The sequence below is a fragment of the Bradyrhizobium sp. USDA 4486 genome (assembly GCF_054057995.1).
The window spans coordinates 1,862,961-1,920,080 of sequence record NZ_JBSRZV010000001.1 but is presented as its reverse complement, the minus strand read 5'-3'; the positions used below and the strand labels follow the sequence as shown (position 1 = coordinate 1,920,080).

Sequence of the window (57,120 nt, the reverse complement as noted above, 5' to 3'; positions counted from 1 at the left end):
GGTGAACAGCGAGAGATAGCCGAAGAAGCGCGGCCGGTTCGGATCCTCGTCCATATAGCCGATGGAATAGAGGTGCACGAGCGAGGATACGGTCGTCACCACCACCAGCATTACCGCGGTGAGGGTGTCGACACGAAGCGTCCACCAGACCTGGAGGTCGCCGGAGAAGATGAAAGGCAGCAGCTGGATCCGGCCGTCGTGGTGCATGAAGCCGACATCGACCAGCGTCATCCAGGACAGCGCCGCCGCGACGAACAGCAGCGCCGTGGTAATGAGCTCCGCAGCGCGCGAGCCCGCCGCCGCCGGCTCGACAGGGCCGTGGCCGTGATCATCGTGACCGTCGCCGGGCTCGTGGTGGGTCTCGTGGATGACGGAGGCATCCTCGCCGATCGTGTCGGACGCATGAGCGTGCGCGCCAGGACCGTGATGATGGCCGTGATCGCCGTGATGCTCGACCTCATCGCCCGAGGGATTGCGGGCATGCGCGCCGACCAGGGAGATGAGCCCTGCCAGAATGGCGCCCAGCAGGGGCAGGAAAACGATTGCCTGAACCATTTGAGAGCTCAGCCCTTCATCAGATTGACGTCCTCAACCGCGATCGAGCCGCGGTTGCGGAAATAGACCACCAGGATGGCGAGACCGATCGCGGCTTCCGCAGCGGCCACGGTCAAGACCAGCAGCGCGAAGACCTGGCCGACGATGTCGCCGAGGAAGGTCGAGAACGCCACGAGGTTGATGTTGACCGAGAGCAGGATCAGCTCGATCGACATCAGAATGACGATGATGTTCTTGCGGTTCAGGAAGATGCCGAGGATCCCGAGCGTGAACAGGATCGCGCCGACGGCAAGATAGTGTCCAAGCCCGATCGTCATTTCACCCACTCCGCGGCATCGGCGTCCGAGAGCCCCTGCCCCGACGCCACCTTGCGCATCGCCATCGCCATTTCGGGCGTGCGCGCGTTCTGAACGTTGATGTCCTGCCGCTTCACACTCGCCTTGTGGCGCAGCGTCAGCACGATGGCGCCGATCATGGCGACCAGGAGCACCATGCCCGCGAGCTGGAAGTAGTGGATGTACTTCGTATAGAGCACGAGCCCGAGCGCCTCGGTGTTGGAGACGTTGGCCGGGATCGCCGCCGTGATCGCCTTGGAGACGCCGGGGTTGATGACCCAGAAGCCGACGGTGAGCAGCAGCTCGAACATGAAGATGCCGCCGATCACGAGGCCGACCGGCAGGTACTGGATGAAGCCTTCGCGCAGCTCGAGGAAGTCGACGTCCAGCATCATGATCACGAACAGGAACAGCACCGCGACGGCGCCGACATAGACGACGATCAGGATCATCGCGAGGAATTCGGCGCCCATCAGCACGAACAGGCCGGAGGCGTTGACGAAGGCCAGGATCAGGTACAGCACGGAGTGCACGGGATTGCGCGAGACAATCACCATCACCGCCGAGGCGACGCAGACGCCGGCGAAGAGATAGAAGAACAGCGCGGGAAGGATCATCGAGAAACTCCCGTCATTCCGGGGTGCGCGCCAGCGCGAACCCGGAATCCAGAGATTGTGGCGCGAGATTCCGGGTTCGCGCTGCGCGCGCCCCGGAATGACGAGGAGGTGGCGGGAAGGATCATGCCCTCACCTCACCGGTACGGCGCGTCGAGCTCGATCGCTTTCGCGATCTCGCGTTCCCAGCGATCGCCGTTGGCGAGCAGCTTGGCCTTGTCATAGAGCAGTTCCTCGCGGGTCTCGGTCGCGAACTCGAAGTTCGGACCTTCGACGATGGCGTCGACCGGACAGGCCTCCTGGCAGAGGCCGCAATAGATGCACTTCACCATGTCGATGTCGTAGCGCACGGTGCGGCGGGTGCCGTCGTTGCGGCGCGGGCCGGCCTCGATGGTGATGGCCTGGGCCGGGCAGACTGCTTCGCACAGCTTGCAGGCGATGCAGCGCTCTTCGCCGTTCGGATAACGACGCAGCGCATGCTCGCCACGGAAACGCGGCGAGATCGGGCCCTTCTCGAACGGATAGTTCAGCGTCGGCTTCGGCTGGAAGAAATAGCGCATGGCGAGGAAGAACGCCGAGACGAATTCCGACAGCAGAAGCGAGCGTGCAGTGGCGTTGATGTTGATACCCATGACGGACCTCACTTCGGCGCGATGCCGGCGAAATGCAGCACGCCGGCCACCACGATCACCATCGCCAGCGAGATCGGCAGGAACACCTTCCAGCCGAGACGCATCAGTTGATCGTAGCGGTAGCGCGGCACGATCGCCTTCGCCATCGCGAACAGGAAGAACATGAAGAACAGTTTCAGCGCGAACCAGATGATCCCCGGCACCCAGTTGAAGGGCGGCAGATCGACCGGCGGCAGCCAGCCTCCGAGGAACAGGATGGTCGCCATCGCGCACATCGTGACGATCGCGACGTATTCGCCGAGCATGAACAGCAGGTACGGCGTCGAGCCGTACTCGACCATGAAGCCGGCGACGAGCTCGGATTCCGCCTCCACGAGGTCGAAGGGCGGACGGTTGGTTTCCGCCAGCGCCGAGACGTAGAACACCACGAACATCGGGAACAGCGGCCAGACGTACCAGTTCAGGATGGTGAGCTGCGGCAGCCCGATCAGGCTGGCAAGGCCGCGGGCATGCTGGGCCTCGACCACGGCCGAGAGGTTCAGCGTGCCGGCGCAGAGCAGCACGGTGATGATGACGAAGCCGATCGAGACTTCATAGGACACCATCTGCGCCGCCGAGCGCAGCGCGGCAAGGAAGGGATATTTCGAGTTCGACGACCAGCCGGCCATGATGATGCCGTAGATCGACAGCGACGAGATCGCGAAGATGAAGAGGATGCCGACATTGATGTCGGAGATCACCCAGCCGAGATTGGTCGGGATCACCGCCCAGGCCGCGAGTGCGAGCACGCACGACACCAGCGGCGCCAGCAGGAAGACGCCCTTGTTGGCGCCGGCCGGGATGATCGGCTCCTTCAGCACGAATTTAAGCAGGTCGGCGAAGGATTGCAGCAGGCCCCAGGGGCCGACTACGTTCGGGCCGCGGCGGATCTGCACCGCCGCCCAGATCTTGCGGTCGGCGAGCAGGATGTAGGCGATCGCGATCAGGAGGACGACGAGCACCAGCACGCTCTCCGCGACCATGATGATCAGCGGCCAGAGGAAACCGGTCCAGAATGCGCTTTCGAAGATTTCCATCAGATCACGCTCACTCCGCTGCGGTCAGCATCTGCCCGGAGGCAAGCCGCGAGCATTCCGCCATCACGGCGGACGCACGCGCGATTGGGTTGGTCAAATAGAAGTCCTCGACCAGCGGCTTGAACGGCGCCTTCTCGGGCGAGCCGCCCTTCCCGGCCAGCTTCTTGATTTGGTCGGCAGAGCCGGCCTCGATCTGGTCGAGCCGGATCAGATGCGGCACCGCCTTGAAGATCTCCTGACGAAGCGCGGCGAGCGAGTCATAGCCGAGCTTCTTGCCGAGCGCCTCCGACAGGGCGCGGACGATCGCCCAGTCCTCGCGGGCTTCGCCCGGCGGGAACGCGGCCCGGCCCGTCATCTGCACGCGGCCTTCGGTGTTGACGTAGATCGCGGACTTCTCGGTATAGGCGGCGGCCGGCAGGATCACGTCGGCACGATGCGCGCCGCGATCGCCGTGAGTGCCGATATAGACGACGAAGGTGCCGTCCGGCGCCTTGATCTCGTCGGCACCGAGCAGGAACAAGAGGTCGAGCGTGCCGAACGTCGTCATCTGTGCGGCGTTGAGGTCGCCCTCGCCGGCGACAAAGCCGATATCGAGCGCACCGACGCGCGAGGCGGTCTCGTGCAGCACGCCAAAGCCGTTCCAGCCCTCCTTCACGGCGCCGACGTCGAGCGCGAGCTTGGCGGCGGCGGCGAGAATGGCGGCGCCGTCGTGGCGCGCGGCCGCGCCCGCGCCGACCAGTATGATCGGCTTCTTGGCGTTCTTCAGCACGTCCATGAAGGAGTGCCTGCCGGCCGCAAGCTCGCCGAGCGTGTCGGTGCCCGCGCCGAGATGGTCATAGTGGTAAGTCAGAGCGGCCTTGGCGCCGATCAGGCCGACCTTGAAGCCGCCGGCGCGCCAGCGCTTGCGGATGCGGGCGTTGAACACCGCCGCCTCTTTCCGCGGATTGGCGCCGATGATGAGCAGCGCATCGGCCTGCTCGACGCCGGCCAGTGTCGGATTGAAGATGTAGCAGCCGCGGCCGAGCGCGGGATCGAAGGCGTCGCCGCCCTGCACCGCCAGATTGCTCGAGCCGAACTTGGCGAGCAGGTCCTTGAGCGCGAACATCTCCTCGACGCCGGCCAGATCACCGGCGACCGCGCCGATGCGCTTGCCGTCGGTGCGGCCCGCCTTCGAGGCGATCGCGGCGAAGGCCTCCTGCCAGCTCGCCGCGCGCAGCTTGCCGGCCTCGCGGATATAGGGCCGGTCGAGGCGCTGGGTGCGCAGGCCGTCGACGATGTGGCGGGTCTTGTCGGAGATCCACTCCTCGTTCACGGCCTCGTTGATGCGCGGCAATACGCGCATCACCTCGCGGCCGCGGGTGTCGACGCGGATCGCAGAGCCGAGGCCGTCCATGACGTCGATCGACTGGGTCTTGCCGAGCTCCCACGGGCGCGCGGCGAAGGCATAGGGCTTCGAGGTCAGCGCGCCGACCGGGCAGATGTCGACGAGGTTGCCCTGCAATTCCGACGTCAGCGCGTGCTCGAGATAGGTCGTGATCTCCATGTCCTCGCCGCGGCCGGTGGCGCCCATCTCGGGCGCGCCGGCGACTTCCGCCGAGAAGCGGACGCAGCGCGTGCACTGGATGCAGCGGTTCATCGAGGTCTTGACCAGCGCGCCGAGATATTTGTCCTCGACCGCACGCTTGTTCTCTGCGAAGCGGCTGGTGTCGACACCATATCCCATCGCCTGGTCCTGCAAATCGCACTCGCCGCCCTGATCGCAGATCGGGCAATCCAGCGGATGGTTGATCAGAAGGAATTCCATCACGCCTTCGCGTGCCTTCTTCACCATGGGCGAACGCGTGGAAATCTCCGGCGGCTCGCCCTTCGGGCCTGGACGGCAGTCGCGCACGCCCCAAGCGCAGCTGGCGACCGGCTTCGGGCCACCCTTCACCTCGACGAGGCACATCCGGCAATTGCCGGCGATCGACAGCCGCTCATGATAGCAGAAGCGCGGGATCTCGGCGCCGGCGGCCTCGCACGCCTGAAGCAGCGTGTACTCGGCGGGGACGTCGATCTCTTTGCCGTCGATGATGAGCTTGGTCATGTCTCTTACTCCGCCGCGACCATGTTCACGGGATCGCGGACGCCGATATCGTCGATGTCGGCCTTGTGCGAATACTGGTCGATGCGCGCCTCGATCTCGTGACGGAAATGCGCGATCAGGCCCTGGATCGGCCAGGCCGCGGCGTCGCCGAGCGCGCAGATGGTGTGGCCTTCGACCTGCTTGGTCACTTCGAGCAGCATGTCGATCTCGCGCTTGTGGGCGCGGCCTTCGGCCATGCGGGTCAGCACGCGCCACATCCACCCCGTGCCCTCGCGGCACGGGGTGCACTGGCCGCAGCTCTCGTGCTTGTAGAAATAGGAAATGCGAGCGATGGCACGGATCAGATCGGTGGACTTGTCCATCACGATCACGGCCGCAGTGCCGAGGCCCGAGCGCAGCTTACTGAGGCTGTCGAAATCCATCGGCGTGTCGATGATCTGCTCGGCCGGCACCATGCGCACCGACGAGCCGCCGGGGATCACGGCCTTGAGGTTGTCCCAGCCGCCGCGGATACCCCCGCAATGCTTGTCGATCAGCTCACGGAACGGAATGCCCATGGCCTCTTCGACGTTGCACGGCCGCTCGACATGGCCGGAGATGCAGAACAGTTTGGTGCCGACATTGTTCGGCCGGCCGATGCCGGCGAACCAGGCCGCGCCGCGGCGCAGGATGTCCGGAGCCACTGCAATGGACTCGACATTGTTGACCGTGGTCGGGCAGCCGAACAGGCCGACATTGGCCGGGAACGGCGGCTTCAGGCGTGGCTGACCCTTCTTGCCTTCGAGGCTTTCGAGCAGCGCGGTCTCTTCGCCGCAGATGTACGCGCCAGCACCGTGCGCGACATAGATGTCGAACGGCCAGCCGTTCACGTTGTCCTTGCCGACCAGCTTGGCGTCATAGGCCTGATCGATCGCGGCCTGAAGATGCTCGCGCTCGCGGATGAACTCGCCGCGGACATAGATGTAGCAGGTGTGCGCGTTCATCGCGCAGCTCGCGATCAGGCAACCCTCGATCAGGAGATGCGGATCGTGCCGCATGATCTCGCGATCCTTGCAGGTGCCGGGCTCGGACTCGTCGGCGTTGACGACGAGATAGCTCGGACGGCCGTCGGTGGATTCCTTCGGCATGAACGACCATTTCAGACCGGTCGGGAATCCGGCGCCGCCGCGGCCGCGCAGGCCCGATGCCTTCATCTCGTTGATGATCCAGTCGCGGCCCTTGTCGATGATATTCTTCGTACCATCCCAGGCGCCGCGGCGCCGCGCGCCCTCGAGCCCCCAATCGTGGAGGCCGTAGAGATTCTTGAAGATGCGGTCCTTGTCCTCGAGCATTTCAGCGCTTTCCGATCAACGGTTGGCTTGCTTGTAGGCAAGCCCGGCGGCGCAGACGGCGAAGGTCAGCGCCCAGAGCAGACTGGATTCCAGCGACGCGTTCAGGCTGAAGCGTTGCAGGAGAAAGATGAAGGCAGCCGCCACCGCGGCATGCATTGCGATGAAGCCCCACTTCTTCATGGCACCGCGCCCCTCCACCGAAGGCTGCGAGACATCACGCATCAAGTGATCTCCTTCAGCGTGGTCGGCCCGGTGATCGGCGCCGAGAACTGGCGGCCGTTCTGCGGACCGGGCTTGGGCGGGTTGCCCGACGCGAAGCCGTCGAGCACCTTGCCGAAGCTCTCCTTGGTCAGGTCCTCATAAGTGTCCTTGCCGATCAGCACCATCGGCGCGTTCACGCAGGCGCCCAGGCACTCCACCTCTTCCCAGCTGAAATTGCCGTCCTTGGAGAGATGGAAGGGCTCGTGATGGATGCGGTGCTCGCAGACGTGGATGAGGTCCTCGGCGCCACGCAGGCGGCACGGCGTGGTGCCGCAGACCTGGACGTGGGCCTTCTTGCCGACGGGCGCGAGCTGGAACATCGTGTAGAAGGTCGCAACCTCCAGCACGCGAATATAGGGCATGTCGAGCAGGTCGGCGACCACGCGGATGGCGGCTTCCGAGACCCAGCCTTCGTTCTGCTCCTGGACGCGCCAGAGGATCGCAATCACCGCGGAGGCTTGCCGGCCGGGGGGATATTTCGCGATCTGCTGCCTGGCAAATGCGAGGTTCTCCTCCGTGAACGCAAAGCTCGCGGGCTGGACTTCCTTCGGTGCTAATCGGCGAACGGACATCTCTTATCTCTCACTGCATACGGCGCGCGCTCTTGGCATTCAGGGCATTGATCCTGTCCTGCCAGAACGCGCTTGCGGTGCCGAAAACGTTGTAGCCGACATGGGTCGAGACCTTGATGCGGTCGAGGATCGACAGCTCGGTCACGGTCTCCAGGCGGTTGCTGCGCGGATCGAACACGATCAGCTTCAGCGGGGTCTGTTCGAGGATGTAGCGCGACACCGCATGCGAGCGGTCGCTGCCGTGCTCCTCGCACATGATGACGCTGTCGGCCTCGAGCAGCCGGGCACCGCCCTTGATCGCCTCGATCTCGACCCCCTCGACGTCGAGCTTGATCAGGTATTTGCCGATGCCTGCGACCTTGCCGTCGTCGATCAGATTGTCGAGCGCAATGACAGGCACTTCCTCGCCGCCATCAGACGGATCGCCGGCAATGCTGAAGGCTTCGTGCTTGGTGCCTGACAGCCGCGCGGTGCCGCGCGTGGCGCCGATCGCGCACTTCATGGTCTGGAAGCGATTGCCGTTGATGAGGGCATTGTTGGCGAGCTTCGGATAGTTCTGCCCCGACGGCTCGATCGCGATCGCCTTGTGCGAACCGAACGGGCTTGCTCGACACCAGCACCGACCAATAACCGTAATTGGCACCGCAATCGAGCAGCGTGTAGTCGACGTCGATGCTGTCGGCGAACAGCAGCTCGAGCTCGTCTTCGTAGTTGTAGGAGCGGTTGAGCAGCTTGCTCCAATAGCCGTCGCCGTAGGGAAACTCGAACACGGCATCGGGATTGAGCCGGATCGCGATGTTGCGTTCCGGCAGGGTCTTTCGCAGCAGATTGGCACAGGCGATGTAGCCCATATGCGAGAAGTGCGAGGAGATCTTCGATCCCGTCACCAGCGCCAAGGCAGCCGTCCGCTCCCACAGGTTGGCCCCTTCAAGGGCCCCCGAGGCACGGTCAAACTGGATTGGCGCCTGCGCCATCACCGATCGACCTCTCCGAACACGATGTCGAGCGAGCCGAGGATCGCCGAGACGTCGGCGAGCAGATGGCCGCGGCAGATGTGGTCCATCGCCTGCAGATGGGCAAAGCCCGGCGCGCGGATCTTGCACTTGTAGGGCTTGTTGGTGCCGTCGGAGACCAGATAGACGCCGAACTCACCCTTCGGCGCCTCGACGGCGGCATAGACCTCGCCGGCCGGCACGTGAACGCCCTCGGTGTAGAGCTTGAAGTGGTGGATCAGCGCTTCCATCGAGCGCTTCATCTCGCCGCGCCGGGGCGGCGCAACCTTGTTGTCGGCGACGACGACGGGGCCCTTGCCGTCAGGCGCGTTCAGCTTCTGGATGCACTGTTTCATGATGCGCACGGACTGGCGCATCTCTTCCATGCGGATCAAATAGCGGTCGTAGCAGTCGCCGTTCTTGCCGATCGGAATGTCGAAATCCATCTCGGCGTAGCACTCATAGGGCTGCGACTTGCGCAGGTCCCAAGCCGCGCCGGAGCCGCGCACCATCACGCCCGAAAATCCCCACGCCCACGCTTCCTTCAGCGGCACGACGCCGATGTCGACGTTGCGCTGCTTGAAGATGCGGTTGGCGGTCAGCAGGCGGTCGAGATCGTCCACGACCTTCAGGAACGGATCGCACCAGGCCTCGATGTCGTCGACCAGCTTCTGCGGCAAATCCTGATGCACGCCGCCGACGCGGAAGAAAGCCGCGTGCATACGGCTGCCGGAGGCACGCTCGTAGAACACCATCAGCTTCTCGCGCTCTTCGAAGCCCCACAGCGGCGGGGTCAGCGCGCCGACGTCCATCGCCTGCGTGGTGACGTTGAGAAGGTGCGAGAGAATGCGGCCGATCTCGCAATAGAGCACGCGGATCAGCTGGCCGCGGCGCGGCACCTCGATGCCGAGCAGCTTTTCGGCGGCGAGGCAGAACGCGTGCTCCTGGTTCATCGGCGCGACGTAATCGAGCCGGTCGAAATACGGGATCGCCTGCAGATAGGTCTTCTGCTCGATCAGCTTCTCGGTGCCGCGATGAAGCAGTCCGATATGGGGATCGACACGGGCGACGACTTCGCCGTCAAGCTCCAAAACCAAGCGCAGCACGCCGTGCGCAGCCGGATGCTGCGGCCCGAAGTTGATGGTGAAATTACGGAGCTGTTCGGATTGCTCGTTCATGATCAGGCCTTCGGTCCTGCCTTCTCGTCACCGGGAAGCGGATAGTCCGCCCCTTCCCACGGCGAGAGGAAATCGAACTTGCGGAATTCCTGGTTGAGCCGGACCGGCTCGTACACCACCCGCTTCTCCTGGTCGTCGTAGCGGACCTCGACGAAGCCGGTGAGCGGGAAATCCTTGCGCAGCGGATGACCCTCGAAACCGTAATCGGTGAGGATGCGGCGCATGTCGGGATGGCCGACGAAGAACACGCCGTAGAGGTCGTAGGCCTCGCGCTCGAACCAGTCGGCGCCGGGAAATTCGTCGATCAGCGACGGCACCTGCGTGGTCTCGTCGGCGGCGACGCGGAGCCGGATCCGCGTGTTCAGGGTCGGTGACAGGAAGTGATAGATCACGTCGAAGCGCTTCTCGCGCGAGGGATAGTCGACCGCCGTGATGTCGGTGATGTTGACGAAACGGCAGCCCGGATCGTCGCGGAGGTGCCTCACCACCTCGACGATCTTGCTGGCCTCGACATCAACCGTGAGCTGGTTGAAGGCCACCGTGTGACCCGTGGCGGCGCCCGGAAGCGCGCTAACGATCGTTTGCCCAAGGGCGTCGAGCTTGCCGTCGTCCATGACGTAAAACCTTAGCGTTCGATGGTGCCGGTGCGCCGGATCTTCTTCTGGAGCAGCAGCACGCCGTAGAGCAGCGCTTCCGCCGTGGGCGGGCAGCCCGGCACGTAGATGTCGATCGGCACGATGCGGTCGCAGCCGCGCACGACCGAGTAGGAATAGTGATAGTAGCCGCCGCCATTGGCGCAGGAGCCCATCGAGATGACGTAGCGCGGCTCGGGCATCTGGTCGTAGACCTTGCGCAGGGCCGGCGCCATCTTGTTGGTCAGGGTGCCGGCGACGATCATCACGTCGGACTGGCGCGGCGAGGCACGCGGGGCGAAGCCGAAACGCTCGACGTCGTAGCGCGGCATCGACACCTGCATCATCTCGACGGCGCAGCAGGCGAGACCGAAGGTCATCCACATCAGGGAACCCGTGCGGGCCCAGGTGATGAGGTCGTCGGTCGCGGCCACGAAGAAGCCCTTGTCGGACAGCTCGTGATTGACCTCGAGGAAGAACGGATCATTGGCCCCGACCGGCTTGCCGGTCGACGGATCCAGAATGCCCTTGGGGGCCGGCGCGACGACCGGACCGGTGGACGATGCAGGGTTCAATCCCATTCGAGTGCCCCTTTCTTCCATTCATAGGCGAACCCGACCGTCAGCACGGCGAGGAACACCACCATGGACCAGAAGCCGGTCGCGCCAAGCTTGCCGAACGCCACCGCCCAGGGAAACAGGAACGCCACCTCGAGGTCGAAGATGATGAAGAGGATGGCGACCAGATAGAAGCGGACGTCGAACTTCATGCGCGCGTCGTCAAAGGCGTTGAAACCGCACTCATAGGCCGACAGCTTTTCCGGGTCCGGCTGCTGGAACGCCACGATGAAGGGCGCGATCAGCAGCACCAGGCCGATCAGGCCCGCTACCCCTATAAAAACGACGAGTGGAAGATAGTTCTGCAAGATGCCGCTCATTGACGAGCCCTTTTTCCCGCAGCCTCGGGACAGCCACGGATTCGTCCGATTTGGAATTATTCTGAGCCTTAGCGCAGTGCACCAATGGGCGCAAGACACGCTCGATTTAGGCCCTTTTGCCGCCCCCTGAACGGTGGCAACCCCGGAATCACCCCGCGGCTGGTATGGAGCAGATCGACCGCCCCAGCAAGGGCGATCCCGATCAGTTCACGCGCGCTCGGCGGTGACGTCCGCTGTTGGAACGGCTCACTTTATTTAGGCGGCGACGCAGCAAAATCCAGCTTACAACGAAGACAGGCGCCCCCACCGTCACCCAGGCGACATATTGGCCAGGCTCGCCCCAGAGCAGCGCGGCCAAGAGGCCGGTGATGGTGGCGGCCGCGAGCAGGATAGGTGCAGCAAAGACACGTATCCACAGCCGCGAACGGTCAGAGGAGCCATGCATCACGACGGGACCGGGGCTCGTCTGGCGAATGCGTCGGACTTCGCAGCCACGCGCTTGCGCCGGCGCGCCATCCAGAGATAGAGGCCGCTGCCGATCACAACGATGGTGAGCAGGTCGAGCGCGGCCCAGATCACCTTGAGCGGCATCCCGCCATAGTCGCCGAAATGCAGCGGCTGCGAGATCAGCAGCGCCTGGAGATAGAGCGGCAGCGCACGGGCATCGGCGACCTCCGCGGTCTCGCCATCGAGCAGCACCGGCTTGAGCAGCCGCGCCGTCAGCGCGGTGTCGCCGCGCATGAACGCGGCGAAATGATGCGACGAGGTGAAGGGCGTGCCCGGAAACGCGATGAAGGCGACCTCCATGCCGGGCGCGGTCTGCCTGGCGCGCGCAACGACATCGTCGAGCGAGGCCAGATGCGTCGGCGACGGCTTGCCGGCATAGGGCGCGACCATGCTGGCGAGCTCGGTCGCCTTCCATTGATTGAGCATCAGCTCGGCCCAGGTGTTGACGACGCCGGTCAGGCCCACCACCAGCGCCCAGGCGATCGTCACCACCCCGATCAGATTGTGCCAGTCGAGCCAGCGGACGCGGCGCGAGGCGCTGTCGCGAATGGTGGCAAAGCGCAGGCGGCGGGTGAACGGCCAGTACAGCACCACGCCGGAGACGATGGCGATCGCGAACAACAGGCCCATCCCGCCGAGGAACAGCTTGCCCGGCTGGCCGGCAAACATGTCGGTGTGCAGCTTGAGCATGATCAGCATCGGCCCGACGCCGACCGGCCCGAGCAGTTTCGTCGAGACCGCATCGAAGGCGCGCACCGTCGCGTTGTCAGGCAGCCCGTCGACCGCGCTGTTGGTGAAGGCGGTGACGATCCCGGGCTCGTCCTTGTCCCAGGAGATATATTGCAGCACGCGGCCGGGATCGGCGGCGAGCGCGGCATCGGCGACGGCTTGCGTCGTCGCGCGCGCCGCGCCCGCATGAGCCTCGGGCCGGGGGGCATAGCCCAGGAGCTCATCGATCTCGTGATGGAAGATCAGCGGCAGGCCGGTCAGGCAGAGCAGCAGCAGGAAGATGGTCGAGATCAGGCTGGTCCAGGTGTGGACCACCGACCAGAGCCTGACCGTGCGCGCCTTCACGCCGTCCTCCCCTCGCCTACCATTTGTAGGACACGCTGGCGGTGACGCGCCGGCGGTCGCCGTAGAAGCAGGACGTCGCTGTCGCGCAACTCGCGACGTAGATCTTGTCGGTCAGATTGATCACGTTGAGAGCCGTACGCCAGTTCTGCCATTCGTAATGAAGCGCGAGATCGCCGAGCACGACCGCGGGAACCTCGAGCGTGTTGGCGGCGTCGGCCCAGGAGGAGCCGACATAGCGAACGCCACCGCCGAAACCAAATCCTTCGAGCGGTCCGTCCTTGAAAGTGTAGTCCGCCCATCCCGAGACCAGCAGCTCCGGCGTGTTGGTCGGCGTCTTGCCGACCAGCGATGGGTCGAGATCCCTGCTGGCGAACAGGTGATAGGCCGTGAAGGCACCGATCAGCTTCAGCTCCCGGGTGGCATTGGCCACTGCTTCGAGCTCGATGCCGCGCGAGGTCACCTCGCCGGTCTGGTTCTGCAGCAACGGGTTCGCCGGATCGGTCGTCAGCGCGTTCTGGCGCTTCAGGTCGAAGAACGAGGCGGTAAAGTAGCCGTCAAATCCCTTCGGTGCGACCTTGACGCCGATTTCAGCCTGCTTGCCGGTCTCCGGAAGCAGCAGCTGGTTGCTCGCATTCAGGCCGATGACTGGATTGTAACTCGTCGCATAGGAGATATAGGGCGCGATACCGTTGTCGAAATTGTAGATCAATCCGGCGCGTCCGCTGAACCGGCTGTCGTCGCGTTGAGCGACATTCGCACCCGTGTCACGCGCGGCTTGCGTGGTCTCGACCCAATCGTTGCGGCCGCTCAGCACCAGCGTGAAGTTGCCGAGGTTCATCTGGTCCTGCACGTAGGTGCCGGCCTGCTTCTGCGTGATCAGGAAGTTGCGGAATGGTGCGCCGGTGATCGGGACGTTCACGCCATAAACCGGATTGAACACGTTGATCGAGGGCACCGTGCCGAAGTTGAAGGCCTGATAGTCGTCGATCTGGTAGCCGCGCAAATCGACGCCGAACAGCATCGTGTGCTTCACGGGACCGGTGCCGAAGCGGTATTCCAGCTGGTTGTCGAGATTGCCCTGGTTGGCGGTATCCTTCGCATACCAATTGTACCGGCCCAGCGTGGCCGCGTTGATGTTGTCCCAGCCGTTGCCGACGTAGCCGCGATACGTCACGTCGACATGCGCAAAGCGGGCATTTTGGCGGAACGTGAGGTCGTCGGTGAGATTGCGCTCGAACTGGTAGCCGAGCATCTCCTGCTCGCGCGTGAATTTGTCGACGCTGGGATCGCTTATGAAGAAGCTCGTCGGGATCTTGCCGAACGGCGCGCTGGTCACCGTGCCCTGATAGGGCAGGAAGTTGATGCCGCGCGTCTCCTGCCGCGAGGCCGAGGCCAGCACCGTGAACGTCGTATCGGCATCCGGCCTCCAGGTGAAGGACGGCGCAATGAAGTAGTTGTTGTCGGGCGTGAAGTTGACCTGCGTCGGACCGTTCTGGACCTGGCCGACGACGCGGTAGAACAGCTTGCCGTCTAGCGGCTGCGTCGCGACCGGCCCGCCGAAATCGAACCCGACATAAGCGTTGCCGAAATTGTTCACGCCGGTCTCGACATAGCGGATCGGCTCGGCTGGCGGCATCTTGCTGATGACGTTGACGATGCCGCTCGGGCTCGATCCGCCGTAGAGCACCGCCGACGGCCCGCGTAATACCTCGACCCGCTCCATGTTGGGCGTCTGGAGCTTCCAGCTCGCATAAGAAGTGTAGAACAGCTGCATGCCGTCGAGGAACAGGCCGACGTCGTCAGACTTGAAGCCACGGATCAGCCACCAATCGTTGCGCGTGTCAGCGCCGAAGGTGCCGGCGCGTACGCCGGCGGTGTAGCGCAGGACTTCGTCCAGCTTGTTCGCCTTCTGGTCGCGGATCTGCTCGGCGCCGATGACGGAGACCGACTGCGGCGTCTGCATGATCGGCGTGTTGGTCTTGGTGCCGGACGAGCTGCGACGCGCGACATAGCCATGCACCGGACCGCTCGGCGTCTCGACGACGCCGACATTGCGCTGCGGCTGGGGAGTGGTTCGATTGGCGGTCTGCACCGATCGCGGCGCGCGGCGCTGGGGCGCCGCGGCCGCGCGGCGGCGCTGCTCCGGTGCCGCAACGGTCACCGGCGGCAGGTTCTGCGCCCCACTCTGCGTGGACGATTGTGCGTGCGAACCCTGCGGTACCAAAACCCAAGCGGATGCGGTCGCCAACACGGCCGACCGCAGCATTCCAAGTCTGTTCAACGCGCCACCCCGAAGCTGCATGTTTGATGCGTCATGCCGCCGATCCCCGTGCAGCATGCGTTTGCAGCGACGCTTATGTGAGCGCGCGCGAATTCCCTAATTGAAAAGTTCTTAGAAAGAATCCAATCCGGTTCCAGCGTTTCCGGATGTTTCTGCGCGCTCAGCGCGCTCCCTTTTCAGCTTCGAGCATCTTCTCGGCGGCGGCCGTGAGGCGATCGATCTGCGCCAGCAGCGTGTCGAGCTCGTTCGCACTCAACTGCTCCAGCAATTGCCGATTGCGCTCCTGCGCGCCTTCGACGATCGCATCATGCGCGGCGAGGCCTGCCGCGGTCAGCGAGATCAGCACCTCGCGGCTATCTTTCGGGTTTGCCGATTTCGCGATCAGCTTGCGCGACAACAGATTGGCGAGCGCACGGCTGATCTGGCCCTTGTCCTGGCCGACGGCCTCGGCGAGCCGCGCCACGCTCATCGGCGGCCGGCGGCCGAGCGAGGCGACGAGACCGAACTCGACCGAGGACAATCCGGTGAGGCGCTTGTAGCGCAGGATGGCGCCGCGCTTGAGCAGGTTGGCGAGCACCATCAGCCGCGACGACAGCATCGCGGTGATCGGCGCCGGCGAGTGGCTTTCATCCGCATCGGACGACGCGCGTCCGGCCCTGCCCAATGTCTGGCTCATGATCCCACCTCTGCCAAGAAAGCCAGGGCGTGCCAAGTCTCGGCCGAGCTTTGGTAGCGCAACCTCCGTAACCTGACCGAATGCAACTAAGAGGCACTCTAGACGATCGTTGACATTGTCATCGAATTATCTTTCACTGGGTCAAGTGACGAATTGACCGGACGAACAAGGCCGGCGGCGGGAGGACCAGCATGACCATGACCCAGCGGGATCGGGATCTCGGCACGGCCTATGCGATGAAGCCGGCGCACACGCGCACCGAGCTCACGTCGGTCGCGCGCGGCACCCCGATGGGCGAGCTGCTGCGCCGCTACTGGCATCCGGTCGGGCTCGTCGGTGACGCCGCCGGCACACCGAAGAAGGTGCGCGCGCTGGGCGAGGATCTGGTGCTGTTCCGCGACAAGCACGGCCGCGCCGGCCTCTTGCACGCCCGCTGCTGCCACCGCGGCACCACGCTCTACTACGGCAAGGTCGAGGACGACGGCATCCGCTGCTGCTATCACGGCTGGAAGTTCGACAGCGAAGGCCACTGCCTAGAGCAGCCCTGCGAGCTCCAGGGCGGCCAGTTCAAGGACAAGGTGCGCCAGCCCTGGTATCCGGTCGAGGAGCGCTACGGGCTGATCTTCGCTTATATGGGGCCGGCCGAGAAACGCCCGGTGCTGCCGGCCTACGAGTGCCTCGAGAACATGGATGACGGCGAGTTCGTGGAGGCGGATGACTCATCGATCGGCGGCGGCGGACCTGCCATCATCCCCTGCAACTGGCTCCAGCATTTCGAGAACGTGGTCGACCCCTACCACGTGCCGGTGCTGCACGGCTCGTTCTCGGGCCCGCAATTCACCAAGATGATGGCGTCCATTCCGGAGGTGAAGTTCGAGACATCGCCACGCGGCGTCCTCGTGCGCTCCGAGCGCAAGCAGGACGGCGGCAAGATCTTCTACCGCGTCAGCGAGGCCGCATTGCCGACGCTGCGCGTGGTGCCGAACCCGCGCGTCGCGCAGTTCGCGCGCGTCGAGTCGATCGGCTGGGTGCTACCGATCGACGACACGTCGTTCCGCATCTACGTCGCCGGACGCGTCAAGGCATCAGGCGAGATCAGCCGCATGCGCTCAAAATTCAACGGCAAATTCTGGTGGGACATGACCGAGGAAGAGCATCAGCAATTCCCGGGCGATTATGAAGCCCAGGTCGGCCAGGGCGAGGTCACGGTCCACTCCGAGGAGCATTTCGGCCAGAGCGACCGCGGCATCCTGATGCTCCGCCGCATGCTGACCGAACAATTGGAGGCGATGGAAGTGGGCCGCGATCCGATCGGTGTCTCCTTCGACAAAAGTGCGCCTCCGATCGAATTCGAAGCGGGGAATTACATCCGCGAAGGCTCGACTTAGCAGCCCTTGAGAGTGGACCGACAACGATAACGAAGACAGATTGGGGGAAGCGATGGTCGACGTGACGTCACAGATGTCGGTGCGAACGGCCGTCACGGCAAAGCCCTCGGCACGTCGCTATTACGTGCTGGGGCTGCTCACCATCATCTACGCGCTGAACTTCCTCGACCGCACGATCTTCAACGTCCTGATCGAGCCGATCAAGAAGGAGTTTGCCCTCAGCGACACCATGATGGGCCTGCTCGCGGGCTTCGGGTTCGCGCTGTTCTATTCCCTGCTCGGCATCCCCATCGCGCGTGTCGCCGACCGGCTCAACCGGCGCAACATCATTGCGATGGCCTTCGCGTTCTGGAGCGCGATGACGGCGCTGTGCGGCGCGGCCACCAGCGTGACCTCGCTGGCGCTCGCCCGCATCGGCGTCGGCATCGGCGAATCCGCGGGCTCCCCCGCCTCGCAATCGATCGTCGCCGATCTCTTCGCCAAGAACGAGCGTCCGCGCGCGCTCGGCATCTACGCCATCGGCACCTATCTCGGCGTCTTCCTCGGCTATTTCGTCGGCGGCTACGTCAACCAGCACTATGGCTGGCGGACGGCATTCTATGTCGCGGGCCTGCCCGGCATCCTGCTCGCGATCATCCTATGGCTGACGATCTCCGAGCCGAAGCGTGGCGCGATGCAGGAGAATTTTGTGCCCGAGCCGCTCGGGCCAACGCTGCGCTTCCTGGCCTCACAGCAGAGTTTCGTGATCGTGCTGATCGGCTTTTGCCTCACGACCTACACGAACTATGCCACAGCGGCCTGGATCCCGCCGTTCCTCGCCCGTGTGCATCACCTGTCGAGCACCGAGATCGGCACCTATGCCGGCACCTTCAAGGGGCTCGCGGGCATGGCCGGCACCCTGCTCGGCGGCTTCGTGGTGGCGCAAGTCAGTCATCGTGACGACCGCTGGAAGCTGTGGGCCCCCGCGATCACCTCAGGGCTAGCCGGCCCGGTGTTCGCGCTGTGCATGCTAACGCAGGATTTTTCGATGATGGTCGCCACGCTTGCGCTGACCTCGTTCCTGGTCGGCTTCCATCTCGGCCCGATCTTCGCGATCGCGCAGACCGTGGCCAAGCCCAGCATGCGGGCACTGGCCTCCGCCCTCATTGCGCTCACCGCGACCTGCTTCGGCCAGGGCGTCGGCCCGCTCGCCGTCGGCATGATCAACGACGCCCTCAAGGGCAGCTATGGCGCAGACGCCGTACGCTATTCCCTGCTCTCGGCGGCGGTGACAACGACGCTCGGCGCCCTGCTCTTCATCTGGGCGGCGCGCACGATCCGGCACGACATCGGCCGGGCAGCCGCCTAAGGACGGTGCGGGCCGCAAGCCCCGCGAAATCAACCGGGCGTATTCATGAAACCATTTTGCGGAGCCCGCGAAACCATCCGGAAACAGATGATCCCTAGAAGAAGAGCCCATAGACGGCGGCAAAGCCCGTCGGGAGGCTCGGATGAACCACTCAATTCACTCTGCTGATCGTGCGACCCACCTGAAGATCGTGGGGGTGGCGCTGGTTGCTGGTATCCTGGTGGCCGGCTTCGGGATCGCAGCCCGCACCAATGCCGATTACAGCCAAACCGCCCAGTCCACCCACGTGATCAAGGCCGGCAAGCCGGTGGCGGTGACCAGCGCGGGCAGGGCGGAGATTCGCTGAGACACCCTGTTTCGGGCTGACCCATGGCCGCCGCAGGGCGGCTTTTTCGTTTTCCAAAGCAATGCTTAGCCGAGATGGGCGGGTGAAGCGCAACGTCCTTGACTTCACCAAGCCCCGCCTTTAAGTCCCCCCTCGTTCCGCGCGCGTTCAGCGAGCCACGCGGGAGTAGCTCAGTTGGTTAGAGCGCCGGCCTGTCACGCCGGAGGTCGCGGGTTCGAGCCCCGTCTCTCGCGCCATTTTGGCAATGCCTTCATAGCCTTGGCCCGAATTTCTTGACGCCTTTCGCGGCTGCGCGGGCCGTTGCCGGCCGCCTTCGGGAACCCGTGGCATAGTCAGCTCGCGTCCGAATCGTCTACGCCTTCCGACACTTGGAGGGATCCCCCACGCGTTGTCGGCTTTTCCGGGAATTCCCTGTCATTGGACAGTTGAGGAGGCCAGACATGGCTAAGAAGGATTCGGCGAAGAAGGCTGCCGCCCCCGCCACCATCACGCTCAAGCACCTTGCCGCCGATATCGCGGAGAGCCAGGGCCTGTCGAAAAAGCGCGCTGAGGCCGTCCTCACCGACATGGTCGAGCTGATCACCAAGCACCTGAAGAAGGGCGATCGCGTCCGCATCGTCGGCCTCGGCATCCTCCAGGTCCGCAAGCGCGCCGCCCGCACCGGCCGCAATCCCGCCACCGGCGAGGCCATCCACATCAAGGCCAGCAAGAAGGTCGCGTTCCGCCCGGTCAAGGAACTGAAAGAGGCGATCTGAGCGGCTTACGTCTCGTTAAGCCTGATCCCGTCTCGACCGGCCGCATCAAGGCCCGCTTTTCTGATATACCGCCTACTCCCCCAAAGACCCGGCGGTTGACCAGAAATGTCCTCTCTCACCTTCACGCATACCGTGACCGAACGCTTCCTGCGCTACGTCACCATCGACACCCAGTCCGATCCGGAATCCCCCAGTTCGCCCTCGACCGAGAAACAGAAAGATCTTGGCCGCATGCTCGCCGCCGAGCTGAAGGCCATGGGCGTCGCGGACGCGCATCTGGACGAGTACGGTTACGTCTACGCAACGATCCCGGCCAACACCGACAAGAAGGTGCCGGTGATATGCTTCTGCTCGCACATGGACACCTCGCCCGACGTCACCGGCAAGGACGTCAAGCCGCAAATGGTGAAGAACTACCGCGGCGGCGATATCGCGCTGCCGGGCGATCCCAACCAGGTGATCCGCTTTGCCGAACACCCGGCGCTGAAGAACCAGATCGGCAACGACATCATCACCACCGACGGCACCACGCTGCTCGGCGCCGACAACAAGGCCGGGGTCGCCGAGATCATGGATGCCGCGCATTTTTTCATGAACAACCCCGACGTGAAGCACGGCACCATCAAGATCCTGTTCACGCCGGACGAGGAGATCGGCCGCGGCGTCGACAATGTCGACCTGAAGAAGCTTGGCGCCGATTTCGGCTACACCATGGACGGCGAAAGCGCCGGCAGCGTCGAGGACGAGACCTTCTCGGCCGACGGCGCCACCATCACCATCAACGGCGTCAGCGCCCATCCCGGCTACGCCAAGGGCAAGATGGAGCACGCGATCAAGATCGCCGCCGCCATCGTCGAGCGCTTGCCGAAGGAAGGCTGCTCGCCGGAGACGACCTCGGGCAAGCAGGGCTTCCTGCATCCGATCGGAATCGACGGCGCGCTCGAGCAGGCGACGCTGTCCTTCATCGTGCGCGATTTCACCGAGGAAGGGCTGAAGGAGAAGGAGGCCCTGCTCGAGGGCATCGTCAAGGACGTGATGAAGGACTATCCGCGCTCGACCTACACGTTCGAGGTGCGCGAGCAGTACCGCAACATGAAGCAGGTGATCGACCGTCACCCGCACGTGCTCGAATACGCCATCGAGGCGATCCGCCGCGCCGGCCTGCGCCCGATGCGCACCGCGATCCGTGGCGGCACCGACGGCTCGCGCCTGTCCTTCATGGGCCTGCCCTGCCCCAACATTTTTGCGGGCGAGCACGCGTTCCACTCGCGCCTCGAATGGGTGAGCCGGCAGGACATGGAAAAGGCCGTGCAGACCATCGTGCATCTGGCGATGATCTGGGAGGAGAAGGCTTAGCCTCTCGAGACAATGATGGCCGGTCTGTCCCGGCCATCATCTTTGCAGGTTATCTACGGCACCGGCATCGCGCGCGGATTGCGATGGAAGCGGTTCGAGCTTGCCATCCAGTTCGGCAACGGCTCACCATCGCGGTGGCGTCCGCCGGCAACGGCGGCAGCCCAGGCGACTGCGGCGCCAATCAGGGCCGCCGCGGCGACCGAGAAGGCCACGATGATCGAGTTGCGCCGCGCGCGGTTGATCGCCGTCCGGGAGTCCGCGATCATCGCGTCGACCCGCCGCTCGGAATCAGGTGCTGCCAATCCCGTGACCGCAGCGACCTGCTGCACGAGATAGGTCCGGTCGTCAGTGCTGACACCGCTATGGCTTGATGACGTCATCAGGATGCGTCCCGCCTCGGCGCGGGCTTCCCGCATGTCGGTGTTCGCAGGCCTGCGCGGTGCGCGGAACAACTTGTCTAGCTCGTAGCTGAGCAGCGGCTCAGCGGAGGTCGTATTGCCCGCTCCGCTGCGCATCGGCGAGCGGTCGAGCGCAGCCGCACCGATGATCGCCATCAGCGCCGCGCCGATCAGCACGGCGAGAGCCCAGGACGTCAGACCATGCAGCCCGTCCCGCCGCTCGCCCTCATCCTCGATCGTCGCCAGCGCGGGCGCCGGACGCGTGGTCCGTCCGGCGATATAGCCGCCGAAACCGAAGCTGACGATTGCCTGGATGACCAGATACAACCCGGACAGCAGCGCCAGCGCCGCCGACGCATCGCGCCATGTCGGCGAGGCCGAACTGACCCCGAGGCCGATGGCGACGCCAAAGCCGATCAGGATGAACGACATCGCCCCGGCGGCGAAGGCGCCTGCCAGCACAGAGCCCCATTGGATGGTCCGGCGCTCCTCGGCGATCGCGGCGCCGCCCTCCATCACATCTTCCCGCACGAGAGTTTCGACTGTCATCGCGGCCCTCTCAGCGCAGGCCGAAGAACGACAGGATCGCCATGATCACGACGATCAAGCCGATGAGATAAATCAATCCGTCCATGGTTTGTCCTCCTCAATACTCCCTGTCGCTAATCGGGAGGAATGAGGAACGTTCCTAATTCGACATGGTCCCGTGGAACGAACTGGCGAGGTGCGAATTGTCTGTTCGAGTCCCAAGGATGAAGACTGTGAGCACAAAAGGCCCCAGCCGGGCAGCCCCGGAGCTAGGGCCTTTCCGCGTGCGCGACTGCCTCACCTGCCCGTTGCCTGTCCTATGTTAACGACGCCGGCGGCCGGATCATCAAAGATGCGATCGGGGTGGAACCTGCAAATCGGGAGAGCCGCGTGGACCGCAGAACGGCGTGCCTGCATCAGGCGGATCTATTCCGGGAGAAGGCCCTCGCCGATCCCGAGCACCACGATCAATGGATCGACGAAGCCATCAAATGGCTGGAGCGGGCGATGGAGGCGAGTCACGCCGTCATCACAGTGGAGGCGGGCGGCATCAGCCATGTTCCGGAGCCGGCACGCGCGGCCGCGATCGACACGCTCACCTCGCACCCGCGTGTGATCGCCCGGCAATGAAAAGCGCTCGCAGCTCGCGCTGCTGCGGCAAATGTTCCTGGAACGTAACAATGTTGCGGGTCGACACTGTTCCTGCCGCCATGCTAGGCGGGGCTCAGACCGCAACCAGAGTGACATCGTGCTCGCGAACCGCCAGCCCTCAGGATTCCGCCGACCGCGCAACTGGCGCGGCCTGCTGTCCGTGCTGATCGCGGTGGTCTATTTGCTCGCGGGCGCGCTGCACGGCCTGCACGACATCGACGTGACCACGCCCGCCGGCGGCTCGGAAATTGCGACGGCACTCGATACTGCGGGACATAGCGACCACAAGGCGATCGGCGGGCATCACTGCCACGGCTGCTTCTCGGTCGCGGTCGTTCAGCCGGCACCATCGAGCACGTCGATCCCGCTCGTGGCGGCTCCGCATCCGAAGCCCGAGCCCCACCTCACGGGCATCGTCCCCGATACCGACTCCCCGCCTCCCAAGCATCTGACCTGAACGGATCAGCCGGGCGCACCGCGTGCACCCATCTCATCTCCTTCACAGGTCCTATTCATGCTTTCCAGGCGGACGGCCGCGCGCATGGCATGCGCGATGGCTTTTCTCATCAGCCCACAGCTGGTGCTGACGTCGCACGCACAGCCGCTGACGATGCGCGCGGCGCTATCGCGCGCGCTCGCCACGAGCCCGCGCCTCACGGCGGCGGAGCGCGATGTCGGCATCGCCACCGGCCAGCGCATCCAGGCGGGCGCACTGCTCAATCCGGAACTGTCCTATGAGCAGGACAATTCGCTCGGGTCGGGTATCTATCGCGGCACAAGATCGGCCGAGACCACGCTCCAGATCAGCCAGGCCTTCGAGCTGTTCGGCAAGCGCGAGGCGCGGATCGCCGCCGGCGCGGCCGGCATCGAGGTCGCCACGATCCAGCGCAAAGCGGTCAGGCTGGAAGTGTTATCGGAGACCGCGATCGCCTTCCTCAGCGTGCTCGGCGCGCAGCGGCGCATCCAGATCCTCAATGAGCAGATCGCCGCGATCGACCGCCTGACACCGCTGCTGCGCCGCCGCGTCGAAGCCGGCGCCTCCTCGCCGGCCGAAACCGGCCGCGCCGAGGTCGCCTCGGCGCTGGTCAAGGCCGACCGCGAGCGCTTCAAGGCGACTCTGGCGAGCGCCCGGCGCGAGCTCGCGGTGCTGATGGGCGATCCCGCCGCGAAATTCGGCGAGGTCTCCGGCCGGCTCGACACCATGGGGAAGCCGCCGACATTCCAATCGGTGGTCGCCGCTATCGATGCCAATCCGCAGCTGGTGCGCTGGACCGCGGTCTATGCACAGCGCAATGCCGAGCTGCTGATGGCGCGCTTGCGGCCCTACCCCGACGTGCGCATCGCCGCCGGCTGGCGGCATTTCAACGAGACCAATGACGACGCGGTGCGCCTCAGCGTCTCGGTGCCGATCCCCGTGTTCGACCAGAACCAGGGCAACATCCTCTCGGCGCAGGAGAGCCTCGCCAAGACCAGGGCCGAGCGCGAGGCGAGCCGCAACACGCTGATCGTCGTCGCCGGCCGCGCCTATGACTCGCTCCAGGGCTCGCTGCGCGAGCTCGCGGTGCTCCGCGAGACCGCCATCCCCAAGGCGGCCGAAGCATCCGAAGCGATCTCGCAAGGCTACGGCCAGGGCCGCTTCTCCCTGCTCGAAGTGCTCGACGCCCAGGCGAGCGTGACGCAGGCGCGCCTGCGTGAGCAGGAGGCACTGCAGAACTTCCATGTCGGCGTTGCCACCATCGAAGGCCTCGTCGGAAATCCCTTCACGCTCGCGCGGGAGAGCCCACGATGAAGACAGCCCCCACCATCATCGTCGCCGTCGTTGCCGCCGCGCTCGGCGCCTACGGCTATTCCATGCTCGTGCCGGCCAAGATTGCCTCGACGGAACATGCCGAGCGTTCCGAACAGAAGAAGCCGAACGACCATGTCGAGCAGGACGAGCACGGCGCCGACCGCATCCGCATCTCCGACGTCAAGCTCGCCGCGGCCGGCGTCACGCTGGCGGAGGCCGCGAGCGCGACGCTGACCGACACGCTCGCCTTCAACGGCATCTTGCGCGCCAACCAGGAGGCGGTGGTTCAGGTCACTCCCCGCTTTCCCGGACTTGCAAAATCGATCCAGAAGCGGATCGGCGACAGGGTCGGCAAGGACGACCTGCTCGCCGCGATCGAGAGCAACCAGAGCCTGACGGTCTACGAGCTGAAGGCCCCGATCGCCGGCACCGTCATCGAGCGGCAGATCTCGCTCGGCGAATACGCCTCCGAGCAGAAGCCGGCTTTCGTCGTCGCCGATCTCTCGACCATCTGGGTCGATCTGTCGATCTACCGGCAGGATCTGCGGCGCGTCCGCCTCGGCGACGAGGTGCTGATCGACGCCGACGACGGCCGCGGCGAGATCAAGGGGACGATCTCCTACCTGGCGCCGATCGGTTCGAGCGAGACCCAGACCGCGCTCGCGCGCGTGGTGCTGCCAAATCCGGACGGACGCCTGCGTCCCGGTCTGTTCGCCACCGCGCGGCTGATCCTCGCCGCCCGCAACGTCGCGGTCGCCGTGCGCCGCAGCGCGATCCAGACGCTCGAGAGCAAGACCATCGTGTTCGTCCGTGAGGACGGCGACAAGATCGAGGCGCGCCCCGTCGAGCTTGGCGACTCCGATCCGAAATTCGTCGAGATCCGCGCAGGTCTGTCCGCCGGCGAGCGCTACGTCGCCGAGAACAGCTTTGTCGTCAAGGCCGAGATGGGCAAGGGAGACACCGATCATGATTGACACGCTTCTCGCATTCTCGGTGCGCCAGCGCTGGCTGGTGGTCCTGCTCGCGCTCGCGGCCGGCGCCTTGGGCGCGTGGAATTTCACCCACCTGCCGATCGACGCGGTGCCTGACGTGACCAACGTCCAGGTCCAGATCAATACGCGCGCGCCGGGCCTGTCGCCACTCGAGGCCGAGCAGCGCATCACCTTTCCGATCGAGACCGCGATGGGCGGCCTGCCCAAGCTCGACTATACGCGCTCGATCTCGCGCTACGGGCTGAGCCAGGTCACCGTCGTGTTCCAGGACGGCACCGACATCTATTTCGCGCGCCAGCTCGTCAACGAGCGCATCCAACAGGCCAAGGACCAGCTCCCTGCCGGCACCGAAGTCGCGATGGGCCCGATCTCGACCGGGCTCGGCGAGATCTATGTCTATTCCGTCGAAGCCAGGCCCGGCGCGAAATCGCCCACCGGGACCGAGTTCACGCCGACGGAATTGCGCACCGTCCAGGACTGGATCATCAAGCCGCAGCTGCGCACCCTTCGCGGTGTGATCGAGGTCAATTCGATTGGCGGCTATGAACGGCAGTTCCACGTGCTGCCGATCCCCGGCCGGCTGATGGCCTACAAGCTCGGCTTCCGCGACATCATGACGGCGCTCGCCGCCAACAACGCCAACGTCGGCGCCGGCTATATCGAGCGCAATGGCGAGCAATATCTGGTCCGCGCGCCCGGCCAGGTCGCCAATATCGCGGAGATCCGCGACATCGTGATCGGCTCGCGCGGCGGCGTGCCGGTGCGCATCCGCGACGTTGCCGAGGTCAGCGAAGGCCAGGACCTGCGCTCGGGCGCGGCGACGGCGAACGGCGGCGAGACCGTGCTCGGCACTGCCATGCTGCTGGTCGGCGAGAACAGCCGCAGTGTTGCCCAGGGCGTGAAGGCGAAGCTCGCCGAGATCGCGAAGTCGCTGCCCGACGGCGTGATCGCGCGCGCCGTCTACGATCGCACCCATCTGGTGGAAGCAACGATCGAGACCGTCGAGAAGAACCTCATTGAGGGCGCCGCGCTGGTGATCGCGGTGCTGTTCCTCATCCTTGGCAATATCCGCGCCGCGCTGATCACCGCCTGCGTCATCCCCCTCTCGATGCTGTTCACCATCAGCGGCATGGTCGAGAGCAAGGTCAGCGCAAACCTGATGAGTCTCGGCGCCATCGATTTCGGCATCATCGTCGACGGCGCGGTCATCATCGTCGAGAACTGCCTACGGCTGCTCGCGGCCGAGCAACGCCGGCGCGGCCGGCTGCTCTCGCTGGACGAACGGCTCCGGACCATCCGGGCCGCCAGCAGCGAGGTCATCAAGCCGAGCCTGTTCGGCACGCTGGTCATCGCCGTGGTCTATCTGCCGGTCCTGACCCTGACCGGGACCGAGGGCAAGATGTTCACGCCGATGGCGCTGACCGTGCTGATGGCGCTCGCGGGCGCGGCGCTGCTGTCGGTCACCTTCGTTCCGGCCGCGGTGGCGATTGTCGTAACCGGCAAGGTCTCGGAGAAGGAGAACATCTTCATGCGCGCGGCAAAGCGGTTTTACGTTCCGCTGCTCGACCGCGCCATCCGCTACCGCCGCAGCGTCGCGCTCAGTGCCGTACTGATCGTCGCCGGCAGCCTGTTTGCGGCAACACGCATGGGCGGCGAATTCATCCCGAGCCTGGACGAAGGCGACATCACCATCGAGACCATCCGGATTCCCGGCACCAGCCTCACCCAGAGCGTCGACATGCAGCTGCGGCTCGAGAAGGCGGTGAAGCAGGTGCCGGAGGTCGCAGAAATCTTCTCCAAGATCGGCACCGCCGAAATCGCCAACGATCCGATGCCGCCGAACGCCGCCGACACCTATGTCACGCTGAAGCCGCGCGACGACTGGCCCGATCCGGCCAAGCCGAAGAACGAGGTGATCGAGGAGATCGAGCGCGCCGCCAACACCCTGCCCGGCACCGCCTATGGCATGACGCAGCCGATCCAGATGCGCTTCAACGAGCTCATCGCTGGCATCCGCAGCGACGTCGGCGTCAAGATCTTTGGCGACGATCTCGACGTGCTCGCCGGCATCGCCCGGCAGGTCGACGGCGTCGTGCGTGGCATCGAGGGCGCGGCCGACGTCAAGACCGAGCAGATCGCGGGCCTGCCGATCCTCACCGTCAAGCTCGACCGCCAGGCGCTGTCACGCTACGGCCTCAGCCTGAGCGAGGTGCAGAACCTCATCGAGATCGCGATCGGCGGCAAGCCGGCCGGAAAGCTGTTCGAGGGCGACCGCCGTTTCGACATCGTGGTGCGCCTGCCCGAAAGCCTGCGCACCGATCCGGATGCGATCAAGTCGCTGCCGATCCCGCTGCCCCCTGGCGAGGATGTCGCGGCGGTCACCAAGACCGCCTGGCCCGGCGGAAGCACGGCGCTGCGCTACGTGCCGCTCTCCTCCGTCGCGGCGATCGAGAGCGCGCCGGGGCCGAACCAGATCAGCCGCGAGAACGGCAAGCGCCGCGTGGTGGTGATGGCCAACGTCAGGGGGCGCGATTTGCGCTCTTTCGTCGCCGAGACGCAAGCCGCCGTCGCCGAGAAGGTCAAGCTGCCGCCGGGCTACTGGATTGGCTGGGGCGGACAATTCGAGCAGCTGGTCTCCGCCACCAAGCGCCTGACGATCGTCGTGCCGGCGGCATTGCTGCTGGTCTTCTTGCTGCTGTTCATGGGGATGGGATCGGCGGCCGACGCGGCGCTGGTGTTCTCCGGCGTGCCGCTGGCCTTGACCGGCGGCGTTGCCGCACTGCTGCTGCGTGGCATCCCGCTGTCGATCAGCGCCGGCGTCGGCTTCATCGCGCTGTCGGGCGTCGCCGTGCTCAACGGCCTCGTCATCATCGCGTTCATCGAGCGGCTGCGCAGCGAGGGGCGGCCCATTGCGGAGGCCGTACGCGAGGGCGCCCTCACCCGTCTGCGGCCGGTGCTGATGACGGCCCTCGTCGCCTCGCTTGGCTTCGTGCCGATGGCGCTCGCCACCGGCGCCGGCGCCGAGGTGCAGCGGCCGCTCGCGACCGTGGTGATCGGCGGCATCATCTCCTCGACGGTGCTGACGCTGCTGGTGCTGCCGGCGCTCTATGTGCTGTTCCGCCGTGACGCCGCGGACGAAACGCCTACAATAGCGCCCGACATGGTGACTTCCGGGGAGCGCTAGGCTTGGGCAACCACGACCATCACGGCCATCACCATCATGATCATGCCAACCACAGGCATGATCATGGTCACGGCCATGGTCAAGGTCACGCGCATGTCCACGCGCCCGCTAATTTCGGCAAGGCGTTCGCGATCGGCATTTCGCTCAACACCGCGCTGGTCGTGGTCGAGGCGATCTATGGCTATATCGGCAATTCCACCGCGCTGCTCGCCGATGCCGGTCACAACCTGTCCGACGTGCTCGGCCTGGTCGTGGCCTGGGCTGCGTCCGTCGCGGCAAGGCGCGCGCCGAGCGGCCGCTTCACCTATGGCTTGCGCGCCTCCACCATCTTGGCGGCGCTGGCGAATGCGGTATTCCTGCTGGTGGCGACCGGCGCGATCGGCTGGGAGGCGATCCTGCGCCTGCGCGCGCCTGAGCCGATCGCGGGCGTCACCGTGATGGTGGTCGCCGGCATCGGCATCCTCATCAACGGCTTTACCGCCATGCTGTTCGCAAGCGGGCGCAAGGACGACATCAACATCGAAGGCGCGTATCTGCATATGGCCGCCGACGCTGCAGTCTCGCTCGGCGTCGTGGTCTCGGCCGCGCTGATCGTCTGGACCGGCTGGCTCTGGCTCGATCCCGTCACCAGCCTCGTAATCTGCGCCACCATCCTCTGGAGCACCACGAGCCTCCTGCGCGGCTCCATCGACATGTCGATGGCGGCCGCCCCGAAGGGCACCGACCTGGCCGCGATCAAGGCTTTCCTGCTGGCGCGGCCGGGTGTGTCAGGGATCCACGACCTCCACGTCTGGCCGATCTCGACCACGGAAACGGCGCTGACCTGCCACCTCGTCATGCCCGCCGGCACCGGCGATGCATTCCTGATGGAGACGGCGCAGCTGCTGAGGACGACCTACCGAATCGGCCACACGACGCTTCAGGTGGAGACGCATCCCGACAATGGCTGCGCGCTGGCGCCGGATGATGTGGTGTAACGAGGCCAGCCATCGACGGCGTCACGGCCGGGCTTGTCGCGGCCATCCACGCGCCACCGCGAGTGAGGCCAGACGTGGATGCCCGGGACAAGCCCGGGCATGATGACGGAGCCCTAGGCCGCCTTCGCCGTCACGATCCAGATCGCACCTGGCAGCGCCACGCTCTGCCCTTTCAGGAACGGCGCAAGAGTCTCGCGGATCGAGGCTTTGGCGGCCTCATATGTTTCGGGCGGATGGCCCTGCAGCGCGCGGCTGGCGGGGCCGATCTGGAGCGAGCCGTCGACGGCGGCATCGAGGCCGCCGCCGATCGCGATGTCCATCGGAAGATCGTGCGGCTCCATCCCGACATCCGCGAAGCTCGCACCTTTCAGGATGCGCATCACGCGCTCCTCCGAGGCGAAGGCGAACGGGCCCGGCTCCTCCGGCCCGACCGGCGGCATCTTCGGCACGTGTTTGTAGACGGCCATCAGCGGCGCCATCATCCACGGGTTTTCCTTCGGCTCGCGCCAGCAGACGAAGGCAAGCCGCCCGCTAAGCTTCAGCGCGCAGCGCAGATTGGTGAAGGACGCGATGGGATCGGCGAAGAACATGACGCCGAAGCGCGAGGCGAGCACGTCAAAGCTCGCCGGCTCGAACGGATGCACGGTCGCGTCCGCCAGCACGAAATCGAGCGGCAGGCCCTTTGGCGCAAGCGCGCGCGCCTGCGACAGCATCGGCTCGGAGACGTCGAGGCCGAGCGCAAAACCGTCGGGCGCCACCGCCTTCGCGAACGCGACCGTCGTCGCACCCGAGCCGCAGCCGACGTCGATCACGCGCTCGCCCGGCTTCGGTTTGGCACGGTTGATCAGGACGTCGGCGATCGGCCCGAGCAGCTTCTCCTGCACCGCATGGCGGTCCGCCCAGCGCTGCCCGCTCGGGGCGTTCCAATAGGCGATCTGGTCGGCGTTTTGCTCGTGTACGCTGGGCCGTTCCATGGATGCCCCTCTGGCAGCTCGGTCGAAAGACTCCGATGCCGAAAAGCAATGCCGCCGTCAACCAGGGCTGCTCCGTCCGCCTGTCGGCGAGACATGCCTCCATTCTCGCCGCGTTGCACGGCGTCACAGGTTGACGAACGGTGAGAGAACCTACTGCCGAGCTGCGCTACGCCAATGCGCTACGCAAAGTCATTCGGCCGCCAGCGCGGCTCCAGTTCGCTTCGCAAGAACCCGGCGGAAGTCGGTTGCCAGCTCGTCATAATAGCGGGCAAGCTCCTCATAAAAAGCCTTGCCGGCTTCGTCGCTCGCTTCCTGAGCTGCTTTCATGCAGTGAGCGGCTTTGGCCTCGTACCTTTCCAACTTCGTGCGAAGATCACTCATCACGGCGATACTCCACGCAAACCAAGGGAACTGGAACGCTGGTTCGCGGTGCGATCGAAAAGATGACCGAAGGAAGGCAATTTTGGACCCGCCACGGGTCTCTTTCAGGGCACCGGATGCCCTGGCAAAAGCCCGGCTTTCGGCTGTTCGGCTCCGGCGCGGCGGCCTTCACTCGCGTCGCGTCAATGATGTTTGAGCTGGCCTGGATGTCTAAGCCGGCCTGCCGAGCTCGAAGGCTGGTGGGCGGTCACGGATTCGAACCGCGGACCCTCTCGGTGTAAACGAGATGCTCTAACCAGCTGAGCTAACCGCCCTCGCCGCCTCTTTAGCCCTACGGGCCCCGAACGGGCAAGACCCCAGTCCCAACGAGGAGCCTCAATCCTGCGGCCTTCCCGGCAGCAGCGGCACGGCGTCGATCCACACCGCCGCCGACTGGCACCAGATCTGCCTGACAGGACGCAATTGATCGCGCTGGCGGATGCTGCCCCAGCGGATGCCCCAGTCGTCGGCCTGGTCGCCCTCGCCGCTGGTGAACAGCGGGGACCCGCAATCGGCGCAGAAGTGCTGGAAGCGCACCCGGCCGTTGTCGCCGCGCTTCCCGTAGACTTTGGGGGTACCGCCGGTGAGCCTGACGTCGGCCCTGGTGCAGATCGCGGTGACCCGGAACGGCGAGCCGGTCAGCGTCTGGCAGTCGGTGCAATGACAGACCGAGATCGCGTCGGGATCAACCTCGGCTTCAAACGTGATCTTCCCGCAATGGCACTGTCCGTCGACCTGCATGACCAATCCTCAAATCGGGATAGGGGGGAGTCTCGCGACTCCTCCCCTCCCACACCACCGTACATACGGGTCCGTATACGGCGGTTCGGCGGATTATGCAGGCCACTGTCCCGTGACGGAAGCCAAGCCGAGCGAAGCGAAGAAGCTATTTGGCAGAGCAATGGCGAGCGCGGGGCTGTTCGCGAGCCGCCAAGGGCCATGCGGGGCGCCGGCAGTTTGCGCTGCCAGATCCCGGCCGACGCCACGGCGTCGCAGCTCGGCGAAGCGAGCGGGTCCATACTTCCATTGCTTCCAGACGACGGCGCGCAGCCGCCGCCTGATCCACCGGTCAAGCACGCGCAACACCGACGGGGTTTGGCAGAAGCCGAAGTAGCCGCGCCACCCGATCAGGTAGGCTGACAACTCCTTGGTAATCTGCACGAGGCTTCGACCGCACGTGCGTCGCGTCAGCTCCAGAACTTTTACCTTGAAGCGGGCGAGCGCCTGCGGCGCGATGCGCCGTCGCGGTGGTTCACTTCCGCCGGTAAAGCTGAAGCCCAGGAACTTGCGAACGCTCGGTTTGGCGACCGCACTCTTGGCCTTGTTGATCTTGAGCTTGAGGTGCTTTTCGAGGAACCGTTCGAGGCCGGCCAACACCCGCTCGCCCGCCTTCTGACTGCGTACATAGATATTGCAGTCGTCGGCGTAGCGCACGAAGCGATGGCCGCGTTTCTCCAGTTCCTTGTCCAGCACATCCAGCATCAGGTTCGACAACAGCGGCGAGAGCGGTCCGCCTTGCGGCGTACCCTCCTCCGTCGGGCTGACCAGCCCTGCCTCCATCACACCCGCAGTCAAGAAGCCACGGATGAGCTTGAGGAGGCGCTTGTCAGCGACCCGTTTGGCAATGAGCCCCATCAGGATGTCGTGGTTGACCCGGTCGAAGAACTTTTCCAGATCGATGTCGACGACGACGGCGTAACCGGATGCGATGTAGGTCTGCGCCCGTTCCACCGCCTGATGCGCCGAGCGGGTCGGCCGGAAGCCGAAGCTCGCCTCGGAGAACGTTCCGTCCCAATCTGCCTGCAACACCTGCATCACCGCCTGCTGGATGAAGCGGTCGAGCACCGTCGGGATGCCGAGCGGCCGCAGGCCGCCCGACGCCTTCGGTATCTCCACCCGCCGCACCGGCTGTGGCTTATAGGTGCCGTCAAGCAACTGGGCGCGGATCGTGAGCCAGTGCTCCTTCAGATAGGCCGATAGCTCGCCGACGGTCATCCCATCGACGCCTGCCGCACCCTTGTTGCGCTTCACTTGCGCCAATGCTGCTTGCAGATTCTCACGCTCGACGACTACTTCCATCGACGGTCCTGCGACCGCCGGGCGTTCGAGGCTGGCTCTCACCGCGCTTGCTTCGGTCTCTCCGGCGGCGGAGCTTGCGGCTTCACCGCCTGCTCCGGTGCCCAAGTTCAGTTCGACCTGATTCTTCTGCCGCATGGCTCGCGCGAGATCGTTGCTCTACTAACCACTTCCACCGTTCGGGCCTTCGGCGGCACACGCCACCTACTATGCCCTCAGCTGACTTCTGCGCTGCGGTCGGGCCGCCTTACGACGACCTCAGTCCCGTTGCCGGGACACAACGCAGACCTCCCGAGGTAAGACCGACCGCCTTCACCGCGCGCCCGCCGAATTTACCACCCCGACCCTTGATGACCCTGGACTTCGCGATCAGTTGCTCGCTCGTCCGGCCGGGTAGGCCTCGTTATCCGGTGTTTGTCCATCGGGCCGCGGCTTTGCTCCACGCTTTCTTCAGACCCCACCTCGCGGTGACGCCCTTGCGCTTCGCTAATCCTTCGCCGCCATCAGGCTGGATAGAGGACTTCCACCTCCAAGCTGTCGTTCATACTCGGCACACAACAAAAACGGCGCCCGACGGCGCCGTTTTATCATCTTTCGTTGAACGTTAGTGAGCGGTCAGGCCGCCGGCGGCCTCATCGCCCTCCGGCTTCACGGTCACCTTGGTGTCCTCTTCCCAGACGATCGGCACCGGCTTCTTGACCAGCGCCTTGGCGACGACGTCGTCTAGGCGGGAGACCGGGATGATCTCCATGCCGCCCTTGATCGCATCGGAAATCTCCGTGAGATCCTTGGCGTTGTCCTCGGGGATCAGCACCGTCTTGATGCCGCCGCGGGCCGCAGCCAGCAGCTTCTCCTTGAGGCCGCCGATCGGCAGCACGCGGCCGCGCAGCGTGATCTCGCCGGTCATCGCGACATCGTGGCGGACCGGGATGCCGGTCATGACCGAGATGATCGCGGTGGCCATCGCCACGCCCGCGGACGGACCATCCTTCGGCGTCGCGCCCTCCGGCACGTGCACGTGGATGTCGCGCCGGTCGAACAGCGGCGGTTCGACGCCGTAGTTGATCGCGCGGGAGCGGACGTAGGACGCCGCCGCCGAGATCGACTCCTTCATGACGTCACGCAGGTTGCCCGTGACGGTCATCTTGCCCTTGCCAGGCATCATGACGCCTTCGATCGTCAGCAGCTCGCCGCCGACATCGGTCCAGGCAAGGCCGGTGACGATGCCGACCTGCGGCTCGCTCTCGATCTCGCCGAAGCGGTACTTCGGCACGCCCAGAAGCTCTTCCAGAGTCTTCTCGGTGACCTTGACCGACTTCTTCTTGGAGATCATCAGCTCCTTCACCGCCTTGCGGGCCAGTGTGGAGAGCTCACGCTCCAGGTTACGCACGCCCGCTTCGCGGGTGTAGCGGCGGATCAGCAGCAGGAGCGCGTCGTCGTCGATCGAGAACTCCTTGGAGTCCAGACCGTGCTTGGACACCGCGTTCGGGATCAGATGCTTGCGCGAGATCTCGACCTTCTCGTTCTCGGTGTAGCCCGCGATCCGGATGATCTCCATGCGGTCCATCAGCGGGCCCGGAATATTGAGCGTATTCGCGGTCGTGATGAACATCACGTTGGAGAGATCGTAGTCGACCTCGAGATAGTGGTCGTTGAACGTCCCGTTCTGCTCGGGGTCGAGAACCTCGAGCAAAGCCGAGGACGGATCGCCGCGGAAGTCGGCGCCCATCTTGTCGATCTCGTCCAGCAGGAACAGCGGATTGGACGATTTGGCCTTGCGCATCGACTGGATGATCTTGCCGGGCATCGAGCCGATATAGGTGCGGCGGTGACCGCGGATCTCGGCCTCGTCGCGCACGCCGCCGAGCGAGACGCGCACGAATTCGCGCCCCGTCGCCTTCGCGATCGACTTGCCGAGCGAGGTCTTGCCGACGCCGGGAGGCCCGACCAGGCACAGGATCGGCCCAGTCAGTTTGTTGGCGCGCGACTGCACGGCAAGATACTCGACGATGCGCTCCTTGACCTTCTCCAGACCGTAGTGATCGGAGTCCAGGATGGCTTGCGCCGCCTCCAGATCCTTCTTCACCTTGGACTTCTTGTTCCACGGGATCGACAGCAGCCAATCCAGATAGTTGCGCACCACCGTCGCTTCCGCGGACATCGGCGACATCTGGCGCAGCTTCTTCAATTCATGCTGCGCTTTCTCGCGCGCTTCCTTGGAGAGCTTGGTCTTGGAGATCTTCTCTTCGAGGTCGGCGAGCTCGTCGCGACCATCGTCGTCGCCGAGTTCCTTCTGGATCGCCTTCATCTGCTCGTTGAGATAATACTCGCGCTGGGTCTTCTCCATCTGGCGCTTGACGCGCGAGCGGATGCGCTTCTCGACCTGCAGCACCGAGATCTCGCTCTCCATCAGGCCCAGCACCTTCTCGAGGCGCGTGGTCACCGACAGCGTCTCCAGGATGCCCTGGCGGTCCGCGATCTTGACGGCGAGATGCGAAGCAACGGTGTCGGCGAGCTTGGCGAAATCGGTGATCGCCTGCACGACGCCGACGACCTCGGCCGAGATCTTCTTGTTGAGCTTCACATAGCTCTCGAAGTCGGACACGACCGAGCGCGCCAGCGCCTCGGCCTCGACCGACTTCGCATCGGTGTCGGCGAGCGCGACGGCGGTGGCTTCGTAGTAATCGGCGCGATCGGTGTATTTCTGCACGCGCGCACGCTCGAGCCCTTCGACCAGCACCTTCACGGTGCCGTCCGGAAGCTTCAAGAGCTGGAGCACGCTGGCAAGCGTACCGGTCTCGTAAATGGCATCGGGCGCCGGATCATCGTCGGACGCGTTCTTCTGCGTCGCCAGCATGATCAGAGCATCGTTCTTCATCACCTCTTCGAGCGCGCGGATCGACTTCTCGCGACCGACGAAGAGCGGCACGATCATGTGCGGGAAGACGACGATATCGCGCAGCGGCAGCACGGGATAAGCGTGCGCTTCGCCATGGACGATGGTTGGCCGCGGTTTTGGATTAGTCATGGCCTTTTCCTTTTGCTTTGCCCCCTTGCACGCAGCCCGCCGGCTTATGCGCAACCGCCACAAGGTGCCGAGGTGATCGACAGAACCGGTCTACCATTCGCAGGTTGGACCAGACTTGCCGGATCGGAACAGCGGCGAATCTTGCACGGAATTCTCGCTCGCCGCCGACATTAGGTGGCTATCGACCCGGGGGGTGTCAAGTCACTGAAATACGCGCGCCATCAGGCGCTTACGCACACATGTAAGCGACGCAACATGGACTGCGGAGAAAGCTTCCGCAGCCCTCAACTGATGAGACGTTCGGAGCGTTCCAGCGCCGCAATTTAGGCGCTGGCGTTCTCGACCGCGCGATCGGAGCGATCGGCGTAGATGTAGAGCGGACGGGCCGTGCCTTCCACGACTTCGCGCGAAATCACGACTTCTTCCACACCTTCCAGGCCCGGCAGGTCGAACATGGTCTCGAGCAGGATCGCCTCGAGGATCGAGCGCAGGCCGCGCGCGCCGGTCTTGCGCTCGATCGCCTTGCGGGCAACCGCGCCAAGCGCCTCGTCGGCGAAGGTCAGCTCGATGTTCTCCATCTCGAACAGCCGCTGGTACTGTTTCACCAGCGCGTTCTTCGGCTCGGTCAGGATCTTCTTCAGCGAGGTCTCGTCCAGATCCTCCAGCGTCGCCACGACGGGCAGGCGCCCGACGAATTCGGGGATGAGGCCGTACTTCAGCAGGTCCTCAGGCTCGACGTGACGGAAGATCTCGCCGGTGCGGCGGTCCTCCGGCGCGAGCACCTGGGCACCGAAGCCGATCGAGGTCGACCGGCCGCGCGCCGAGATGATCTTCTCGAGACCGGCGAAGGCGCCGCCGCAGATGAACAGGATGTTGGTGGTATCCACCTGCAGGAATTCCTGCTGCGGATGCTTGCGGCCGCCCTGCGGCGGGACCGAAGCCACCGTGCCTTCCATGATCTTGAGCAGCGCCTGCTGCACGCCCTCACCCGACACATCACGCGTGATCGAGGGATTGTCGGACTTGCGGCTGATCTTGTCGATTTCGTCGATGTAGACGATGCCGCGCTGGGCGCGCTCGACGTTGTAGTCGGCGGCCTGAAGCAGCTTGAGGATGATGTTCTCGACGTCCTCGCCGACATAGCCGGCTTCGGTCAGCGTGGTCGCATCCGCCATCGTGAACGGCACGTCCAGGATGCGGGCGAGCGTCTGCGCGAGCAGCGTCTTGCCCGAGCCGGTCGGGCCGATCAGCAGGATGTTCGACTTCGCGAGCTCGACGTCGTTGTGCTTGGTCTGGTGGTTGAGGCGCTTGTAGTGGTTGTGCACCGCGACCGAGAGGACCTTCTTCGCATGGCTCTGGCCGATCACGTAGTCGTCCAGCACCTTGCAGATTTCCTTCGGCGTCGGAATGCCGTCGCGCGACTTCACGAGCGAGGACTTGTTCTCCTCGCGGATGATGTCCATGCAGAGCTCGACGCACTCGTCGCAGATGAAGACCGTGGGACCCGCGATCAGTTTGCGGACTTCGTGCTGGCTCTTGCCGCAGAACGAGCAATATAGCGTGTTCTTGGAGTCGCTCGTGCCAACCTTACTCATTCATGTCTCCGTCCGCGGTTCGATCGTCTCGCTCGATCGCTCCATTTCCGGCACGAATGGCCGGTATGAAGTTCAAATAGAGCAAATTCCGTACCAAAAAAGACCCTATGCGCTACATCCCGTGCGAATCACGGTCACTCGATTCTCCCGCGATCATAGCCGATCATGCGTAGCCAACCATGCTGTCACCCGACTATCAAGAATTCGCTAATCGGGGGTCGCCGGCTACCCGTGACAATACCGTGATTTCCGGTCTTGGCACGAGCGAAGTGATGGAAATCACCCCGGCGTTGCTGGATTGCCACGAAAACAAGCACGAAAGCGGAACTTTGCGCCCATCGCAGCGCGCAAAACAGCGCTTTTGCGACGCGCACAAACGTCCTCAACGTCAACACCGCCTTGACGGTGCCCGCGATCCCCAGGGGATTCACCCGGGGATCTCCCTTGCGGCCCGGTAGTGTTACGGGGCCTTCGCCGGCGCCGGCTCCTCGGCGCGCTTGTCGATGACCTTGTCGACCAGGCCGAACTCCTTGGCGTCGTTCGCGGTCAGGAACTTGTCGCGCTCCAGCGCGTCCTCGATCGACTTGTAGGTCTGGCCGGTGTGCTTCACGTAGATCTCGTTGAGCCGCTTCTTCAGGTTCAGGATCTCCTGAGCGTGCAGCATGATATCGGTGGCCTGGCCCTGGAAGCCGCCGGAGGGCTGATGCACCATGATGCGCGCGTTCGGCAGCGAGAAGCGCATGTCCTTCTCGCCGGCGGCGAGCAGCAGCGAGCCCATCGAGGCCGCCTGGCCGGTGCAGAGCGTGGAGACCGGCGGACGGATGAACTGCATGGTGTCGTAGATCGCAAGGCCCGACGTCACCACGCCGCCCGGCGAGTTGATGTACATCGAGATTTCCTTCTTCGGATTTTCCGCCTCAAGGAACAGCAGCTGCGCGACGATCAGCGTCGACATGCCGTCCTCGACCGGGCCGGTCACGAAGATGATGCGCTCCTTCAGAAGGCGCGAGAAAATGTCGTAGGCGCGCTCGCCACGGTTGGTCTGCTCGACCACCATGGGCACGAGGTTCATGTAGGTTTCAACCGGATCGCGCATGAGTCACCTAGGGTGTTTGAGAGGCGAACATCGCCAGTCTTGGCTGCCAGTTTAGACTGGATATGCCGGAAGGCCGATGGACGTCCCGTGATGCAGGAACTTTCGTAGAAGAGCTAGCGACAGATATAGCCCAATTCGTGCCAGACAAGTCCCGAACGAATTAAGGCCTAATCAATCAGGCAGTTGAAGCTGATTCGCGCAAAGAGGCGCAGCCGACCATCTGGCTAGCTGGGCCCCTTCGCTGATCATCCTTAATAGAAGGCTGTTCCAAAATCCCATTGCGAGTGGAATCGGAACGGACCGGGATCCACTTCGCTCGAAAATGCTCCAGAGCCTTCAGGCGGCGGTCTTTTCCGCCTCGTCGTCCTTGTACAGGTCCTCACGCGAGACCTTCTTCTCGGTCACGTTGGCGAGCTCGAGGATGAAGTCGACGACCTTGTCCTCATAGATCGGCGCACGAAGCTGGGCCAATGCCTGGGCGTTGTTGCGATAGAAATCCCAGACTTCCTTTTCGCGGCCGGGCATCTGGCGGGCACGCTCGATCACGGCGCGGCCGACCTCGTCGTCGGTCACGGTGATCTTGTTCTTCTCGCCGATCTCGGAGAGCACGAGGCCGAGGCGCACGCGGCGGTCGGCGATCTTGTGGTACTCTTCCTTCGCCTTCTCCTCGGTGGTGTTCTCGTCGGCAAAAGTCTTGCCGGCGGAGTCCATCTCGGCCTTGACCGAGTTCCACATCAGGTTGAACTCCTCCTCGACGAGCGAGGGGGGAGCCTCGAAGCGATGCGCCTCGTCGAGCCGGTCGAGCAGCGCGCGCTTGACGCGCTGGCGCGTCGCGGTCGCGAACTCGGCAGCCAGACGCTCGCGCGCGGCTTCCTTCAGCTTGTCGAGCGACTCAAGGCCGAGCGTCTTGGCGAACTCGTCGTCGATCGCGAGATCCTGGGGCGACTCGATCAGCGTCGCGGTTGTCTCGAACTCGGCCGGCTGGCCGGCGAGCTTGTCGTTCATGTAGTTCTTGGGGAATGACACCTTCAGCGTGCGCGTCTCATTGGCACCGATGCCGATGAGCTGCTCCTCGAAGCCGGGGATGAAGGTGTTCGAGCCGATCACGACCTGGATGCCCTCGCCGGTGCCGCCCTCGAAGGCTTCGCCGTTGATGGTGCCCTTGAAGTTGATCGTGACGCGGTCGCCCGAGGCGGCCTTGGCGCCCTCGCCCTTGGCGGCATAGGTGCGGTTGGAATCGGCGATGCGCTTGATCGCCTCGTCGACGTCGGCATCGGAGACCTCGGCCACGGGCTTCTCGACCTGGAAGCTCTTGAAGTCGGCGAGCGCGATCGACGGCACCACCTCGATCGCGACCGTGTAGGTCAGATCGGTCTTGCCGCTCAGCAGCTCCTCGACCTCGGCCTGCTCGGTCGGCATGGTGATCTTCGGCTCGGTCGCAAGGCGGAAGCCGCGCTCGGAGAACAGCTGCGTGTTGGTGTCGCGGATGGTCTGGTCGATGGTCTCGGCCATCACGGAGCGGCCATAGACCTTCTTCAGGTGCGTGACCGGCACCTTGCCGGGACGGAAGCCGTTGATGCGGACCTTGTCCTTGAGATCGACGAGCTTGGCGCCGGCCTTGGCGTCGAGATCAGACGCGGGAACGCTGATCTTGAACTCGTGCTTCAAACCTTCCGAGAGGGTTTCTGTGACCTGCATGGCGTCCAATCTTCTTTTCGTTCGGTCCCGGCACATTGCGCGCCGAGACGCTGTCATTAATCGATCCGGCGCAAGGCGAATGCCTCAACGCCGGTGGTTCATCGGACCGGCCTTTCGCAGACAAACGTCCACGAGAAGCAGGTCCTCGCAATCCGTGCAAACGCGATAAGCGCTTGGTGCGGGCGGAGGGACTCGAACCCCCACAACTTTCGTCACTGGAACCTAAATCCAGCGCGTCTACCAGTTCCGCCACGCCCGCGTGAATTTGCATCAAGACCGGCCGCGATGCCGCGGGCGGCCGGGCTTATACCATGTGCCTGATCGTTCGCAGCAAAAAAATGGCCTGATGGAGGCAAGCTTTACGTAGGCACGATGGCTGGACTTATCCAGCGCGGCATGATCCGGATCGCGCATGAAAACCCGGATATCTGCCCCCGATCGGCGCGACGTTCTGGCCGGGCTCGGCGCCTCAATTGGCGCCTCACTCGGCGCCTCGGCGGCCGGGCTGTTCGCCGGCGGCGCCGGCCCGCTCGTGACCGCCCAGCTCGCGCTTCAGGCCAGAGCGGCAACATTGGCTCTCAGGCCGGAGCAGCCGGCTACACCAATTTGGGAACTGGCCGCGGTAAGCCACCTTGGAGACGTACGTCTCAAGCGTTTCGACAATTGCCAAGTGGTGTTCCGGAATGACCTGCCAGTGCCGCTTGCGCCCGTCTGGTACGGCCTCAATGCCCCGATGGGGGCCGATCCGCTCAGGGGTCGCGCGCCGCCGGCACCGGACACGACAGAAACGTCAATTATTTCAATAGCTCATGCGGGAACCCTGCTGGCCGACTTTCGGCTCTTCGAAGATGTCCAGAAGCAGCCCGCGCGTCCACTTCCGATCATCGCCGCCGAACCGAGCCGGATCGCCGTCGATCGTGACGTGGTCCTCCTGATCGAGGAATGGCGCCTGCGGCCGGACGGGACTGCGCTTCCGCCGGGCCGCGACCCCGGCGGCGCGACGCCCTTCTATACGATCAATGGAACGACTTCATTCGAACTATCAGCCGCGGCCAATGAGCGGCTACGGCTGCGCTTTATCAACGGCTCACAACGCTCTGTTCTGGCGATCAAATTGGAAAGCCATGAAGTCCGGGTGATGGCCCTTGACGGCCAGCCGGCCGAGCCGTTCCCCGCGCGCAACGGCGCCCTCGTGCTCGCCCCGGGCGGACGTGCCGATACGTTTGTGGATACGGCCACATCGGCCGCCTTCCTGCTGCATGACGGCAAAGAGGCGCGTCAGGTGGGCATCCTCAAAATATCAGGCCGACTGGACCGGCGAGCGGCGCTGTCATCGCCCCAGCCCCTCCCGTCGAACGATCTCCCCGAGAAGCTCGACCTGAAGGGTGCCCTGCGGTTCGATGTCGCGCTCGGCGCAGCCGAGGCCGGCTGGATCAAGCCTGCAAACTTCTCCACCGCCTCGGCCCCCGCCTTCCGCGCCAAGACCGGCCGCACCGTCGCGCTGGCCCTGAAGAACCCCGCCCCCATCGCGACCGTCTTCCACCTGCACGGCCATCCCTTCCGTCTGCTCGACAAGCTCGACGACGGCTGGAAGCCTTACTGGCTCGACACGCTCGCGATCGAACCCGGCCAGACCCAGCGCATCGCCTTCGCCGCGACCTCGCCCGGACGATGGTTGCTTGAATCCGTCGCGACCGACTGGGCCGCGCCGCGGCTCGTGCGGTGGTACGAGGTGGAGTGAGCTTTTGTAGGATGGCAGAGCGAACCCATCGCCATCGCGCCAAGATTTGAGATGATGGGTTTCGCTTTGCTCTACCCATCCGACCTAAAGGCTCAGTACTCCACCCCGAGCGCATCATAGATGCGCCGGTGCACGGCCGGCAGCGTCTCGGTCAAATCCTCCGCAATGAGCCCCGGCCCCGCCTCGCTGGCCGCCTCGCCATGCATCCACACGCCGATGCTGGCGGCTTCGAAGGCCGGCACGCCCTGCGCCAGCAGTCCTGCGATGATGCCGGCGAGCACGTCGCCGGCACCGGCCGTGGCGAGCCAGGGCGGCGCGTTGGCGGCGATGGTCGCGCGGCCGTCGGGCGCGGCGACCGTGGTGTCCGGGCCCTTCAGCAGCACGACCGCGCCGGATCGCGCGGCGGCGGCACGCACGCGCTCGAGCTTGGAACGGCCCGGATGCTTGTTGCTGAGATCGGAGAACAGGCGCGGGAATTCGCCTTCATGCGGCGTCAGCACCACCGCATTGTCCTGGGAGGACTTGATCGATTCGAACAACCGCTCGGGATTGGCCGCAAAGCTCGTCAGCGCATCGGCGTCCAGCACCAGACGCCGCTGCGCGCTCAGCGCGGTGCGGACGAGATCGCAGGTGCGATCGCCGATTCCCGCGCCGGGGCCGATCATGCAGGTGTTGTAGCGCTGGTCGCCGAGCAGCTCGCCGAACTCGATCGCGGTGTCGACCGGGCGGACCATTACTGCGGTCAGCGCGCTCGCGTTGATCGCGAGCGCCTCGCGCGGGGTTGCCAGCGTCACTAGGCCCGCACCGGCGCGCAGCGCCCCGCGCGCGGCAAGCCGCGCCGCGCCGGTCGCGGCGGCATCGCCCGAGACCGCCAGCACATGGCCGCGCGCGTATTTGTGGCCGTCGATGCGCGGCACCGGAAAGGCGGTGCCCCAGAAGTCCGGATCGTTCTCGAAGACTTGCGGCCTGATCTCGTCCAGCACCGGCGCCTCGATGCCGATGTCGGCGACGCGCACGCGGCCGCAATGCATCCGGCCCGGGAGCAACAGATGCGCCGGCTTCTTGCGGAAGAAGGTGACGGTCTCGGTGGCGTTGACCGCCACACCGAGCACGGCGGCGCTGGTGCCGTTGATGCCGCTCGGCAGATCGACGGCGAGCACCGGGGCGCCGTTGGCGTTGATCGCCTCGATCATCTCGCGTGCCTCGCCATCGACGCTCCGGCTGAGGCCGGCACCGAACAGGGCATCGATGATCAGCGCGGGTCTTCCGATCGCCTGCGGATTGAACGGCAGCACGGGATGCTTCCAGCCCCGCGCGGCGGAGGCCGCATCGCCCTGGAGCTGGTCGCGCTCGCACATCAGGATCACCGAGACCTCGCGCCCCTGTGCGGCGAGCTCGGCGGCTGCGACAAACCCGTCGCCGCCGTTATTGCCGGGGCCGGCCACTATCAGGATCGGGCCATCCTCCACCAGCGCATTGGCGGTCTCGGCGACCGCCTGACCTGCGCTGAGCATCAACTTGAAGCCGGGTGTGCCGGCGGCAATGCTGAGCTGGTCGGCACGCTGCATTTCGGCGTTGGTCAGTACTTCCATGCCACTTCCCTGGTACAAACGCCTCTTCAACAGGCATATTCGGTGCTGATCGGACGCCCGGAACAGCTTTCTGCACACATATTGAACCGTTTGCCTATTTCGTAGTCTTCGGTATTTTGGGCCGGTCGGCGCAATCTATCAGAGATGCTCGTAAAAGGCTGATAACGCTCCAGTAATCAGGGCATTTGCAACTTGGCATAGACCCTGCTTTCGAGGAAGCCGCTTCGGTTTGTCGTGCTCACTGGCAATTATCAGGGTGTGGCCGGCCGTTGTTGCCGGACTGGTCAGGGATCCCGGCATAGCGAAGACAATATCGTGCGTGAGAAAAGCGCATCCTGACGAAGACGTTGCTATTTGATCGAAAGACCGGGAGGCGCGCAGTGAAGAAAATCGAAGCCATCATCAAGCCATTCAAGCTCGACGAGGTGAAGGAAGCGCTTCAGGAAGTCGGCCTTCAAGGCATCACCGTCACCGAGGCGAAGGGCTTCGGCCGGCAGAAGGGTCATGCCGAGCTTTACCGCGGCGCAGAATACATCGTCGACTTCCTGCCCAAGGTGAAGATCGAGATCGTGATCGGCGACGATCTGGTCGAGCGCGCGATCGACGCGATCCGCCGCGCCGCGCAGACCGGCCGCATCGGCGACGGAAAAATCTTCGTCTCCAATATCGAAGAGGCGATCCGCATCCGGACCGGCGAATCCGGGCTGGACGCTATCTGAGCCGGGTGCTATCCCGAATTTTGCGACACTCTGAAAGAAAAAAGGCTGCTTCGGCGGCCTGATTTCGTTTGTGCGGTTGCGCCAACTCGCCGAAAGCGAGAACAAATCTGCTCACCTGGAAACCGACCCGCAGAGCCAAAAGGGGTATGCATGAAGACCGCCAAAGACGTCCTGAAATCGATCAAGGACAACGACGTCAAATACGTCGACCTGCGCTTCACCGATCCGCGCGGCAAGTGGCAGCATGTGACGTTCGACGTCAGCATGATCGATGAGGACATTTTCGCCGAAGGGACGATGTTCGACGGCTCCTCGATTGCCGGCTGGAAGGCGATCAACGAATCCGACATGTGCCTGATGCCCGATCCGGTGACCGCGACGATCGATCCGTTCTTCGCCGAAACCACGATGGTCATCACCTGCGACGTGCTCGAGCCGACCACCGGCGAGCCCTACAACCGCGACCCCCGCGGCATCGCCAAGAAGGCCGAGGCCATGGTGAAGTCGATGGGCGTGGGCGACAGCGTGTTCGTCGGCCCCGAAGCCGAGTTCTTCGTGTTCGACGATGTGCGTTATTCGGCCACCCCCTACAACACCGGTTTCCGGCTCGATTCGTCGGAGCTGCCGATCAACTCCGACACCGAATATGAAGGCGGCAATCTCGGCCACCGCGTCCGCACCAAAGCCGGCTACTTCCCGGTGCCGCCGCAGGACTCGGTGCAGGACATGCGTTCCGAAATGCTCGGCGCCATGGCCAAGATGGGCGTCAAGGTCGAAAAGCACCATCACGAGGTCGCCTCCGCCCAGCACGAGCTCGGCATGAAGTTCGACACGCTGACGCTGATGGCAGACCACTTGCAGATCTACAAGTACTGCATCCACCAGGTCGCGCACATCTACGGCAAGACCGCCACCTTCATGCCGAAGCCGGTCTATGGCGACAACGGCTCGGGCATGCACGTGCACCAGTCGATCTGGAAGGACGGCAAGCCGGTGTTCGCCGGCAACAAATACGCCGACCTGTCGGAAACCTGCCTGCACTACATCGGCGGCATTATCAAGCACGCCAAGGCGATCAACGCCTTCACCAACCCCTCGACCAACTCCTACAAGCGTCTGGTCCCGGGCTATGAGGCTCCCGTGCTGCTCGCCTACTCCGCGCGCAACCGCTCGGCCTCCTGCCGCATCCCCTACACCGCTTCGCCGAAGGCCAAGCGCGTCGAGGTGCGCTTCCCCGATCCGCTCGCCAATCCCTATCTCGGCTTCGCCGCGATGCTGATGGCCGGCCTCGACGGCATCAAGAACAAGCTCGATCCGGGCCCGGCAATGGACAAGGACCTCTACGACCTGCCGAAGGAAGAGCTGAAGCAGATCCCGACGGTCTGCGGCTCGCTTCGCGAGGCGCTGGAAAACCTCGACAAGGACCGCGGCTTCCTCAAGAACGGCGGCGTGTTCGACGACGACTTCATCGACGCCTATATCGAGCTGAAGATGACCGAAGTCGAACGCTTCGAGATGACCCCACATCCGGTCGAGTTCGAGATGTATTATTCGGGCTAGGCGGCTCGAACTCTACACGACAAGCAAAAGGCGCTCCGATGAGAGCGCCTTTTCGTTTGAGGGCTCCTGCGGTGGGTTGAAGTCTTGCGAATCCATCGCCGCAGCTGCACGACCCGTTAACCGCAATGGGAGCGACGGACTACGTGTTCGGCGAATCCACCTACGCCGCGCGCGCTCCGACGAAAGATTCGAAAAGGTCAGCTTAATCAGAGCAACTACTACATACGCGGCCACGCAGACAATCGTCAGCATTGTGAATAATACGAGAAGGAAGAATGGATTATGCGCTTTGCTCAATTTGACGGTGCCAGCAAAGACCCCTAGCGCGCCCGAGAACAGCCCGATCGAAATGCCAAGATGAGCCAGCAGATGGAAAAAGGAGAACGGTTCGCTCCTGATGACAAACATGGCAATGACAGGAACGAAACAAAAGAGAATGTCGCCAGCGACTACGTGCCCAGGTCCGCGTGCTGGATATACATCGCCTCGACCGTGATGACAGAAGCCAACACAAACGCGCTAACATTCATACAAACGTCGCACGCGTTCCGAGCAGGCTTGCTTGTGAGTCGGTCCTGTCCGACATGTTCATTGACCTGTAGAATGGGTGGAGCGTGGGGACGCTTATCGTGGGACAGGTAAAACTCTCCGCGACAAGCTATGCGGCGTCCAGACGATACGGTTTGATCAATAGCTCGGCAGGCACTTTCCAAGCTTCGCCGATCCGAAAGATCATCTCCACGGTGAGCGCGCGCCTCCTGTTCAATATCTCGGACGCACGTGAGCGAGAGCCCAACAGCTCCGCAAGTTCTGCCTGGGTGTGTCCTCCCTCATCAATCAAATATTTCAACATATCAATGGGATCGAGACGCGACGTGTCGACCGGCCAACGCGCGGCCTCGTATTTCTCGACAAGCGTTGCCAGGATATCGATCTTGTCGCCATCATCAGTCCCGGGCTCCGCACCCCAGAGCCGCTCAATCTCGGCAACAGCGGCATCGTAGTCTGCTTCTGTCCGTATAGGACGGATTTCCATGTTGCCTCCTCAGTACATCGCAACCGTCAGCGCATCGATCTTGTCATATTCGGCATGTGCACCGATGAACTTGATAAACGCGATTTGATGCTTGAATGCGAATGCGACGATCAGGCGGAAATTGCCGCCGGCGATTTCAAACCGCGCTCGCTCTCCGTTCAGCACGACCACACCAGGAACGGTCACCTGGATCTCGTTCATCGAAGACCATCTAACTGCCCTGACGAGCTTGACCCACGGCGCCCCTGAGACGACAGCGCACCCTTCGCTCCGCCCATGTCCTCCTGGCCGCGACTACGACCTCGCGATCGATGCCGCCGCCCCGACAGAGCGAGAGAAATCACGTCGTCTCCCCCCGCGACATCAAATGGTCGAGCAATCCCGTCGGCAGCGGAAAGACGATGGTCGACGACCGTTCCCCCGCGATGTCGTGCAGGGCCGCGAAGTAACGCAACTGCATCGCCTGAGGCTCCTGCGCGAGAATCCGGCCGGCCTCGACGAGCTTTTCGGCAGCCTGCTGTTCGCCCATCGCGTTGATCACCTTGGCCCGCCGCAACCGCTCCGCCTCGGCCTGCTTGGCAATCGCGCGCACCATGGTCTCGTTGATATCGACGTCCTTGATCTCTATGCCGGTCACCTTGATGCCCCAGACGTCGGTCTGCTTGTCGAGGATCTCCTGGATATCGGCGTTCAACCTGTCGCGCTCGGCAAGCATCTCGTCGAGCTCGTGCTTACCGAGCACCGAGCGAAGCGTCGTTTGCGCGAGCTGGCTGGTGGCGGCCATGTAATCGCCGACCTTGATGATGGCGCGCTCGGGATCGACGATGCGGAAGTACAGAACGGCGTTGACCTTGACGGAGACGTTGTCCCGCGAAATCACGTCCTGCGGCGGCACGACCTGCACCATCACCCGGAGGTCGACCTTGACGAGTTGCTGCACGATCGGAACGAGGAGGATGAGGCCCGGGCCCTTCACGCCGGTAAAGCGCCCGAGCGTAAAGATGACGCCACGCTCGTATTCGCGCAGAATTCGAATAGCCTGGGATAGAAACATGATGACAAGCAGCGCAAGCGCCGCATAAGTCATGTATTCCAGCATCATGATGGACCTCCCTCGCCGGCTGGTGCGCGCCGTATCAGCAGCGTCAGGTCGATGACGTTGGTGACCTCGACCGTCTCTCCGGGCTTGAACGTTTCGGCGCCGCGCGCCTGCCAGCGCTCGCCATGGGCAAAGACATGACCTTCGCTCCCGTTCCAATCGAGGACTTCGGCGGGTAAGCCTCGCATGGCCTGCACACCGACCCGTTCGGGAGCTTTGGCGGCGCGCCGAAGCGAACCAAGCACGACGAGCGCAAAGCCGACGAACACAGCCGCGGTGATGCCGATCACCCACCATGACAGGTGATAGCCGGGCGCCTCGACCCTGAAGAGCATCAGCGCTCCCAGCACGAAGGCGATGATCCCTCCAAGGCCGATCACCACGGTCGGATTGAAGGCTTCGATGGTGAGAAGCACGATGCCGACCAGCATCAAGGCCAGGCCGGCATAGCTGATCGGCAGCAAATTGAGCGCATAGAGGCCGATCAGCAGACAGATCGCGCCGACGACTCCAGGGGCGACGGCTCCGGGGGACATGAACTCGAAGATCAGGCCGTAGATGCCGACCATCAGGAGAATGAACGCCACGTTGGGATCGGTGATGACCGCCAGAAGGCGGGATATCCATCCGGGGTCGAGGGCTTCAACCACGGCATCCTTTGTCGCGAGGCGCTGCGTCTTGCCGCCTGCAACCTCCACCTCACGGCCATCGAGCTGCCTCAGCAATTCAGCCTGATCGCGCGCGACGAGATCGGTGGCATGTGCCTCCAGCGCGCCGTTGGCGGAGAGCGTGGCAGCCTCACGGACCGCCTTTTCCGCCCAGTCCGCATTGCGATGGCGCAGCTCCGCAAGGCTGCGAATGAAAGCAACCGCATCATTGGTCGCCTTTGCCGTCATGGCATCTTTCGGCTCGCTCTGCTGGTCGCCGTCCTTCTTGTCCTTGCCGCCCTTGTCCGGCGCACCGCCCGGCAGCCCCGGCAGCGGCCCGCCAATCTGCACCGGCGTCGCAGCGCCGATATTGGTGCCCGGCGCCATCGCCGCGACGTGGGTCGCATAAAGGATATAGGTCCCCGCGCTCGCCGCGTGGGCGCCGGAGGGAGCGACGTAGCCAACGACAGGAATCGGCGAGGCCAGCACATCGGCAATGATCTCGCGCATGCTGGAGTTGAGACCGCCGGGAGTGTTCATTCTCAGAAGCACCACCTCGGCACGCCGTTCGCTTGCCTTGGCCAACGCCTCTTTCACGTAGTTGGCCGACGCGGGGCCAATGGCCCCGTCGATCGAAACCACCAGTGCAAGGCGGCTGTTCTCCTCCGCTGGACTGGGACGGAGGCCGCAGATCAAAACCACGGCGCCAATCGCCGCAACGAGGGCCGCCTTCATGGTCTGCACGGCAGTGCTCCCTTGCAGAGCATATGGTGGTCCTCTCGGGAACCTCAATGCTGCGCGTGGAGGCCAACGTCACGATTGTGCAACGCAATGCAAATCGCCACACAGGATATCGATGTGATCGGCTGAGCAGAGGCAGCCGCGGACCAGGTCACAGTTGGATCCGCACCGCGTCAGGCGCGGCTACCGCGCTCAAACATAGAGCTTGCCCACGCCCGTCAGCCTTCGTTCTGGATCTGACTCCACTTCGTTCTCAAAGAACAAATCAGAGCCGGGAAAATAGGAACGGAGCAATTCCTACTGATTGGTTTATTCCGAGCGAGATTTGGATTGCGCATTGGGCACATGGCGCCATCGTCGTCGGCCTTGTCGTCGCAAAGCACGACGGAGCTGGTCTTCGGCAGCGACCGTGTTGCGCATCATCGGGATGCAATTCCAGTTTGGAGATCCTGGAGCGGAGCGAGCGGCCGATCGTCCGCAGCTCATTTGCGGGCGCGGATCTCCGACGGGGACGCGCCATAGACACGGCGAAAGGTCCGATTGAAATATGAGATGTCGTTGAAGCCGGACCGGTGCGCGATGTCGCTGATCGAGCGGCCTGCGAGGCTGACATCCGTCAGCATCTTGTAGGCCGAGGCGAGCCGCTGGCTGAGGACGAACTCGGTGAAGCTCGTACCTTCGGTCTCGAACAGCCGTCGGACATAGGATTTCGAAATGCCCTGCTTGGCAGCCACAGAGTCCAGGCTCAGCCCGGGATTGCCGGATTGCGCACGAATGTGGGCCTTGATGCTCCGCATTCTGGCGGCTGCAAGGCCGCGCATGTTCGCCATCTCGGCGGCATCCGGCCTGGCACCCAGCAACAGGGCGCCGAGATCGAGCATATGGTTCACGACGGCCCGCCGCATTGCGGCGTTCGCGAGCGTCTGTCTCTCATTGACGATGCCGAGATAGTCCAGGAAGAGCGACAGCGCTGGATTCTGTTTGTCGAGCGGTCTGCCGACGGCGTCATCGAAGTTGCTGACCAGAGGCGCAATCAGCGCGCGGCTGATCCGCCAAGTGACCACGCGCCTCGTCGTGTAATTGGTCGCGGTTCCCGGCAATCCATTCGTGGTCAGGGCCGCCTCGCCCGGACCGAGATGCGTCTCGTGGCCATTTTGATTGTGGATGGCCGCACCATCGAGGTTGAACACAATCACGGGATCGTCGTTGTCAATCATCGCTTCGGTGTGGCGACAGAAAATCGGAGAAACGGTCGCGGCCGCGACGGACATTCCGGGCAACGCCCGCAGCTTCATGTCGATCTGAAGGGCCGCGTCCGGCAACGGCTCGATCTCCAGCTTGAGAATTTCACGGCCGTAGATCTGATGAAAGGCTTCGATCCTGTCGCGCTCGGCAAAGGCGGAGCTCGACAGCTCCAATGCGATCAATTCGTCGCCACTATCCAACGCACCGCTCCGTAAGTGTAAGATCGCCCGGCGGTCCTTTTGTCGCAGGAAATGTCGCAGCGTTCAAAGGACTTTCATGCTGCCTCCAATTCGGATGGCGCGGCGCTCTAGCGCTGCTTGATGCGACGCGGGCTCCGGACTGAGGCGCCTGCCGATGTGGCAAAGCGATCACACTGAATGGCAATCGTCGGACTTGTGTCGATCAGTCCAAATCGGTGTAGCGCGTGCCCCAAGCCGAACGCGCCGCACTCCCGGTATAGCTCCCTGACGTCGCTCGAAATTGCGCGCGCCGTTGCAGAGGGTTCAATGGCCATCACGGGAAAGATCTTTTCGGCTGCTACACTTGGTCTGGCATTGACACAGGCGGCTTCCGCCGCGGATCTTCCCGTCAAGGCGGCTGCGCTTCCGGCTCCAATTGTCGATTGGAGCGGTGTCTATGTCGGCGTGCATGCCGGCTATAGCGGCGGCATGGCGGACTGGTGGATTAACGACCCGAACGAACCGACCGCCGATTATGCCGCGAATGGCGTGCTCGCAGGCGCCCAAATCGGCATCAACAAGCAGATCGCGAGTCTCGTCTTCGGCCTTGAACTGGACGGCTCTTGGGCGAACATCCGCGGATCGCAGACGCTGCGGCTTGGCTTCCCGTTCTTCGGCGACGTGACCAGCACCACCACTTCGAGAATTGAGGCATTGACTACAGTTGCCGGTCGCGCCGGGCTGGCGGCCGATCGCTGGTTCGCCTTCACAAAATTCGGACTTGCCGGGGGTTGGGAAAGGCACACCAGCAACGCAGCCGGCGATTTCGGCTTCGGTGCCTTTTCCTCGAACCTCAGCGGGCGTGAATATCGCTGGGCGCCGATGGTCGGATTTGGCGCCGAATACGCCTTGGACGGAAATTGGTCGGTCAAAGCAGAATACGATTACCTGCATTTCGGCACTCGGCAGGTCGCGATGAGCGGCAGCGCCACGTCTTTCGGTGTGACGACTCCCCTCGCTGGGGATGTCCCGATCGCGCAGGACTCCATCCACCTGATCAAACTGGGGGCGAACTACCGAATTGGCGGAGTCGCGGCCGATCCCAAATATCCGCCGGTCAAGGCGGCGTCCGGCACGGACTGGACCGGCGGCTTCGTCGGCGTGCAGGCCGGTTATGGTGTTGGTCGCGAGTGGCGCCATCAGGACCGCTCGCCTCTGCCGGGCAGTGGCAGCTTCGATGCAAGCGGATGGCTCGCCGGCTTTGATGGGGGCGTCAACGTGCAGTCCGGCGCGTTGGTTTTCGGCGTCGAAGGTGAATGGATGTGGACCGGTATGCAGGGTAGCAGGTTCTCGGCGTTTCCCCTGTTTGGTACCTCGGCTACGGCTGATCTGAGAACCTCGATCGACTGGCTTGCGATCGCCAGCGGCCGGGCCGGTTTCGTGGTCGGCGATCGCCTGCTTGCCTATGCTAAGGCAGGCGTGGCCATTGCCAATGAAAGCCACGTCTTCAATGGTACGGCAGCCTCGGGGGCCTTCAGCATGAGCACCGCGGCCGAAGGCAAGACAATACACTCGGGAGGTGTGATCGGTGCGGGACTCGAATACGCGCTTGCCCGCAACTGGTCGATCAAGGGTGAGTACGACTTTATCCGCATGATCAACCAGCATGCGAGCCAGAGCGGCCCCTTCGATCAGACCGGCTTCGCCACGTCACGGGGCCGCCTTCAACAGCTGGATCACGCAGGATCTGCATCTGTTCAAGCTCGGCGTGAACTATCACTTCAATCCGCTGCCCGGGGCCGTGACCGCAAGCTATTGATCGCGGGAGCGTGAGCTACGCCGCCGCCTTCTGCCGCGCCACCAGGGCTTCGCCGAAGGCCTCGAACAGCTTGCGGTTGACGGGGTTGCGCTGGGGATCGTACTCGGCGTGCCATTGCACGCCGAGCGCGAAGCTCGGCGCTTCCGCAATGCGGATGGCCTCGATGGTGCCGTCCTCGGCGACGCCTTCGATCAGCACGCGCTTGCCGGGATCGAGGATGCCCTGGCCATGCAGCGAATTGACCCGGATCTTCTCGCAGCCGAGCAGCTTTGCGAACGCGCCGCCGGGCGTGAGATCGACGTCGTGGCGGTCAGCGAACACCACGGTCGGATCGGGATGGATCTCGCCGTTCTCGAGCCTAGGCATGCGATGGTTTATGCGGCCGGGAAGCTCGCGGATCTCCGGATGCAAGGAGCCGCCGAAGGCCACGTTCATCTCCTGGAGGCCGCGGCAGATGCCGAACAACGGAATTCCGCGGGAGACACAGGCCACCGAGAGCGCCAGCGCGACCTCGTCGCGGTGGATGTCGTAGGGCTCGTGCTTCTCGCAAGGGTCGACGTTGAAGCGGGTCGGGTGGACATTGGCCCGGGCACCGGTGAGGACAATGCCGTCGACAGTGTCGAGCAGCGCACCGATGTCGGTGATGTCGGGCGCTCCCGCGAACATCACCGGCAGACCGCCGGAGACCTCGGCCACGGCGCGCAAATTCCGCTCGCCGACCATCTGGACCTGAAATCGATTTTCGACGCGATAGGCATTCCCGATCACGCCGACGACCGGCTTTCTCATCTCCCGTTCCGACCTCCCGCAGAAAAAGATTCCCTAAACATGCCCTCGGGATGGAACAAATTCAACAGAGGTGATCGCGGGACGGCAATGCTATTTTCGCGCAAATGCGCCTGGCCGGGCACCCTTTCGCTCCAGCAGCATTGGCTGCGGGCCGCAAACGCATCCAATCGGCACTTGGCCCGACTTGATCCCCGGTGGAATTTCGCGAAAGAGTGCCCCCGCGTGCAGCCGCCGAAAAGGAGCCGATGTGACCATGTCCAGAGATGAACGGCCCCGGACCCGCACCGATCTGGCTTGGTCGATCTCGGTCGGAGGCATCAGCGTCGTGCTGTTCACGGCTCTCCTCGCCTTCGCCTGGTATTTTGCTGCCACCCTGCTCCTGATCTTTACCGGCATGCTGCTCGGCGTCGGCCTCAATGCGCTGGCGGGCGCGCTCGGCCGCCGCGTGCAGCTGCCGCATGCGGTGCGGCTCGCGATCGTCTGCGTCGTGCTCGCGGCGCTCCTCGCGGGCGTCGCCTATCTCGGCGGCGCCACCATCGCCGAGCAGGCCTCGTTGCTCAGCAAGACCATCAAGTCGCAGATCACCAATGTCCGCTCCTTCCTCGAGAACCACGGCATCGACACCAGCGTGTTCGATCTCGGCAATGCCGCGCCTGCCGCCACCGGCGATGCAGCGCCGGCGCCCGCCCCGAGCCCGCCCTCGCACAGCGGATTGCCGGGCGCAGGCGCACTGGCCTCGAGCGGCGGGGCGATCGTCAGCCAGACCTTCAAGCTGCTGTTCGGCGCCATCAGCGCCGTCGGCAACATCTTCATCGTGCTGTTTCTGGGCCTCGCCTTCGCGGCCCAGCCGAGCGTCTATCACGATGGCCTGCTGTTCCTGGCACCGGCGAAGCACCGCAGCCGCGCCGCCCTGATCGTCGGCGGTATCGGCGAAACGCTGGAACGGTGGCTGATCGCACAGATCGTCGTGATGATAGCGGTCGGCACCGTGACCTGGATCGGGCTTGCCATCATCGGCATCCCCGGCTCGTTCATCCTGGGAATCCAGGCGGGCCTGCTCGCCTTCATTCCGACCGTCGGCGCCATCATTGCCGGCGTCGTCGTGGTGCTGGCGAGCCTTGCCTCGGGCTGGATCCCGGCGCTGTCGGCGCTGCTGCTCTTCCTCGGCGTCCACGCCATGGAGAGCTACGTGCTGACGCCGATCCTGCAGCGGCAGGCGTTGAACATCCCGCCGGCCACGCTGTTCGCGTTCCAGATCCTGCTCGGCGTCGTGTTCGGACTCTGGGGCCTCGCGCTGGCGCTGCCTCTCGTCGCCATCGCCAAGGTCATGATCGACCATTTCAAGACGTATGAGGCGCCGCCTCTGGCGGAGGCGGCGTAAGGCGTCTTGAGGTCGCTCAGGTCGTCAGCACGGTCTCGGTGTGCTCGACCTCAGGCGGGGCGGCGAAATACTGGCCGACGAGGCCGCGCCACTCGGTGAAATTCTCCGAGCCGCGGAAATCGACGGTGTGATTTTCCAGGGTCGCCCACTTCACCATCAGCCGGTAGCGCTGGGGCTTCTCGATCGACTTGTGCAGCTCGAAACCGTGGAAGCCCTTGGAACGGCCGAACGCAGCCTTGGCCTTGGCGACGGCGGCCTCAAAGTCCTTTTCGCTGCCCGGCTTGACGTCGATTTGCGCGATCTCGGTGATCATCAGCTTCCACCCTTCTTTGTTCGATGACCGTGTCTACCGCAGCCGCAGGCAAAGAAAAAGGCGCCGAAATGGCGCCCTGCCCGGCCAGAAATGCGTCGCTCTCAGGCCAACAGCAGCGCGGTGCCTGCCACGATCAGCGTGCAACCGATGAACAGCGCGACCGGCCAGTAGCTGCGGCCCTGCGCATAGCGCCCCTGCGCACGCCGCTCGGTGATCAACGCGCGCTCGTATTCATCCGCGGTGGAGAACAGGCAGGCGAAGCCGCCGCGCGCCGAGCTCGCGGCGGCTTCGAGCGACATCAGGGCAGCCTGCGGGTTCTGTCGACGGATCGATTCCATGGCCGCAATGGTAGGGATCGAATGGTAAACAGAGGCTTAGCGCAAGCGCTCCCGCGCCTCAGATGGTGGCCGGACGCGCCTGCTGCGCACCGGTCCGCGCGGCGCTCTGGCGGCGCCAGTTCTCCAGCGAGAGCGGCAGCTCCTCCGCCGCCTCAACGCGGTTTCGGCCGCCGCGCTTGGCCTGGTAGAGCGCGGTGTCGGCCGAGGCCAGCAGCACCTCGAGCTCGGTACCAGCCGGACCGCCCGCAACGCCGATACTGACGGTGGTGTCGACCGGGCCTTCATCGACCACGACCCCGGAGGTCTCGAACGCTTCGCGGACGCGCTCGGCGACCAGCACGCCCTCTTCGAGGGAGCACGGCAGCAGCGCAGCGAACTCCTCGCCGCCGATCCGGCCCGAGAGGTCGGAGATGCGTAAGTTGCTGATGACGACGGTCGAGAACAGTTTCAGCATCTCGTCGCCGGCCGGATGGCCGAAGCGGTCGTTGATCGACTTGAAATGGTCGATGTCGAAGATCATCACGGTCACAGGACGCCCGGCCTTGGCCTCGCGCTCGATCACGCGTCCGCAGGCTTCCGAGAAGCCGCGGCGGTTGAGCATGCCGGTCAAGGGATCGGTCGATGCAGCGGTCCGGTGCGCCGTCACGGTGCGCTCGGACACCAGCATGAAGATCACGAACACGGTGCCGACGGCGTAGAGGATCAGCTCGACCGCAAACACGGTGACCCAGATGCTGGACGAGAAGCCCGCATCGTGCGGGCGCAGGAAGCTGCCGAGCAGGATCGGCAGCATCAAGACGCAGCCGTGCATCACCGGCACCACGAAAGCCGGCCAGCGCCGTTGCAGGCTCTTGCGCCGCTCGACCCAGAGCTCGCTCGCGGTCAGCGCCGCATAGACCGAGACGATTGCAGCGCCGACGATCATGCGCAGCATGGACGCTGCGGGATCAAGCAGCGAGACGGCGGCGACCCAGGCGAGCGCGCCGACGAGAAGACCCGGCCAGTTCGGCTTGCGGCCATGGAAGACGCGCGCGGCATTCCACACCATGCCGCAGGCGACGAATCCGACCGCGTTTAATGCCAGATAGAGATGCGGCCCGAGCTTGTCGCCGGCCGCCGTCCACAGCGCGACGGAGGCGGCACCGAGCAGATAGGCGGTGCCCCACCATTTCAGCGCAGGACTGTTCTCCTGCCTGCCAAAGAATACCATCATGGCGCCGAGCAGTGCGGCAACCATGGTGGCAACCAAATAGAGCGTGATGCTATCGAGCGACATCATGTCGGCCCCCTTGAGAACATAGCAGTTACGCGATCGGCACATCCGATTTGCGCGCCCTTCCGAATGCGACGCTATGTCCCGCGAGTTCCATTCAGGTTGTCGCGCGAGCCTAAGTTTTCAGGAAACACGCCATCAATTTGCGTACAAACGAACAATAAAAAGGGCGCTGAAATCAGCGCCCTTTTGCATTTCAATGAAGCCGCTTTCGCGGCGAATGTGACCGAAGCGATTAACGCTTCGAGAACTGGAAGGACCGGCGGGCCTTGGCCTTGCCGTACTTCTTACGCTCGACCACGCGCGAGTC

General features: G+C 64.2%; 53 protein-coding genes, 3 tRNA genes and 2 pseudogenes (2 of these 58 running past the window's edge). 18 read left to right on the top strand and 40 right to left on the bottom strand.

Going from position 1 to position 57,120, the window contains the following annotated elements:
* From nuoL to ACVWY3_RS09360, 17 genes and pseudogenes are all read right to left on the bottom strand, one after another.
* A protein-coding gene (gene nuoL / locus ACVWY3_RS09440; RefSeq protein WP_456838194.1) for an NADH-quinone oxidoreductase subunit L crosses the window boundary here: on the bottom strand, positions 1–555 show its 5' portion. 1,563 nt of this gene lie to the left of the window's left edge; 555 of the gene's 2,118 nt are visible here — the first part of the coding sequence; it begins with the start codon at positions 553–555; its stop codon lies beyond the left edge, outside the window.
* An 8-nt stretch (positions 556–563) separates the two neighbouring features.
* Entirely contained in the window at positions 564–872 is a 309-nt protein-coding gene (gene nuoK / locus ACVWY3_RS09435; RefSeq protein WP_008547737.1) for an NADH-quinone oxidoreductase subunit NuoK, read from the bottom strand.
* Positions 869–1,507 carry an NADH-quinone oxidoreductase subunit J gene (locus tag ACVWY3_RS09430; RefSeq protein WP_456838193.1) on the bottom strand — a complete coding sequence of 213 codons (639 nt, stop codon included), beginning with the start codon at positions 1,505–1,507 and terminating at the stop codon, positions 869–871. The genes nuoK and ACVWY3_RS09430 overlap by 4 nt, the downstream gene beginning before the upstream one ends.
* 134 nt (positions 1,508–1,641) lie before the next feature.
* Entirely contained in the window at positions 1,642–2,130 is a 489-nt protein-coding gene (gene nuoI / locus ACVWY3_RS09425; protein WP_456843323.1) for an NADH-quinone oxidoreductase subunit NuoI, read from the bottom strand.
* 14 nt (positions 2,131–2,144) lie between these two features.
* Entirely contained in the window at positions 2,145–3,212 is a 1,068-nt protein-coding gene (nuoH, locus tag ACVWY3_RS09420; RefSeq protein ID WP_456838192.1) for an NADH-quinone oxidoreductase subunit NuoH, read from the bottom strand.
* Between the two features lie 10 nt (positions 3,213–3,222).
* Positions 3,223–5,298 (bottom strand): NADH-quinone oxidoreductase subunit NuoG, encoded by a 2,076-nt coding sequence (nuoG, locus tag ACVWY3_RS09415; protein WP_456838191.1) that lies wholly within the window; start codon positions 5,296–5,298, stop codon positions 3,223–3,225.
* A gap of 5 nt (positions 5,299–5,303) precedes the next feature.
* Complete coding sequence (gene nuoF, locus ACVWY3_RS09410) at positions 5,304–6,629, bottom strand: NADH-quinone oxidoreductase subunit NuoF (RefSeq protein ID WP_027559484.1); 1,326 nt, start codon at positions 6,627–6,629, stop codon at positions 5,304–5,306.
* 15 nt (positions 6,630–6,644) lie between these two features.
* The gene (locus ACVWY3_RS09405; protein WP_456838190.1) at positions 6,645–6,851 is read right to left on the bottom strand and encodes a hypothetical protein; all 207 of its coding nucleotides are present in this window, start codon (positions 6,849–6,851) and stop codon (positions 6,645–6,647) included.
* Positions 6,851–7,462, bottom strand: coding sequence for an NADH-quinone oxidoreductase subunit NuoE (gene nuoE / locus ACVWY3_RS09400; protein ID WP_235546093.1), 612 nt, complete (start codon positions 7,460–7,462; stop codon positions 6,851–6,853). The genes ACVWY3_RS09405 and nuoE overlap by 1 nt, the downstream gene beginning before the upstream one ends.
* Before the next feature lie 10 nt (positions 7,463–7,472).
* A pseudogene (locus ACVWY3_RS09395) lies at positions 7,473–8,436 on the bottom strand (FkbM family methyltransferase).
* The gene (locus tag ACVWY3_RS09390; RefSeq protein WP_456838189.1) at positions 8,436–9,632 is read right to left on the bottom strand and encodes an NADH-quinone oxidoreductase subunit D; all 1,197 of its coding nucleotides are present in this window, start codon (positions 9,630–9,632) and stop codon (positions 8,436–8,438) included. The pseudogene ACVWY3_RS09395 and the gene ACVWY3_RS09390 overlap by 1 nt, the downstream one beginning before the upstream one ends.
* A 2-nt stretch (positions 9,633–9,634) precedes the next feature.
* Positions 9,635–10,246: an NADH-quinone oxidoreductase subunit C gene (locus ACVWY3_RS09385; protein WP_456838188.1), complete on the bottom strand. Its 612-nt coding sequence runs from the start codon at positions 10,244–10,246 to the stop codon at positions 9,635–9,637.
* 11 nt (positions 10,247–10,257) lie between these two features.
* Positions 10,258–10,845, bottom strand: a complete 588-nt coding sequence (locus tag ACVWY3_RS09380) for a NuoB/complex I 20 kDa subunit family protein (protein WP_456838187.1) — start codon at positions 10,843–10,845, stop codon at positions 10,258–10,260.
* Positions 10,836–11,201 carry an NADH-quinone oxidoreductase subunit A gene (locus ACVWY3_RS09375; RefSeq protein ID WP_008136158.1) on the bottom strand — a complete coding sequence of 122 codons (366 nt, stop codon included), beginning with the start codon at positions 11,199–11,201 and terminating at the stop codon, positions 10,836–10,838. The genes ACVWY3_RS09380 and ACVWY3_RS09375 overlap by 10 nt, the downstream gene beginning before the upstream one ends.
* Positions 11,202–11,645: 444 nt before the next feature.
* The gene (locus ACVWY3_RS09370) at positions 11,646–12,782 is read right to left on the bottom strand and encodes a PepSY-associated TM helix domain-containing protein (RefSeq protein WP_456838186.1); all 1,137 of its coding nucleotides are present in this window, start codon (positions 12,780–12,782) and stop codon (positions 11,646–11,648) included.
* A gap of 16 nt (positions 12,783–12,798) precedes the next feature.
* On the bottom strand, positions 12,799–15,048 hold the full coding sequence (locus ACVWY3_RS09365; RefSeq protein WP_456838185.1) for a TonB-dependent siderophore receptor: 2,250 nt from the start codon (positions 15,046–15,048) through the stop codon (positions 12,799–12,801).
* Positions 15,049–15,223: 175 nt separating this feature from the next.
* The gene (locus tag ACVWY3_RS09360; protein WP_456838184.1) at positions 15,224–15,739 is read right to left on the bottom strand and encodes a MarR family winged helix-turn-helix transcriptional regulator; all 516 of its coding nucleotides are present in this window, start codon (positions 15,737–15,739) and stop codon (positions 15,224–15,226) included.
* Positions 15,740–15,930: 191 nt separating this feature from the next.
* Here ACVWY3_RS09360 and ACVWY3_RS09355 point away from each other — a divergent pair, with 191 nt between their 5' ends.
* The 6 genes from ACVWY3_RS09355 to pepT all read left to right on the top strand — a co-directional run bounded on the left by ACVWY3_RS09355 (position 15,931) and on the right by pepT (position 20,932).
* Complete coding sequence (locus ACVWY3_RS09355; protein ID WP_456838183.1) at positions 15,931–17,127, top strand: Rieske 2Fe-2S domain-containing protein; 1,197 nt, start codon at positions 15,931–15,933, stop codon at positions 17,125–17,127.
* A gap of 52 nt (positions 17,128–17,179) precedes the next feature.
* Positions 17,180–18,475, top strand: a complete 1,296-nt coding sequence (locus tag ACVWY3_RS09350; protein WP_456838182.1) for a spinster family MFS transporter — start codon at positions 17,180–17,182, stop codon at positions 18,473–18,475.
* A gap of 142 nt (positions 18,476–18,617) precedes the next feature.
* Positions 18,618–18,821: a hypothetical protein gene (locus ACVWY3_RS09345; RefSeq protein WP_456838181.1), complete on the top strand. Its 204-nt coding sequence runs from the start codon at positions 18,618–18,620 to the stop codon at positions 18,819–18,821.
* 159 nt (positions 18,822–18,980) lie between these two features.
* Positions 18,981–19,057 (top strand) — tRNA-Asp (locus ACVWY3_RS09340).
* 204 nt (positions 19,058–19,261) lie between these two features.
* On the top strand, positions 19,262–19,576 hold the full coding sequence (locus ACVWY3_RS09335) for an HU family DNA-binding protein (protein ID WP_456838180.1): 315 nt from the start codon (positions 19,262–19,264) through the stop codon (positions 19,574–19,576).
* Positions 19,577–19,681: 105 nt separating this feature from the next.
* Complete coding sequence (gene pepT, locus ACVWY3_RS09330; RefSeq protein WP_456838179.1) at positions 19,682–20,932, top strand: peptidase T; 1,251 nt, start codon at positions 19,682–19,684, stop codon at positions 20,930–20,932.
* Positions 20,933–20,985: 53 nt separating this feature from the next.
* Here pepT and ACVWY3_RS09325 read toward each other — a convergent pair whose 3' ends face one another.
* A complete protein-coding gene (locus tag ACVWY3_RS09325; protein ID WP_456838178.1) occupies positions 20,986–21,879 on the bottom strand; it encodes a hypothetical protein in 894 nt (297 codons plus the stop codon).
* Between the two features lie 369 nt (positions 21,880–22,248).
* Between ACVWY3_RS09325 and ACVWY3_RS09320 the strand changes: the two genes are divergently transcribed.
* From ACVWY3_RS09320 to ACVWY3_RS09295, 6 genes are all read left to right on the top strand, one after another.
* Complete coding sequence (locus ACVWY3_RS09320) at positions 22,249–22,488, top strand: hypothetical protein (RefSeq protein WP_456838177.1); 240 nt, start codon at positions 22,249–22,251, stop codon at positions 22,486–22,488.
* A 118-nt stretch (positions 22,489–22,606) separates the two neighbouring features.
* The gene (locus tag ACVWY3_RS09315; RefSeq protein ID WP_456838176.1) at positions 22,607–22,966 is read left to right on the top strand and encodes a hypothetical protein; all 360 of its coding nucleotides are present in this window, start codon (positions 22,607–22,609) and stop codon (positions 22,964–22,966) included.
* Between the two features lie 57 nt (positions 22,967–23,023).
* Positions 23,024–24,298: a divalent metal ion exporter subunit IhpA gene (ihpA, locus tag ACVWY3_RS09310; protein ID WP_456838175.1), complete on the top strand. Its 1,275-nt coding sequence runs from the start codon at positions 23,024–23,026 to the stop codon at positions 24,296–24,298.
* Complete coding sequence (gene ihpB, locus ACVWY3_RS09305) at positions 24,295–25,272, top strand: divalent metal ion exporter adaptor subunit IhpB (RefSeq protein WP_456838174.1); 978 nt, start codon at positions 24,295–24,297, stop codon at positions 25,270–25,272. Before ihpA ends, ihpB begins: the two co-directional genes overlap by 4 nt.
* On the top strand, positions 25,265–28,474 hold the full coding sequence (locus ACVWY3_RS09300; RefSeq protein ID WP_456838173.1) for an efflux RND transporter permease subunit: 3,210 nt from the start codon (positions 25,265–25,267) through the stop codon (positions 28,472–28,474). The genes ihpB and ACVWY3_RS09300 overlap by 8 nt, the downstream gene beginning before the upstream one ends.
* Positions 28,475–28,476: 2 nt before the next feature.
* The gene (locus ACVWY3_RS09295; protein WP_456838172.1) at positions 28,477–29,451 is read left to right on the top strand and encodes a cation diffusion facilitator family transporter; all 975 of its coding nucleotides are present in this window, start codon (positions 28,477–28,479) and stop codon (positions 29,449–29,451) included.
* 113 nt (positions 29,452–29,564) lie between these two features.
* On the opposite strand, the gene ACVWY3_RS09290 is transcribed toward ACVWY3_RS09295, so the two are convergent.
* The 7 genes from ACVWY3_RS09290 to clpX form a co-directional block, all read right to left on the bottom strand.
* Positions 29,565–30,425 carry a class I SAM-dependent methyltransferase gene (locus ACVWY3_RS09290; RefSeq protein WP_456838171.1) on the bottom strand — a complete coding sequence of 287 codons (861 nt, stop codon included), beginning with the start codon at positions 30,423–30,425 and terminating at the stop codon, positions 29,565–29,567.
* A gap of 189 nt (positions 30,426–30,614) precedes the next feature.
* Entirely contained in the window at positions 30,615–30,806 is a 192-nt protein-coding gene (locus ACVWY3_RS09285) for a hypothetical protein (protein WP_456838170.1), read from the bottom strand.
* 237 nt (positions 30,807–31,043) lie between these two features.
* Positions 31,044–31,120: transfer RNA gene (locus tag ACVWY3_RS09280), tRNA-Val, on the bottom strand.
* 61 nt (positions 31,121–31,181) lie between these two features.
* The gene (locus tag ACVWY3_RS09275; protein WP_456838169.1) at positions 31,182–31,586 is read right to left on the bottom strand and encodes a GFA family protein; all 405 of its coding nucleotides are present in this window, start codon (positions 31,584–31,586) and stop codon (positions 31,182–31,184) included.
* Between the two features lie 93 nt (positions 31,587–31,679).
* On the bottom strand, positions 31,680–33,059 hold the full coding sequence (gene ltrA, locus ACVWY3_RS09270) for a group II intron reverse transcriptase/maturase (RefSeq protein WP_456837647.1): 1,380 nt from the start codon (positions 33,057–33,059) through the stop codon (positions 31,680–31,682).
* A gap of 466 nt (positions 33,060–33,525) precedes the next feature.
* Entirely contained in the window at positions 33,526–35,949 is a 2,424-nt protein-coding gene (gene lon, locus ACVWY3_RS09265; protein WP_456838168.1) for an endopeptidase La, read from the bottom strand.
* A gap of 323 nt (positions 35,950–36,272) precedes the next feature.
* Entirely contained in the window at positions 36,273–37,544 is a 1,272-nt protein-coding gene (gene clpX / locus ACVWY3_RS09260) for an ATP-dependent Clp protease ATP-binding subunit ClpX (protein WP_008547851.1), read from the bottom strand.
* Positions 37,545–37,723: 179 nt separating this feature from the next.
* On the opposite strand from clpX, the gene ACVWY3_RS09255 reads away from it, so the two are divergent.
* Positions 37,724–38,002, top strand: a complete 279-nt coding sequence (locus ACVWY3_RS09255) for a hypothetical protein (protein ID WP_456838167.1) — start codon at positions 37,724–37,726, stop codon at positions 38,000–38,002.
* Positions 38,003–38,004: 2 nt separating this feature from the next.
* Here the strand turns inward: ACVWY3_RS09255 and ACVWY3_RS09250 are convergent, their stop codons facing one another.
* From ACVWY3_RS09250 to ACVWY3_RS09240, 3 genes are all read right to left on the bottom strand, one after another.
* Positions 38,005–38,640 carry an ATP-dependent Clp protease proteolytic subunit gene (locus ACVWY3_RS09250; protein WP_027559514.1) on the bottom strand — a complete coding sequence of 212 codons (636 nt, stop codon included), beginning with the start codon at positions 38,638–38,640 and terminating at the stop codon, positions 38,005–38,007.
* Between the two features lie 336 nt (positions 38,641–38,976).
* Positions 38,977–40,338, bottom strand: a complete 1,362-nt coding sequence (tig, locus tag ACVWY3_RS09245) for a trigger factor (RefSeq protein ID WP_456838166.1) — start codon at positions 40,336–40,338, stop codon at positions 38,977–38,979.
* 174 nt (positions 40,339–40,512) lie between these two features.
* Positions 40,513–40,597: transfer RNA gene (locus tag ACVWY3_RS09240), tRNA-Leu, on the bottom strand.
* 153 nt (positions 40,598–40,750) lie between these two features.
* Between ACVWY3_RS09240 and ACVWY3_RS09235 the strand changes: the two genes are divergently transcribed.
* On the top strand, positions 40,751–42,079 hold the full coding sequence (locus ACVWY3_RS09235; protein ID WP_456838165.1) for a multicopper oxidase family protein: 1,329 nt from the start codon (positions 40,751–40,753) through the stop codon (positions 42,077–42,079).
* A 92-nt stretch (positions 42,080–42,171) separates the two neighbouring features.
* Here the strand turns inward: ACVWY3_RS09235 and ACVWY3_RS09230 are convergent, their stop codons facing one another.
* Complete coding sequence (locus ACVWY3_RS09230; protein WP_456838164.1) at positions 42,172–43,671, bottom strand: NAD(P)H-hydrate dehydratase; 1,500 nt, start codon at positions 43,669–43,671, stop codon at positions 42,172–42,174.
* A gap of 380 nt (positions 43,672–44,051) precedes the next feature.
* On the opposite strand from ACVWY3_RS09230, the gene ACVWY3_RS09225 reads away from it, so the two are divergent.
* Positions 44,052–44,390: a P-II family nitrogen regulator gene (locus ACVWY3_RS09225; protein WP_007603495.1), complete on the top strand. Its 339-nt coding sequence runs from the start codon at positions 44,052–44,054 to the stop codon at positions 44,388–44,390.
* 150 nt (positions 44,391–44,540) lie between these two features.
* A complete protein-coding gene (gene glnA / locus ACVWY3_RS09220) occupies positions 44,541–45,950 on the top strand; it encodes a type I glutamate--ammonia ligase (protein WP_456838163.1) in 1,410 nt (469 codons plus the stop codon).
* Between the two features lie 12 nt (positions 45,951–45,962).
* Here the strand turns inward: glnA and ACVWY3_RS09215 are convergent, their stop codons facing one another.
* From ACVWY3_RS09215 to ACVWY3_RS09190, 6 genes and pseudogenes are all read right to left on the bottom strand, one after another.
* Positions 45,963–46,358, bottom strand: coding sequence for a hypothetical protein (locus ACVWY3_RS09215; protein ID WP_456838162.1), 396 nt, complete (start codon positions 46,356–46,358; stop codon positions 45,963–45,965).
* 250 nt (positions 46,359–46,608) lie between these two features.
* On the bottom strand, positions 46,609–46,986 hold the full coding sequence (locus tag ACVWY3_RS09210) for a helix-turn-helix domain-containing protein (protein WP_456838161.1): 378 nt from the start codon (positions 46,984–46,986) through the stop codon (positions 46,609–46,611).
* A gap of 9 nt (positions 46,987–46,995) precedes the next feature.
* Positions 46,996–47,211: pseudogene (locus tag ACVWY3_RS09205) on the bottom strand (type II toxin-antitoxin system HigB family toxin); the annotation flags it as partial.
* Between the two features lie 115 nt (positions 47,212–47,326).
* A complete protein-coding gene (locus ACVWY3_RS09200; protein WP_456838160.1) occupies positions 47,327–48,088 on the bottom strand; it encodes a slipin family protein in 762 nt (253 codons plus the stop codon).
* Entirely contained in the window at positions 48,085–49,476 is a 1,392-nt protein-coding gene (locus tag ACVWY3_RS09195; protein ID WP_456838159.1) for an NfeD family protein, read from the bottom strand. The genes ACVWY3_RS09200 and ACVWY3_RS09195 overlap by 4 nt, the downstream gene beginning before the upstream one ends.
* Positions 49,477–49,955: 479 nt before the next feature.
* On the bottom strand, positions 49,956–50,918 hold the full coding sequence (locus ACVWY3_RS09190) for an AraC family transcriptional regulator (protein WP_456838158.1): 963 nt from the start codon (positions 50,916–50,918) through the stop codon (positions 49,956–49,958).
* A 306-nt stretch (positions 50,919–51,224) separates the two neighbouring features.
* Here ACVWY3_RS09190 and ACVWY3_RS09185 point away from each other — a divergent pair, with 306 nt between their 5' ends.
* Complete coding sequence (locus tag ACVWY3_RS09185; protein ID WP_456838157.1) at positions 51,225–52,730, top strand: outer membrane protein; 1,506 nt, start codon at positions 51,225–51,227, stop codon at positions 52,728–52,730.
* Position 52,731: 1 nt separating this feature from the next.
* Here ACVWY3_RS09185 and ACVWY3_RS09180 read toward each other — a convergent pair whose 3' ends face one another.
* Positions 52,732–53,505: a gamma-glutamyl-gamma-aminobutyrate hydrolase family protein gene (locus ACVWY3_RS09180; protein ID WP_456838156.1), complete on the bottom strand. Its 774-nt coding sequence runs from the start codon at positions 53,503–53,505 to the stop codon at positions 52,732–52,734.
* Between the two features lie 247 nt (positions 53,506–53,752).
* On the opposite strand from ACVWY3_RS09180, the gene ACVWY3_RS09175 reads away from it, so the two are divergent.
* A complete protein-coding gene (locus ACVWY3_RS09175; protein WP_456838155.1) occupies positions 53,753–54,886 on the top strand; it encodes an AI-2E family transporter in 1,134 nt (377 codons plus the stop codon).
* A gap of 16 nt (positions 54,887–54,902) precedes the next feature.
* On the opposite strand, the gene ACVWY3_RS09170 is transcribed toward ACVWY3_RS09175, so the two are convergent.
* The 4 genes from ACVWY3_RS09170 to rpsI form a co-directional block, all read right to left on the bottom strand.
* On the bottom strand, positions 54,903–55,199 hold the full coding sequence (locus tag ACVWY3_RS09170) for an antibiotic biosynthesis monooxygenase family protein (RefSeq protein WP_025036647.1): 297 nt from the start codon (positions 55,197–55,199) through the stop codon (positions 54,903–54,905).
* 101 nt (positions 55,200–55,300) lie between these two features.
* The gene (locus tag ACVWY3_RS09165) at positions 55,301–55,537 is read right to left on the bottom strand and encodes a hypothetical protein (RefSeq protein ID WP_456838154.1); all 237 of its coding nucleotides are present in this window, start codon (positions 55,535–55,537) and stop codon (positions 55,301–55,303) included.
* A 58-nt stretch (positions 55,538–55,595) separates the two neighbouring features.
* Positions 55,596–56,816, bottom strand: coding sequence for a diguanylate cyclase (locus ACVWY3_RS09160; RefSeq protein WP_456838153.1), 1,221 nt, complete (start codon positions 56,814–56,816; stop codon positions 55,596–55,598).
* 229 nt (positions 56,817–57,045) lie between these two features.
* Positions 57,046–57,120: the 3' end of a 30S ribosomal protein S9 gene (gene rpsI / locus ACVWY3_RS09155; RefSeq protein WP_018642439.1), read on the bottom strand. 405 nt of this gene lie beyond the right edge of the window; the window shows 75 of its 480 coding nt (coding positions 406–480); its start codon lies off the right edge, out of view; the stop codon is at positions 57,046–57,048.

Coding starts and splice junctions, on each gene's coding strand:
- ihpA (WP_456838175.1), top strand. CDS start 23,024: ATGCTTTCCAGGCGGACGGCCGCGCGCATGGCATGCGCGATGGCTTTT.
- ACVWY3_RS09170 (WP_025036647.1), bottom strand. CDS start 55,199: ATGATCACCGAGATCGCGCAAATCGACGTCAAGCCGGGCAGCGAAAAG.
- ACVWY3_RS09375 (WP_008136158.1), bottom strand. CDS start 11,201: ATGAGCGGCATCTTGCAGAACTATCTTCCACTCGTCGTTTTTATAGGG.
- ACVWY3_RS09215 (WP_456838162.1), bottom strand. CDS start 46,358: ATGTTTGTCATCAGGAGCGAACCGTTCTCCTTTTTCCATCTGCTGGCT.
- nuoH (WP_456838192.1), bottom strand. CDS start 3,212: ATGGAAATCTTCGAAAGCGCATTCTGGACCGGTTTCCTCTGGCCGCTG.
- ACVWY3_RS09235 (WP_456838165.1), top strand. CDS start 40,751: ATGAAAACCCGGATATCTGCCCCCGATCGGCGCGACGTTCTGGCCGGG.
- ACVWY3_RS09430 (WP_456838193.1), bottom strand. CDS start 1,507: ATGATCCTTCCCGCGCTGTTCTTCTATCTCTTCGCCGGCGTCTGCGTC.
- nuoG (WP_456838191.1), bottom strand. CDS start 5,298: ATGACCAAGCTCATCATCGACGGCAAAGAGATCGACGTCCCCGCCGAG.
- ACVWY3_RS09325 (WP_456838178.1), bottom strand. CDS start 21,879: ATGACAGTCGAAACTCTCGTGCGGGAAGATGTGATGGAGGGCGGCGCC.
- ACVWY3_RS09165 (WP_456838154.1), bottom strand. CDS start 55,537: ATGGAATCGATCCGTCGACAGAACCCGCAGGCTGCCCTGATGTCGCTC.
- ACVWY3_RS09250 (WP_027559514.1), bottom strand. CDS start 38,640: ATGCGCGATCCGGTTGAAACCTACATGAACCTCGTGCCCATGGTGGTC.
- ACVWY3_RS09180 (WP_456838156.1), bottom strand. CDS start 53,505: ATGAGAAAGCCGGTCGTCGGCGTGATCGGGAATGCCTATCGCGTCGAA.
- ACVWY3_RS09185 (WP_456838157.1), top strand. CDS start 51,225: ATGGCCATCACGGGAAAGATCTTTTCGGCTGCTACACTTGGTCTGGCA.
- ACVWY3_RS09200 (WP_456838160.1), bottom strand. CDS start 48,088: ATGATGCTGGAATACATGACTTATGCGGCGCTTGCGCTGCTTGTCATC.
- glnA (WP_456838163.1), top strand. CDS start 44,541: ATGAAGACCGCCAAAGACGTCCTGAAATCGATCAAGGACAACGACGTC.
- ACVWY3_RS09160 (WP_456838153.1), bottom strand. CDS start 56,816: ATGATGTCGCTCGATAGCATCACGCTCTATTTGGTTGCCACCATGGTT.
- ACVWY3_RS09210 (WP_456838161.1), bottom strand. CDS start 46,986: ATGGAAATCCGTCCTATACGGACAGAAGCAGACTACGATGCCGCTGTT.
- ihpB (WP_456838174.1), top strand. CDS start 24,295: ATGAAGACAGCCCCCACCATCATCGTCGCCGTCGTTGCCGCCGCGCTC.
- tig (WP_456838166.1), bottom strand. CDS start 40,338: ATGCAGGTCACAGAAACCCTCTCGGAAGGTTTGAAGCACGAGTTCAAG.
- ltrA (WP_456837647.1), bottom strand. CDS start 33,059: ATGCGGCAGAAGAATCAGGTCGAACTGAACTTGGGCACCGGAGCAGGC.
- ACVWY3_RS09405 (WP_456838190.1), bottom strand. CDS start 6,851: ATGCGTGATGTCTCGCAGCCTTCGGTGGAGGGGCGCGGTGCCATGAAG.
- ACVWY3_RS09380 (WP_456838187.1), bottom strand. CDS start 10,845: ATGGGATTGAACCCTGCATCGTCCACCGGTCCGGTCGTCGCGCCGGCC.
- lon (WP_456838168.1), bottom strand. CDS start 35,949: ATGACTAATCCAAAACCGCGGCCAACCATCGTCCATGGCGAAGCGCAC.
- ACVWY3_RS09285 (WP_456838170.1), bottom strand. CDS start 30,806: ATGAGTGATCTTCGCACGAAGTTGGAAAGGTACGAGGCCAAAGCCGCT.
- ACVWY3_RS09355 (WP_456838183.1), top strand. CDS start 15,931: ATGACCATGACCCAGCGGGATCGGGATCTCGGCACGGCCTATGCGATG.
- nuoE (WP_235546093.1), bottom strand. CDS start 7,462: ATGTCCGTTCGCCGATTAGCACCGAAGGAAGTCCAGCCCGCGAGCTTT.
- ACVWY3_RS09390 (WP_456838189.1), bottom strand. CDS start 9,632: ATGAACGAGCAATCCGAACAGCTCCGTAATTTCACCATCAACTTCGGG.
- ACVWY3_RS09350 (WP_456838182.1), top strand. CDS start 17,180: ATGGTCGACGTGACGTCACAGATGTCGGTGCGAACGGCCGTCACGGCA.
- ACVWY3_RS09365 (WP_456838185.1), bottom strand. CDS start 15,048: ATGCTGCGGTCGGCCGTGTTGGCGACCGCATCCGCTTGGGTTTTGGTA.
- ACVWY3_RS09385 (WP_456838188.1), bottom strand. CDS start 10,246: ATGGACGACGGCAAGCTCGACGCCCTTGGGCAAACGATCGTTAGCGCG.
- ACVWY3_RS09255 (WP_456838167.1), top strand. CDS start 37,724: ATGCTGTCACCCGACTATCAAGAATTCGCTAATCGGGGGTCGCCGGCT.
- nuoK (WP_008547737.1), bottom strand. CDS start 872: ATGACGATCGGGCTTGGACACTATCTTGCCGTCGGCGCGATCCTGTTC.
- ACVWY3_RS09360 (WP_456838184.1), bottom strand. CDS start 15,739: ATGAGCCAGACATTGGGCAGGGCCGGACGCGCGTCGTCCGATGCGGAT.
- ACVWY3_RS09230 (WP_456838164.1), bottom strand. CDS start 43,671: ATGGAAGTACTGACCAACGCCGAAATGCAGCGTGCCGACCAGCTCAGC.
- clpX (WP_008547851.1), bottom strand. CDS start 37,544: ATGAGTAAGGTTGGCACGAGCGACTCCAAGAACACGCTATATTGCTCG.
- ACVWY3_RS09345 (WP_456838181.1), top strand. CDS start 18,618: ATGAACCACTCAATTCACTCTGCTGATCGTGCGACCCACCTGAAGATC.
- pepT (WP_456838179.1), top strand. CDS start 19,682: ATGTCCTCTCTCACCTTCACGCATACCGTGACCGAACGCTTCCTGCGC.
- ACVWY3_RS09290 (WP_456838171.1), bottom strand. CDS start 30,425: ATGGAACGGCCCAGCGTACACGAGCAAAACGCCGACCAGATCGCCTAT.
- ACVWY3_RS09300 (WP_456838173.1), top strand. CDS start 25,265: ATGATTGACACGCTTCTCGCATTCTCGGTGCGCCAGCGCTGGCTGGTG.
- ACVWY3_RS09275 (WP_456838169.1), bottom strand. CDS start 31,586: ATGCAGGTCGACGGACAGTGCCATTGCGGGAAGATCACGTTTGAAGCC.
- ACVWY3_RS09335 (WP_456838180.1), top strand. CDS start 19,262: ATGGCTAAGAAGGATTCGGCGAAGAAGGCTGCCGCCCCCGCCACCATC.
- nuoF (WP_027559484.1), bottom strand. CDS start 6,629: ATGCTCGAGGACAAGGACCGCATCTTCAAGAATCTCTACGGCCTCCAC.